Genomic DNA, 57,671 nt, shown 5'->3' on the forward strand with positions numbered 1-57,671 from the left:
AGGTTTTCAATTCGATAGAAAAGCTCAATGTGACTTTATAGAAGAAAGAACTAAAGAGTTAAGAAAGAAATATGAAAGCGAATTAAAAGGAACAAAGTCAAATAGACCGAGGATACTTATTACTGGCTGCCCTGTAGGAGGGAGTAAGGGAAAAGGTTCTAAAAACCATAGAGGATTCAGGAGCGGATATAGTTGCTTTTGAAAACTTGTAGTGGATTAAGATGAAAAAGCTAGCTTTTTAGTTGATGGAAACCATAGACCCAATAGATGCCCTTAACAGAAAAATATTTAAATGTAAGTTGTTCTGTTATGACGCCAAACCCAAGGAGATTTGAAGCCTTAGAGTAAATGATAGATGAATATGAAATTGATGGAGTAATAGAAGTAGTCCTTCAAGCCTGTCATACAGTAATGTAGAGTCATATAATATAAAAAGGTTTGTAACAGAGAAGAAGGATAAACCATATCTATATATTGAAACAGATTATTCAAAGTTAGATGTGGGGCAAGATAAACACCAGAATAAATGCATTTTTGGAGATGATATAATAAATCCGATTTTTGAAGCCTTGGCTCCAAAAAATCAAAAGTACAGCTAAAGAGTTATTGACAATGATATTGTAAAAAAGCATCCTCGCAGTTGACAGTTTTAAATTTATTGCCAAATGATATAAAAACTATTAGCATTTCAGCTGAAATTGCTAATAGTTTTATTATTTTAAATGAGGATATGAAAAAAATCGGATTAATACCTGTGATTAAAGAGGGGTGAAAAATTGACTAACAAAAATATACTTAAAAACAATTTCTAAAAAGATTTTTAATATCTATTTAATATATATATTCATATTTCTCCATATTAATATTTGCTATTCATAAACCTAAAGAAAAACAATATAGAGGAATTTACCAACTTAGAAATGAATCATTTATAGAGGACTCAGGACAAGATAGAGTAGCCCTTGTGCGGAAGAAAGAACTGATGCCTATTTAAGTAGGCTAAATATTGTGGGGAAATGCTAAAAAGACCTTGGATATTTCTTCATTATCTTTTATCTGATGGAGTGTCTACAGAAACTTTTTTAGGAGGTATTTTAGACGCAGCAGATCAGAGGAATCGAAGTAAGAATTTTATTAGATGGATTATTTCATAATTTAAGAGGAGATCTTGGTGATACCTATTATATACATTTAAAGAACATCCCAATATTCAATTAAAACTTTATGAACCTTTTAATTTTTTGACACCTTGACATGGAACAATAGACTACATGATAAGTTCCATAATTGCAGACAGTGAAATTGCCATTATAGGAGGTCGAAATATAGGGGGATAAATATTTCTTTACAGGATTCTACATGGAAATTGAATTGGTAGAGGATAGAGATGTACTTATATTTAATGATAATCCTTCTCTAACAATTCTAACAGATGTCATATATAAGATGGAGAAATATTATAACGACTTATGGAATTATGATTATTCAAAGCCAGTAGCAAAGAAAATGACAAATAAACGAAAAATAGAGGACAAGAATTTGGTAAGAAATTAAGAGCCAGATTTAATAGTTTCGAAGATGAAAAAAAGGAAATGTAAAATTTTAAATGGTGTAGATTGGTATAAATGAAACTATACCAACTAAAAATATAGACTTTGTTCATAATCCTATAGGTAGATTGAACAAAGATCCAAATTGTTTAAAAGAACTACTAAGGCCCTAGCTTCAAATACAGAAGATTCAATACTTGTTCAAAAGTCCATATATAATACCTTTCCAAGAAATATGAGTGAATAAGCCCTAAATATGTATGATATAGATTTAGAGAAAGTAAATATATTGACTAATTCCTTTTGCATTAAGTCCAAATCCCTTGGCAGTTTCAGGATACACGCAAATCATAGGAATAGAATAATAGATGCTAAGATAAAGACTCTATGAATTTCAAGGGGAAGAATCTTTGCATACTAAAACTTACTGTATGTTGATAATAATACCTAAGTGTTGTAGGTTCCTTTAATTCTCAGATCATAGAAGCTCTTATATTAATACTGAATTCTATGGTAATTATCCATAGTAAAGATTTTACAGAACAGTTAAAAGATACAATATCTGTAGATATAAAATTGCAGCCTTCAGGTAGAAGCGAGGATTATAACTATATTCATGATGAATATGTTGATGAAAAAATATATATCGTTGATTAAAAAAGCCCTCATAACCATACTATCAAAAGGTGTATTCTTTGTGAATACCTAAAGTAGAATAATAACTCCGATCTTTGAAGCCTGGCTTCAGAAAATCGGGAGTTATTGCATTATTATTTACTTGCTAATTCTATAAATCGATGGATATCTATATCTTTTTCTATTAATCTTAAAGTGAATTTCTGAAAAACTCTGGATCATGTACGTCTATATTCTCATTCTTAGAGCCAATGTCTTTAATATTATTTCTTACCTGTAGCATTTAGTAGTTCATCATATTCTTTTACAAATTCTTCTCCACGTTTTAGATATTCTGCATATAATCCTTTAGAGAATAATAGACCAAAAGCATATGGGAAGTTGTAGAAATTAAGTCCTGCTGAGTAATAATGGGAGGTTTACTTTAGAAGCCACATATATGTGGATGAAGAATATTATGGTCTAATCCATTACCACATAAGCCTCCCTTTTGTGCATCCATCATTACTTTCTCTTAAGCTCATTTACTGAAAGAGCATGGGTCTTTCTTCTTTCAAGCATAGCTCTGATTCAAATAAGAATCTACTATATATATCTACAATAACTTGACCCGCATCAGATATGGATGATTCTAATATACTTAAAGCTTCCTCGTCACTTGCTTCTTTTAAAGCTGCATTAACAACGATGGTTTCGCAGAATATGGGGAAGCTGTTTCTGCTATGGGCATAGGATATCTACTATTTAGTATAGATTCATCTCTCAAATTAAGTCCATGATAAGCATGACCTAATTCATGGGCTAAAGTAGTCATATTTGAGAAGCTGCCGTTGAAATTAGAAAGAATTCTTACTTTCTTTTATAGGATGTAAATTGGAACGAAATGCTCCACCTCTTTTTTTTTTCCTTCTCTAGGCTCTATATCTAACCAATTGTTTTTGTAGGCATTTTTCAACGAAGTCTGCTAATCTATTGGAGAATCGTTCTAAAGTTGCTGATTATATATTCCATGGCTTCGCTATAGGTAAAGGTTCTATTAACTTCTCCCATAGGTGCAAACATTTCATAAAAAAAAAAATGGAAGTCCATCTTTATATCCGAGTAATTCAGCTTTCTTTCTATAGTATTTATGAAATACTGGAAGAAATTCTTTCATTGCTGTAAGCATGGCACCTAAAAGCTTTCTTCATCCATTCTAGATTTCACTAAGGAAGTTTCATCTAAGGGAGATTTATATCCTCTCAATGATGAAGTAGTGATTACCTCACCTTTAATTCCATTTCAATGCAGCCGCCGAAGAGTTCTTCTATTTTTTATATGCTTTTAATTCAGCTTCATATCCTAAGCTTTCCTCTTTAGAGATCCCTTGTCCTCAGGCAAGTTTCTAGCTGCTGGAATCATGCAGTAATTGTTTGTCTTCTCCCGTCTATATTTCTATATCTACCATAAGGGCGGTTGATGATACACCATATTTGAAGATTTGACCATGCAGAAGAACTCAGTATTAGACATCTTTGATATAAGTACTTCTTCTTTCTCACTAAGCATATATTTCTGTTCTCTATCTTTAATTTGTTCTAAGTAAAATTTATGCTCCTTTAATAATTCTGATGAATCTATTATTCCATCTAAATTATTTATATCTTTCATAAAGTCTTTGGAACTTTACATCAGGCTTAGTTAAATCTGAACTTTTACTCTTAATTCATATCAAGATATTTAAGAGCATCTTCATTCTTAGCCTCTACTGCGTTAGTAAAGAGAAGCAAAGGAAAAGAGTTTTGAAGACAAGGAGCTTAACTCCTTAGAGTATTCAATAAATTTTTCCATTTTTCTACTGGATTATCAGTATAGTTTAAGCTTTCATCAGCCCATTTACTATATTCTACTATTCAGATATGTCAAACTTTTCTAAATCCAGAAGTATATTCCAACAGAATCAAAGGGAAGTATATAATTCATCTAAACTCCCAACGCATATTATTCCGCCTTTCAAAATATTTAGTCAATTCTATTATAACACAAATTTCCAAATATTAAAGAAATATTTTGAGAGTCGAAATAAAAACAACTCCGATTTCTGGGTGTATATCACTAAAAATCGGGAGTTATTATATTCATTAAAATATTTTAGTTGTCCAAGTTTCACAGTTCCATATATCTAGTAGCGTACATCTTTGTATAGAAATCAGGTTCGTGAGATATAAGGAGTATGCTTCCTTTGATATGCTTTTAATGCTTCTCTTTAGTTCTTCCTTAGCATCTATATCTAAATGGTTATTGTAGAGCTCATTCTAGGGATTAGTAAATTGGTTTCTGCTTTAGTTGATGAGTTTGCAAAGTCTCACACTTATTTGCCTGTTCTCCTCCACTTAGTACCATTACTTTTGATTCTATATGTTTAGTAGTTAATCCACATTTAGCTAAGGCTGCCCTGACTTCATATTGAGTAAATCACTGAAACACTTGCCAAATTTCATCTATACAGGAGTTGTTGTTTTTATCTTTGATTTCCTGTTCAAAATATCCTATTTCTCTCAAGATTATCTCCTAATTCTACTTCTCCAGATACAGATTTAATTTCTTCCTAATATACTTCTTAGCAAAGTAGTTTTACCACAGACCATTGGGCACCAATTAATGCTATTTTTTGTCCTCTTTCCATTGTCAGATTACAGAGAACGTTTTGATAATAATAAGCTCATCATATCCTATGACTAAATCTTTGAGTTTGAAGAATGATAACTTACCAGCAGTTCTTCCTTCTTTAAAATTAAACTCTGGCTTTGGTTTTTCACGAAAGCCAGATGGTCCTGAATTAATTCCATTTTTATCTAGTTTCTTTTGTCTAGACATGGCCATGTTTCTTGTTGAAACTCTGTAGCCATTTGTTTCTTGCGACAAAGTCTTCTAAAATCTGCTATTTCCTGTTGTTGCTTTTTTATATAGGCCTGCTTCTAATTGTCTGAGTCCTTTTAGCTTCATATATTTTTTGGAAATTGTCATAATCTCCTACATACCTGAGTTTTAATTCCTTATCTTCCATATGGTATATTAAAGTTAATAACAGAGTTTTAAGAAGGGGATGTCATGGGATATAAGGATAAATGCATTTTTCATATTCCTGTAAATACCTTCTTAACCAAATAATATGAGGGCTCATCTAGATTAGTTAGTAGGCTCATCAAGAAGTAAAATATCTGGCTTTTCTAAAAAGAAGTTTAGCCATGTAGTATTTTCGTTCTTCTGTCCTCCTGATAAATCATTTACATCCCTATCTAAGCCTATATCATCAGAGACCAAAGTCCCCTTGCTATGTATCTTCAACCTTAGCATCTATTATATAAAAATCATTGTGGTCTAATATATCCACTGTATAGTTCCTACTTCTTCAAGTAAAGCTGTAAAGCTCATCTTCTGATACTTCACCCATTTTGTAAATACATTTCCTGCATTTCCCCATGTTCTAAATCAAATAGGTATTTAAGGGCACCCTTTACAGTGCATCCCTGATGGTCTGCCCTTTTTCCAATGATGTATGCTGAGTCTAAATATCCAACTCATGACTCTCTTTGCCCACATTCTATTTGACCTTTCATCTGGTTCTAATTTTCCCGTTATTATATTTCATAAAAGAAGATTTTCCTTTCTCCATTGGCAACCAATTAATCCTACGTGCTTCACCCTTTAATAATCTAAAGGACACGTTTTTTAATATTTCTCTATCACCAAAGCCATGACTTAAGTTTGTTACTGTTAAAATACTCATTAGTATCCTCCCTTCATTAAATAAAATCATCTCTGTAATTATACAAAAACTAGATTATAGTCTAGTTTTTTATTTAACCATTAGTTTATCCAATATTTCAGCAGCCTTTAAGACTATATCAAAACAGCCTATATCCTCTTTCCTATGAGTTAATTTAAGATGGGTACATTTAATACTATCCATCTCTGCTATAAATTCCCTAAAAAATCTTTGATTTATTTCTTTGATTTTATTATTTTGATGTCCTGCACCTTCCACGTATCTATGGCTCAATACCATAATCCCAGCAGTAAGTGCACCACATACAGATTCTATTGCCATACCTCCACCAAATCCAGTAGATAATTTTAAGGCTTCAGGACTTAAATTCAGATTATAAGAAATATTAGCTCCATATAATATTTTTTCAGCACAATTAAAATCTTCCTTTTCTCCAAATCCATCTTGGATTAAATCCCTTAACATTTCATTCCTCCCAAATAGTTTACTATAATTAGTATAACATTTGATATACTAATTATATAGAATAAAATTCACGTTTTAATTAGATAAATAATCAAATATTGTTAATGTAAATAAAATAGGAAAAATATTTAATTAGGGTATACTAATCTATGTAAATAAGTGGACATAATTAAATATTTTTCTTGCAATTAGACAACATTATATGTATACTTAATAGGTTATAGATTAAGGAGGACGAAAATATATATATGGAAAAATTAAGATTTGAAGAGATTAATTTATCAGAGGAAATACAAAGGGAATTAGAGATATGGGATTTGAAGAAATGTCTCCAATTCAATCACAGGCTATTCCAATAGTTTTAGCGGGAAATGATATTATTGGTCAAGCACAGACAGGAACAGGCAAAACGGCAGCCTTTGGTATTCCTATTATTGAAAGATGTAATCCAAACGAAAAATATGTTCAAGCATTGGTTCTATGCCCAACTAGAGAACTTTCAATACAAGTAGCAGAAGAAATCGGAAAACTTGCAAAGCATAAAAAGGCATAACTGTAGTACCTATTTATGGTGGGCAGCCTATAGATAGACAAATTAGAGCACTTAAAAAGGAGTTAATATTGTAATTGGTACACCTGGAAGAGTAATAGACCATATTAAGAGAAAGACTTTAAAGGTAGACAATGTAAATATGATGGTCCTAGATGAAGCAGATGAAATGTTTGATATGGGATTTAGAGATGATATAGCTCTTGTAATGAATGAATTAGGAGAAGATAGACAGACAATATTTTTCTCAGCAACTATGCCACCAGAGATCATGAAATTTGCAGGACAGTACCAAACTAATCCTGAAATAATCAAAGTAGTTCATAAGGAACTTACAGTACCAAAGGTAGAACAGGCTTATTTTGAATTAAAGCAACATATGAAAACTGAAATATTATCTAGACTTATAGATATGTATAATCCAAAATTAACCATAGTATTCTGTAATACTAAGAAAAAGGTAGATGAATTAATAGAAGAACTTCAAAGCAGAGGCTATTTTGCAGATGGACTTCATGGAGATTTAAAACAAACTCAAAGAGATACAGTAATGAATAAATTTAGAAAAGGAACCATAGATATTTTAGTGGCTACAGATGTGGCTGCAAGAGGTATAGATGTAGATGACATAGATTTAGTTATCAACTATGATATGCCACAGGATGAAGAATACTATGTTCATAGAATAGGAAGAACAGCTAGAGCAGGTAGAGAAGGAAAGGCTTTTAGTTTTGTAGCTGGAAGAGATATTTACAAACTAAGAGATATTCAGAGATATACTAAGACTAAAATAGCTAGAAAAGATTTACCAACATTGAAAGATATACAAGAGAACTATACATCTATTATGTTGGAGAAAATAAAGGAACAGATAGACAATGAAGATTTAGGTAAATATGAAAAAATCATAGAAACTTTTACTTGAGGAAGATTATACTTCCTTTGATATTGCAGCGGCATTACTAAAGTCATATATGTCTAATAATAAATTAGAAGGTCATGAAGAATTGGATATGGTAGATTTTAGCAGTAAGCCTAAATCTAAAGGAAAGGGTTCTGGTTCTTCTTCTATGGTAAGAATGCATATAAATATTGGAAAGAGAAAAGGTGTAAGTCCAAGACATATCTTATCAGCATTACTAGAAGTAACTGGGCTTCCTAAGAAATCAGTGGGAGATATAGATGTATATGATAAATTTACATTTATAGAAGTGCCAAGAGAATATGAAGACGAAGTATTAGATGGATTAAATGGTTCAAGGATAAAAGGAACAAGAGTAAAAGCTGAAATAGCAAATCCAAAAAGAAAATAAAATATATAGGGTTCCATTAATGGAACCCTATATATTTTGTGCTTTTTTCTTTAATACATCCCGTAATCCTTTTTCTGTCTTATTTAAAATTCGCTGTATATTTGGTATATGAAGATAAATCCCTATAAATAAAATAATCAAAGATATAATTATAGAATTTAGACCCATATTAAGATATATAGCTGATAATACAAGAAGGATATTTAAACCTAAAGTACCTAAGGCTATATAGTTTGCCAAAATTGTTATAATTAAAATAACAAAAAAACCTAATATTCCTAGTTTATAATTTAATCCTATTAAGATTCCCAAGAGAGATGCAGCACCTTTTCCTCCTTTGAAATTCATAAAGAAAGGAAAATCATGTCCTAATATAACAAATAATCCATTTAAATAGAGAAAAAAACTATTTTCTTCTATAAAGGAAATTTTAAATAAATATTTTATAATAAAAATAGAAATAATTGCTTTTAATATATCTAGAATGCCAACTAAGACACCCCATTTCCAACCTAGAGAAATCACTGTATTAGATGCTCCCGCATTACCTGCACCAAGAGTTCTAATATCTACATTTAAAAATGTTTTACTCAATATATAAGACCACTGTAAACATCCAAATAAATATCCTATAATTATAGCAATAAGATAGATTTCAAAATATCACCTCCTATTATATTTAGATTATACCATATAAAGAATATTTATTATATATCCTATAATTGTTTAAATTAATTGTCGAATATATTATAATAATGTTTATAATGGGTAATTACATAATGTGGAATAGATGTAAAAATTGGAGTTTTGCACAGTTTATCTATATAAATAATGTATATGTACAATGAAAAGTAGAATAAAGGAAGAAATAGCGAACTTAAAGGAAGGATAATTATGAATCCGGTTATTAAAGAAAGAAAAATCATAATGCTATTAATATTAACTTTAGTCTTATCTACGGGTATATTTGTAGAGGCTAAGGATATAAATACCATAGAATATACAAGGACCATTAAATTAGCTGGAGACCAGAATCATCCTCCATATCAATATGTAGATAAAGATGGAAATCCTGCAGGGTTTAGTGTTGATGTAATAAATGCAATTGCTGAAGAGATGAATTTAGATATAGAGCTTACTCTTATGGAATGGAGTGAGGCAGTAAAGACTCTTGGAAATGGACAAGTTGACGGTGTAATATATATGGGGCAAAGAGAAGAGTGGCGTAGATCATATAAGTTTATACCTCCAATAGCTGTAGACAGACAAGTAATATTCGTCAATAGAGAAACAGTAAATATAAATAATTTAGAAGATTTAGCAGGATTCTAGAGTAGCTTACCAAGAAAGTGACTATAGTGAACCCTATATAAAGGAGATACCCTATGTAGAAACTTTTCCAATGGTAAACTTGCAAGATGCAATGATAGACCTTAAAATGAAAAACGTAGATGCAGTAGTTGGAAATAAACTAGTAGGTGTGTATTACCTGCAAAAATATAAACTTACAGACCACATTAAGATTGCAGGTGAGCCTGTGCTTACAGTGACTTATGGGACAGCTATATCTAAAGAGAATGAAGAACTTAGCATTGTATTAGAAGAAGGCTTCAATATAATCAAAGAAAACAGGGTTTATGACCAAATATATAAAAAATGGTTTGGAGAAGATGTAGGAAGTATCAAAGTTATTTATATAAAATATAGAAATTCAATAATAATTATTGTGGCATGTATAATTACAACTATTTTTCTTTTATATATATATAATAAAAGACTTCAAAGAGAGGTCAAAAGAAGAACTCAAGAATTAGAGTTAGCCAATCAAGAGTTAATTGAACAACAGAAGGAGATATATAACTTAGCTTATTTTGATTCAGTCACATCTCTTCCCAATAGGACTTATTTTATCAAAACATTAAATAATATGTTTGAAAGTATGAAGCAACAAGAAGTGTTATTTGGAGTATTAATTTTAGATATAGATAGATTTAAGCATATAAACGATACATTGGGACACAACGTAGGAGATTATATATTGAAATTACTTGGAACTAGAATTAGTGGAATACTAAGGGAAGAAGATATAATTGCCAGAGTAGGCGGAGACGAATACTATATATTAATAAATAATGTTAAAGATATAGACCAGATAATAGAAACAAGTAAATTGATTTTGGAAGACTTTAAAAAACCTTATTATATAAGAGACTATGAATTATATTTAACCACTAGTATTGGTATATCAGTATATCCTGAAGATGGTTTAAACCCTAGCTCCCTAATAAAAAAAGCAGACCTTGCATTATATAAAGCTAAGGAATTAGGTGGAAATTCATACTATATATATGGTAATGAAATAAAGTCTCATGGACTAGAAAAGATGATGCTTATAAATCAACTTAGACAAGGTATAGGGAATAATGAATTAGTTCTACATTATCAACCTCAAATAAATATATTGACAGGAGAGCTTGAAGGTTTAGAGGCCTTAGTAAGATGGCAGCATCCAGAACAGGGATTATTATATCCAGATAAATTTATACCTTTGGCAGAGGAGGTAGGATTAGTTGTCCAATTGGGAGAATGGGTGCTAAGGGAAGCCTGTAAACAGGCAAAGTATTGGATTGACTTAGGACAAGATATTAAAATGTCTGTAAATATTTCTGCTAGACAGTTTCAGCGTAAGGATTTTATAAGGGAAGTAGTCAATATCTTAAATGAAGTTGAACTAAATTCTAGGAATTTGACTTTGGAAATTACAGAAACCATAGCCATATCTGATATAAATCATACGTTGAAAATATTAAACAGATTAAATTCTCTTGGAATAGCTGTTGCTATAGATGATTTTGGCACAGGATATTCTAGTCTTAACTATTTAAATCAAATGAGTGTAAACGAGTTGAAAATTGACCAATCCTTTATCTGGGATATTGAAAAAAATAATAAAAATAAAATGATTGCAAATACAATAATAATTTTAGCCAAACAACTTGGACTAAAGGTGACTGCTGAAGGAGTAGAAAATGAAGAGCAGCTAAACTTATTAAGAGAAATGAAATGTGATACAGCACAGGGATATTATTTCAGTAAGCCAGTTCCAAAAGAAATAATAGATGAAATCATAACTAAAAAAAGCCCCATATAGGGCTTTTTAGTATTTAAGGGGTGCTTGATGAATCATATTTACATTACCAGTAGTAACAAATCTCACTGTACCTATGAATTCATCCTTTTCCTTATCAAATCTATATTCAGTAAGCTTTAAGTTTGCAGTACCTGATTGAACCGTAGTCACTACAAAATCTTCATCTTCAAAATATGCGTAGAAATGTAAGCTGCCTAATTGTATATAATCATCAAATAATACATAATCCTTATCAGAACCCTGAATAACTAGAGTCCAATTTTGACCATCATCCCATGCTATTTGTCCATCAGGTCCTTTTCCTGCTACTGTATAAAGGGATATAGTTTCTTCAGATCCATCATTGTTATAGTCTATTTTAGATGAATCAAGTAAAGTTAAGTCATCAAACTTTCCAGGCTCACTTGAAGATATAGTGAATGTATCTCCAGTAGTAGGGGTCTCTGTCATTGAATTTACTACTAAGTCTTTTATAAACTCATTTACATCTATAGATTTTAAAATATTATCTTCATCATATCCTACAATATAATATTGCTTTTCTTCTAATCCATTAAATATATCATCATCTTTAACTTCTAATTTAATATTTTCCCCATTTGCACCAATAGTAATATAATTTTTATTATCCTCTGTTGATTTTTCATCCAAGAATCCTAAGTTAGTGTAGAATTTTTTCTGAGATTCTTCTTTAGGAGTACATCCAAAGGAAGCAGCTAAGACTAATACAACTAATAATAATAGAGTAACTTTTTAATTGAGTTTTTCAAACTATCACCATCCTTTATATTAAAATATCATAACTATATGGGTTTTTCAAGGAACAGCAGATTACAAATTAATTACAATAAGATATTATAAATACTATAGAAATAGGGTATGAATACTTATACTCCTTGTGAATAAAAAAGATTATAAATTTTGACCTAGGTCAAAGTAAAAAGGCAATAGATAGCCTATAATAAAATCATAAAGAATAAGAACTAGGAGGAATTAAAAATGATAGCAAAAACATATCAATTAGAAACATTAACTTGTCCAAATTGTGTAGCTAAAATCGAAGGTATGATGAAAAAAACTAAAGGTATTTCTGAAGGTGAAGTATTATTTAATACTTCTAGAGTTAAAGTAAACTTTGATGAATCTATATTAAGTTCTGAAGAGATTATAGCTAAAATTGAAAAACTAGGTTTCGATGTTTTAGGAGAGAAATAAGAAAGTTTCTATGGAAATATTTTAAGATAACTTTTTTGAAACTCATTAACGGGAAAGTTTCTAAATTAAAAAAGAGAAATAGAAGAACTTTCCCGTTCTTTCTAAAAAGTAAAATTATATGGAGGGAGTATTATGAAACTAAGCAAAGTACAAAGAGTCTGGATATCGGGAATATTAGTATTAATAGCTTTTATTTTAAAAAATACCATAGGTCAGAAATTGATTACTTCTATAATTATGATCTCTGCAGCGATAATTGCAGGTACTCCAATCCTTCGAAATGCAATTTCTGCTGCAAGATACTGGATAATAGGAATAGATGCCCTAGTGACTATTGCAGTAATAGGTGCTATGTTTATAGGTGAGTATTGGGAAGCGGCTGCTGTAACATTTTTATTTATGTTAGGTGATTATCTGGAATCCAGAACTATAGAAAAGACTAGATCTTCCATTAAAGCATTACTAGACTTAGCTCCAGATACAGCTAGAGTCATGAGAAATGGAGCTGAAGTGGTAATTTCTCCTGACGAAGTGGTTAAAGGAGATAAAGTAGTTGTAAAACCAGGAGAGAAAATTTCTGTAGATGGTACAGTTATAGAAGGATCTGCTTATGTAAATCAGGCAGCTATTACAGGAGAATCTATACCTATAAATAGGAATATAGACGATGGAGTTTTCTCAGGAACCATAATTGAATCAGGATATTTGGTGATTGAAGCAACTAAAGTAGGAGATGATACTACCTTTGCAAGAATACTTCAAATGGTAGAAGAGGCTCAAGATAAGAAAGCTAAGACGCAAAAATTCTTAGAGAGGTTTTCTAGGTATTATACTCCGGCAATTATTGTGTTAGCATTAGGACTATATTTATTTACAAAAGACTTAGTATTGGCACTTACTCTATTAGTCATAGCTTGTCCAGGAGCTTTAGTTATATCCACACCTGTATCAATTGTAGCAGGAATTGGTAATGGGGCTAAACATGGGGTATTAGTAAAAGGTGGAGAAATAATGGAAAACCTAGGCAAAATTAAAGTTTTAGCTTTTGATAAAACTGGAACTTTAACTATTGGAAAGCCAATGGTAACTCATATAAAATCCTATGGTATAGATGAAAAGGAACTTTTAAGAATTTCGGCAATAGGAGAAGGATATTCAGAACATCCCTTAGGAAGGGCTATTGTAGCTAAGGCAGAGAAAGACTTAGGAAAGATAAGTGAAATGCCAGAGGAATCAGAGATCATAACTGGTCAAGGACTTAAAGTGAAAATAGATGGTGAAATAATTTTAATAGGCAATAGAAAGCTAATGTTGGAAAATAATATTTCTCTTGGAGAAGACATAGAGAAACACTTGCAGACAGAAGAAGAAAAAGGGCAAACAGCAGTTATAGTAGGAAACACTGAAAAAGTTCTAGGGATCATATCTATTGCAGATATTGTAAGAGAAGATGCTAAAAAATTAGTATCTAATTTAAAGAAACTAGGCGTACAAAAAATAGTAATGTTGACTGGAGATAATAAAAGGGCAGCCAAGGCAATAGCAGAAGAAATAGGATTAGATGCTTTTTATGCAGAGCTATTACCAGAAGATAAGGTAAAGGTTTTAAATGAATTACAAGAGAAATACGGTATGGCTGCCATGGTAGGAGATGGAGTAAATGATGCACCAGCCTTAGCTTCAGCAGATTTAGGTATAGCCATAGGCGGAGCAGGTACAGATGTAGCCATGGAAACAGCAGATGTGGTTTTAATGTCTGATGAAATAAGAAAACTATCCCATGCCATAGGTCTTAGTCGTGCAACTGTAAATAATATGAGACAAAATATTTACTTTGCCATAGCAGTTGCAGTACTTTTATTGGCAGGAGTATTAGTAAAAACCGTTAACTTATCCTTTGGAATGTTGGTTCACGAACTATCAGTTTTATTAGTAGTAGTCAATGCAGTTAGACTTCTTAGATATGGAGATAAAAATAATCATAAAAAAATCTTGGAGGCTTAAGGAGTTGTTTGAATGGATTGTAATTGTTTTAAAAAAGAGGGAAAAAACTGTATAGAAATAGTTCCTATCTTTAGCAATTTGAATTATGAAGAAATGATGGAAGTTGCTAGAATAACGAGAGAAGAAATATTTGAAAAGGGCGAAATGATATATATGGCTGGAGACAAGGGAGAAAAACTCTATGTAATCCATTCTGGAAAGGTAAAGATAACTCGGCTTACAAGCTCTGGAAAAGAGCAGGTAATTAGAGTATTAGGACCTGGAGAGTTTATGGGAGAGTTGTCTCTCTTTAGTTCTTTACCTCTAACAGATAATGGTGAAGCACTATCAAAGACTACAGTATGTATGATAGATGGAGAAAAATTAAAAGAGTTGATGAAGAAATATCCAACAATAGCCTTAAAGGCAATGGAAGAATTGAGCCGAAGACTTGAAAATGTAGAAAACTTAATAGAAAATATAAGTTTGCAGGGAGTAGAAAAAAGACTTGCCACTAGTTTAATGACTATGGCAAATGACAAGGGAGAAATATCTCTAAAAATGAGTAAGAGAGACTTGGCTTCTCATCTAGGCATGAGTCAAGAAACTCTCAGTAGAAAACTAACAGCTTTTCAAGATATGGGAATCATAAAATTAATTGGTCATAGAAGAATTTTGTTATTAGATATAGAAGCTTTAGAGGATATAAAATGACCTCTGATTTTGCGAAATCAGAGGTCATTCTTATAAATACTATTTTATTAAACTTTTTATACTATTAAAGGAATCTTTATTGTCTTTTATTACTTTTTCATTTCCAACAGTCACAATATTATTATCCTTTAATCCCTTTTCCATCATTTCAGCAAATTTTTTCATATCTTGAGGCTTTGTATTTAATATTTCTTTAAGTTCTCTATTTAGATCCTCAGTATTAATTCCCATGAGATAATAATAATCCGCATCATTTCCTTTTTGTATGCTAGATACTGGAACATAGTATTCTGCTAAAGAAGAAATAATAAATTTCTCAAATGCTTTCTCATCTAAATCAAAGTTTTTAAGGAAATCTACGGTGCTGTTATAAGCATTATAAGTTTCTTTTAATTTTGGATCTCTATAACTCATAAGGATAATATTAGATTCGTTGATTATATCAAACATAGCACCATATGCTCCACCTTTGACACGAATTTCATTAAACAAATAGTCAGATAGAACATTGTTTAAAACCTTCATACTACCGCTATATTTATATCCACCCTTTGTAAAGTCAAAAGCCGCAAAGTTATATAAAATATCTATTGGAGATGTAAAGGCTTCGTTAGTATCTTCAGTTTTAAATTCATATTTCTGTGAAGGTAGTTTTTTAGTTTCTAATACTTGAACCAATGTATTAAGATTTTCCTTAAATACTTTGTATTCAGCATTTTCGCCAGTAATACTTATTATTAAATTATTTCTATTAAAAATAGTATTTTTAACTTCTTCAAGATTCTTGACTATTTCTTCATACTTAGAGTCATAATTTAAATCAAGTTCTGATATAAAATCATAATAACTAAAGCCAATTAAAATATCGTTATACTTGAAAATCGGTGAGAGATAAGAGAGATTTCTTATTGAAGCCGCATTCAAAGGCATATTATTCAATTGATTTTCAATATTAAACTTTGACATTGAGATAAGCTGTTTTAGCCTTTCTTTATCGTCGAATTTAGTCTTTTTTATTTCTTCTGAAATTAACTTAAACATCTGACCTATATTCTCATTAGTAGCAGTAGATGAAACGACTAATTTAGGGTTATAATCTGTATTACTTCCTCTTTTAGTTAGTACATTAGGAGAATAGTTAATACCTCCTGTATACATAGCTTCCTGTACAGGCAGCTGAGAATAGTGATATTTTTCTGTACTCATTTTTCCTAAGACTTCAGATAATAGATTTATATAAGGAATTTGTTCCTGCTTTACAGAAGATGTATCGAAATATAAATTAACACTACCAATACCATTAGTAAATAGAGGATGGTGTAAAGTAGTTATATCCCCAGTTTTACTAACATTAGTAGGAGTCTCTTCTATATTAGGTTTTAAGTCTTTCAAAGATAAAGCAGGCATAGTATCTAATACTTCTTTAGAATTAGGAGTATCATTCCATTCTTGAAGATCCTTATATTCTTTTATAATCTTTTCTATTTCCTTATCTGAAAGAGAGTCTTTATAGGCTTTAAGCTTTTCTGTTGCAGCAGCCTCTTTTTCCTCCATTAGCCCTTTTTTCGGCTGAAGAAGAACTGAAGAACTATGATTATTGTTTAAAATATGCTTTTTAATTAACTTTTCAAAATAAGGTTCATCTAATGCAACTTTTAGTTTTCTAAAGCTATCTGCTATATTGATACCTTCAAATGGATCTTCATCATATAGCCAGCTAAACATTGCTAAATTACTGTACATAAGCCCAGTATTAATATCTCTTGAATATTGCTGTTTTAAATCCAATTCTATAACATTTAAAGTGGATTTAATAAGGTCCTTGTCTATACCTTTTTCTACTATATCCTCTAAAGAAGAAAATAGGGTATTTTCAAAATTGTCCTTCATATCAGAATTGATATTTTGGGCAGTTATTGTTACAAAAGGCTGTAGAAAGTTAGGAGACATCTGTGCACTAATATTGTAAAAACCAGCTTTGTTTAGTTCTTGAACCACTGGAGAAGCTTGGTTATTAAATAGCATATAAGTTAGCACATTGAAGGAAGTCATCGTATCGACTCTAGAATCACCTTTAATAGAAAAGCTTAGAGCAACAGATGATTTACCTTCTTCAGAGTCATCAAGTGAAATAGGATACTCAACTATTGAATCTTTTCTCTTGTCAAATGGTTTTTGAACAATAGGTTTAGAATCTATTTCTTTTTTATCGAAATCTTTTAAATAATTATCATCTATAAATTTAAGTTTCTCCAATATATCGATTTTACCATAAAGATAAATATAACTATTTGAAGGATGATAATATTTGTCATAGAAATCTTTTACCTCTTGGAAAGTTAAGCTTGGTATATCAGAAGGATTTCCTCCAGATAAGTAAGCATAATTAGTTTCTGGATATAAGCTTTGCATTATAGAATAATAAAGCTGAGAATCAGGAGATGACAAAGCACCTTTCATTTCATTGTATACAACACCATTATATTGAAGAGGTGCATCTTTATCTTCAATACTATAATGCCATCCATCTACTTTAAAGAAGTTTTCATCCTTATAAAAAGAAGGTTTAAAAACCACGCTTAAATAAACATCCATTAGATCATTGAATTCTTTATCATTCATACTGGAAAATGGATAAGTAGTTCTATCTGGATAAGTAAGTCCATTTAGATTTTTAGTTAGAGTTCCCTTTACAATTTCAAAGAAGAGATTTCTAACTGGATACTTTTCTGAACCTCCATTTAAAAGTACATGCTCTAAAATATGTGGAATTCCTTTATTATTTTCAACTGGTGTTCTAAAGGAAATAGAAAATGCTTTGTTGTCATCATCATTTTCTATTTGAAGCAGCTTAGCACCACTTTTCTCATGTTGAAAAATCCTGCCAACGGAATCTAACTCTTTTAAATTCTTTTGTTCAATTAATTTGAATCCAAAATAAGTTTCTCCAACTTTTAAGTTGTTTGTCTCAGCAAAAGAAATGCTAGAGAATAAAAATGTTGATAATAAAACTACTAGTAGAATTAAAGAAATTGGTTTTTGTTTCACACTAAATTTTTGCATAATATCCCCCTTTTATATTATAATTTACTTGTACTAGTGTATTAATTGAATGGTACACCATAATTTACCATTTGTCAACTGATTTGTTAAATAAAAGACACCATAATTTTAAAAAGTGACCTAGGTAATTTTATTATATTACCTAGGTCATTTTTTATGTTTATTCTATATATATTTGCTTTCCAGCTCTTCTATTAAAGCAATATATTTTTCTTGAAGTCCTATTTCTTTAGCTGAATTTTCTACTTTTTCACATTCACTTTCAATAAAAGTTTTACTGCTATCATTTAACATATTTTCAGCAAATTTGTACATAGCGGTATTTTCCTTCTCTATATGTCTATCCAATAGATCTGTATAGGAAATTGCATTTGCTATGATATCAAGCCTTGCTTCATCGCTACCATTTTTAAATATTTCCAATGCTTTCTCAAGATTAGCCATATAAAGTCTTCCCATATCATGCTCTATATACATTCCAGTAATAGCTCCTGATTTTGCTAATTTTTCAATTTCTTTATCCATTGTTTGAAATAGTATATCTTCTTCTTTTCCATGATGGTGTTTATCTGCATATGTTCTGACAAAATCAATTATTCTTGGTAAATCATCTACATCATATTCAGAGTTAGTCATAACTCTATAGGAAAATTTCCTAATCACCTTGAGCATTTTTCTAATATTTTCGTGTTCTTCCACCATTATATTTATAGATTTCAAATCCTTCACCTCTTAAAATATCTTTATTAGGATTTTACCCTTATTTTCATAATAAATAACAAATTATTAATATTTTATGACATAAATGGGTACATATATCGTAGAATTAAATAATTAATTATGAGGGGGTAGTACAATGAGCTTTAAGATGACTGATAAAGTAACATGGGTAGGTAAGATAGATTGGGAGCTAAGAACTTTCCATGGAGATGAATACTCAACCCATAGAGGATCTTCCTATAATTCATACTTAATTAGGGACAAGAAAACAGTACTTATTGATACAGTTTGGGAGCCATTTGCTGAAGAGTATGTTGAAAAATTAAAGAGAGAAATAGACCTAAATGAGATAGACTATATAATAGCACAACATTCAGAGATAGACCATAGTGGAGCTTTACCATTGTTAATGAAGGAAATACCAAATACTCCAATCTATTGCACACCAAACGGAGCAAAAATATTAAAAGCCCATTTCCATGAAGAATGGAACTTTGTGGAGGTGAAGACAGGAGATACATTAGATATTGGAGAATCAACACTGACATTTGTAGAGGCAAGAATGCTTCATTGGCCAGATAGTATGATGACTTATATGAGTGGAGAAAATATATTATTTAGCAACGACGCCTTTGGACAACATTACGCATCAGATCTAATGTATAATGATTTAGTAGATCAAGGAGAATTATATCAGGAAGCCATTAAATACTATGCAAATATATTAACTCCATTTAGTGCACTAGTTACTAATAAAATTAAAGAGGTTTTAGGATTTAACCTACCGCTTAATATGATAGCCACATCCCATGGAATTATTTGGAGAGATAATCCAGCACAAATAATTGAAAAATATTTAGAATGGGCAGATGCATATCAAGAGAATCAGATTACAATAGTATACGATACTATGTGGAATGGTACGAAAAGAATGGCAGAGGCAATTTCAGATGGTATAAAATCAGTAAATAAAGATGTAACTGTAAAATTATACAATGCAGCAAATTCAGATAAAAATGATATAATAACTGAATTATTTAAATCTAAAGCAATATTATTTGGTTCTTCTACAGTTAATAAGAGTATAATGCACGCAACAGCAGGAATTCTTGAAATGATAAAGGGCATAGGATTTAAGAATAAAAAATCAGCAGCTTTTGGTTCTTATGGTTGGTCAGGTGAATCTGTAGCTGTAATAGAGCAGAAGTTAAAGGATGCAAAGCTTGAGATAGTGCAGGAAGGAATAAAAGAACTTTGGAATCCAGATAAAGAAGCAATATCAAGGTGTATAGAATTTGGAAAGAGTTTTGCAGAAAAGCTATAGAAAAAATCATAAGGAACAGAGGAAATATACCTTTGTTCCTTTAATTATTTACAATATTTTAGTAAATTTCACATATTTGATGGTAGTAATCCTATATAATTAATAGTATAATTATTTCATATTATTATGGCTTCATACAATGGAATATAGAGAGGGGACCAATATGTTTGATCAATTATTTATCGACAAACTTAAGAAAACAGGAATATTTTTTGCAGCCTTTACAGCAATATATGTACTTTTTTTTCTTACATTACCTTATACACTACCATTTGTTTTAGCTTTTGTATTAGCTTTATGGATAAAACCATTAAATAAGTATATTCAAAGAAAAATGAAGATTTCCAATGGGATATCCTCTTTAATAACTACCGTGTTAGTCTTTGCTATAATATTGATAATAATATTAGTCATACTACTTAAGATTACAGATGAAGCGATCTTGCTTATTACAAAGATTCCTAGCATTGAGGTTATAAAAGATTATGCAAAGGAATTGATTGATGAAGCAAGTAAAATGTTTGGGCAATTAGATCCAACTATAGTAGAAAAAACGTATCAATATTTAAGTGCCATGATGACCAATGCATTGAATATATTGATTAAAGTTTTAAATTCAATTTTATCTTTTGTACTTAAGGTACCATCTGTGTTAATGATTGGATTTATTACATTTTTGGCTACTTATTTTTTTTCAAAAGATATGAGCTTTTTCAATAAAAATTTCTATTCTATATTCTCATCACAGGGGAAACGTAGAATGGAGAATATTATAAAACAGGCAATCAGTATGATTACAGGATATATTAAGGCGTTTTCTACAGTAATTCTAATAACGTTTATTGAAACATTAATTGGATTTTCAATACTTGGTATTGAGTATGCCTTAATTCTTAGCTTTATAGCTTCGTTTATGGATGTATTACCTATAGTTGGAGTCAGTATAATCTATATACCACTGGCTATATATTACTTTATTATAGGGAATAAATTTGTAGCTGTAGGTATAATAGTATTATTGGCTGTAGTTACAGTGGTTCGCCAGATAGTGGAGCCGAAGCTAGTATCCACTAGTCTAGATATCCATCCCATAATGATTTTAGCCGCAATATTTATAGGTCTTAAAGTTTATGGATTCATTGGAATGATTTATTTGATTGCTTTAATCATATTTTACAAGATTTTAGTAAAAGTAAAGGCTATATAGATAAGTAAGTATAAGTCGATGAAAAAGTTAAATTCATCGACTTATTATATTTGTCTAAAGTCAATCAATAGTCCTAAAAAGAGGAAAATGGTACTAAAATTAGGAAAAAAACTATCAAAATTAAGATTAAATTTGAATAAAATCCAAAACTTATCCCTTTTTTAAATTGGCACATTTCTTGCTTATAATTAATGTAGAAATTATTTTATAGGAGTTGGATTAAATGAAAAATCTTATATTTGCAGGATGCGATACAGTAAAATTAGCAGAAAAATATAAAACACCTCTTTATATAATGTCTGAGGATTATATTGTAGAGAGGCTAAGGGAAATAAAAAATGATTTTTTAAATAAATATGAAAAGACAAAGGCAGTATATGCCAGTAAAGCTTTTTTAACTAAGGAAATGGCAAGGATAGTCAATAAAGAAGGTATTGGAATGGATGTAGTTTCTGGTGGTGAACTTTATACTGCCATAAAAGCAGGGTTTCCCATGGAAAATATAATATTTCATGGCAATAACAAGACTATAGATGAACTAGAATTGGCCATAGAAAATAATGTAGGAAGAATAGTAGTAGATCATATAGAAGAAATGGATTTAATTGAAGCAATAGCTAGAGAAAAAGGTAAAAAGGTTAGTATATTATTTAGAATAAGTCCTGGGCTAGAGAGTGATACCCATAAGTATATCCAAACTGGACAAGTTGACTCTAAATTTGGGATTCCATTAACTGAAGAAACTATAAGTTCCGCAATGGAAAAAGCATTGAGCTTAGAGTTTACTGAGTTACTAGGATTCCATTTCCATATTGGCTCCCAGCTTTCCGATAATGAAAATCATATTAAGGCAATAGATATAATGACAAATCTAATGAAAAAAGTTAAAGGTGAATATGGATTTATAACAAAGGAATTAAATACCGGCGGTGGATATGGTATTCATTATTCTGAAGAGGAAGAAAGAAAACCTTTATCATATTTCACGGATTCCATAATGAAAGAAATAGAAAGCCAATGTAAGGAATATAATTTAGAAAGACCTACAATAATAATCGAACCTGGCAGATGGGTAGTAGGAGAAGCAGGAATGACGATTTACTCCATAGGTGCTATTAAAGAAATTCCAGGAGTTAGGACATATGTATCTATTGATGGCGGAATGCCTGATAATCCAAGACCAAGTCTTTATGAGGCTAAATATGAAGGTGTAATTATAAATAAAATTGATGAAGAACCAACAGATATAGTTACCATAGCAGGAAAGTGCTGCGAATCTGGAGATATTTTAATCTGGGATTTAAAAGTGCCGCAAGTTGAAAGAGGAGATATGCTAGGGGTTCTATCTACTGGTGCATATAATTACTCCATGTCAAGTAATTATAATAGAATACCAAGGCCTGCCGTAGTTATGATAAGCCAAGGACAGGATAGATTAATAGTTCAAAGAGAAACCTATGATGATATATTAAGAAATGATTTATAATTAATATATATGTAACCAACATGAAACCATAATAAAAAATACACGTTTCTGCTGTTTCGAATCTGGATAACTCCTACAATTCATTCAGCTACAAAATCCTAAAATTTATGAACTCGCTTCGCTCAAACACATAAATTTCTTAACGGATTTTATAGCTTCATTCATTGGGAGTCATTCCATATTCTGCAAATGCAATCACTTAGTATTTTTTATTATGATGTTGGTTACATATGGTCGAATAAATAGGAGGATATAAATGAAGCTTTTAAGGGATACATTTCTCGAAATAAATTTAGACAATTTAATATATAACATAAAAAGCATAAGAAATATGGTAGGAGAAGATGTGGGAATAGCTGCAGTAGTAAAGGCTAATGGATATGGACATGGAGCCAATGGTATAGCCAAGGATTTAATGGAAAATGGGGCAGATTATTTAGCAGTGGCGACTTTAACTGAGGCATTAGATCTAAGAAGGAATTTTCAGGAATATCCAATATTGATTATGGGATTTACTCCTGATAGATTTTTAGAATATATAGTGAAGGAGGATCTAACTCAGACTATATTCTCCTATAACCAAGCCAAAATACTAAATGATTATGGAATCGAATATAATAAGAAGCCTGTGGTTCACATAAAGTATGATACTGGATTTAATAGACTGGGATTTAGAGACTTCGATGAAAGTATAAATCAAATAGAAAAAATATGTAAATTGTCCAATCTAAATGTAGAAGGAATATTTTCTCACCTTGCCCTTACAAATAAGGAAGAAGATGAAAAACAGTATAATAAACTTAAAAGAGTAATATCAGAGCTAGAAAAAAGAGGAATAACCTTTAAGTATGAACATATTGAGGACAGTATATCTGCAGTAGACTATCCTGAATTTAGAATGAATATGATTAGACCAGGGGCCATAATCTATGGCATAAAGGGTTTTCATTATGGTTCTTTAGACATAAAACAAGTATTAAAATTTAAAACGAAGATATATAATATAAGAAAAATCAATAAAGGAGAAGGGGTAAGCTACGATTATTTATGGAAAGCAGAAAGAGATAGTATAATTGGAACAATGCCCTTTGGATACGCTGATGGTTATCCTAGAAATCTAAGGAATAAGGGATATGTCGTGGTAAGGGGACAAAAAGCACCTATAATCGGAATAATATGCATGGATCAATGTATGGTTGATTTAACAGATATAGAGGAAGTTTCAGAAGGAGATGAAGCTATTATTTATGATGATGGAACCAACGGTTCTTTAGATATTCATAATGCAGCACTATTAGCAGAAACAAATAAAAATGAAATAATCAGTAGAATTGGTATGAGAGTGCCAAGAGTTTATATTAGAGATGGAGAAATAGTAGATATAATTGATTATATTGGTTAAGGAGAATGATATGGATATAAAAAAAAGAGTAGATGATTTATTCGGGGAATTAGTAGATATAAGAAGAGATTTCCATAAATATCCTGAATTAAGTGAAGAAGAATATAGAACCCATGAGAAGATATGCGAATATCTTCAAAATTGGGGGATAGAATATACAAAAAATGTGGCTAAAACAGGAGTAGTAGCCATAATCAGAGGGAAAAAACCTGGTAATACTGTAGGGGCTAGGGCAGATATAGATGCATTACCAATTGAAGAACTAAATAAGCTGGAGTTCAAATCTGTAAATAAAGGTGTAATGCATGCCTGTGGTCATGATATTCATACAACCATTCATCTTGGAGTAGCTAAGATTTTAAAGGAAATGGAAGAAGATATATCTGGAAATATAAAAATATTTTTCCAGCCAGCAGAAGAGACCATAGGTGGAGCAAAGACAATGATAGAAGAGGGATGTTTAAAGAACCCAGATCTTGACTATATATTATCTCTCCATGTGATGCCTTATTTAGATGTAGGTGAAATCGAATTAAAACAGGGGAAGATGAATGCAGCTACTAATGAATTTACCATAAAAGTAAGAGGAAAATCTAGTCATGCGGCTTATCCAGAACAATCAGTAGATACAATAGTTATGGCAGGATATATAATTACAGCTTTGCAATCCATAGTAAGTAGAAATGTATCTCCACTTAACTCTGTAGTTTTAACTTTAGGAAAAATCAATGGAGGAACAAAAAATAATATCATAACAGATGAAGTTATTATGTCTGGTACTTTAAGAACATTAGACGAAAACACAAGAGAATTTGCAAAAAGTAGAATAAGAGAAATAGTAGAAAATACAGCAAAGGCTTATGGTGGTGAAGGAGAGGTATACTTTGAAGAAGGTTATCCTGCCCTTATAAATAATGATGAGATAGTAGATGTTTTAAAAGATATGGCTGAGGACTTACTAGGTGAAGACAATGTAAAATTTAAAGAGTTTCCAAGTATGGGAGCAGACGATTTTTCCTATTTTTTAAAAGATGTCAAAGGAGCATATTATAACTTAGGATGTGGAAATAAGCTTGAGGGATGGACATCTCCAATTCATAATGGGAATTTCATGGCAGATGAAGAATGTATAAAGGTAGGCGTTCTTTTGCAGACAAAGACTTTACTTAAATTATTAAATATATAATGGGGGAATGAAGAAATGAAGGTTTATATTAGCGTAGATATAGAAGGAATAACAGGGGTGACTAATTGGAATGAAACAGAGCTAGGTCATGGAGAATGGCAGTGGGCAGTTGAACAAATGACAAGGGAAACCATAGCAGCCTGTGAAGGGGCTTATGATGCTGGTGCCACAGAAATAATCGTAAAGGATGCCCATGATTCAGCAAGAAATATGAATATATCTAGACTTCCAAAAGGGGTAAAGGTCATAAGAGGATGGGACTCATCTCCTGAATCAATGATGGCAGGTATAGACGATAGCTTTGATGCCACCATTTTTATAGGGTATCATTCAGCAGCAGGAGAAGATGGAAATCCATTGGCTCATACAATGAACTCTCAAAAAGCAACATGGATAAAAATCAATGAAGAAATAGCATCTGAGTTTACAATTAATACATTGATATCGGAATATTATAATGTCCCAGTAGTGTTTTTATCAGGAGATAAAATGTTATGTGAAAGTGCAAAAAAACTAGTTCCCAATATAGAAACAGTAGATGTAAAGATGGGAAAAGGCGGTGCCACCTTTAACATTCATCCAGATACTTCTTGTGAACTGATAAAAGAAGGAGTAAAGAAGGGGTTAAAGAAAATCCATGAATGCAAAATAGAATCTCCAAAAGAGTTTAAAATGGAAATAAGATTTAGGGAACATAAAGATGCTAGAAGGGCTAGTTATTACCCAGATGCTAATCTTATAGACCCTCATACAGTGGAATATATAGCTAAAGATATTCAAGAAATGATAGTAGCAAGAATGTTTATATTATAAATTTTAATGGAGTACTACAATAAATCGCCAAAAAGTGATATAATTGAATAAATAATATCTCTAAAGGGTGATAAAATGGCTTTAAATTCCGAATCCTATACAAAAATGTTTACTGATATGATGTCTGAAGGATTTATAGTAATAGATAATAAAGGGATAATTCAGATATACAATGAAAAGGCCAAGGAAATTTTTGGTATAAGGCAAGAGGGGCAGAAACATCACAGGGAAGGAAGAATAAATCCTGGTGACATAGTTATTATCGCTAATAACTCCATAGGGCAAGATGATGGAAAGATGGATTCCACGTCATTAAAATTTCTAGGGATAAATGATAATAGCATAGGTACAGGAGATTGTCTTATTGTAATTGGAGTTTTTGATAAAAAGGGAATGATAAATCCAGTATTTAAGACTCTAAAAAATTATCATAAGGAGGATTTCCTAAAATTAAAAACAGAATATTTAGAAATCCCTATGGAGATAGAAATAGATTTTGTAAATAAATTAATATCCATCAAAGTAAGAGATGAAGAGTTTATGATAAATTATATAAATGCTATTGGTCATATGGTAGTTTTAGATGGAATAACTAGAGAAATGAAATTTTATCAATCCCATGGATATACTGCAAGGGAAGAAAGTATCAATGACTTATTAAAGGGAAAAGTATATAGGTCTAAAGGCGAAAATACCGAGACTTTAGATGTAATAGGAAAAAATATATTTCAAATTCATAAATCAGATTCCATAATTCAAGAATTCTTTAATGTAGCTAAGGGTGAAAACATTAGTTATATTGATAGATTTGAAGATATTAATGGCTATCCTACCATGTGTACACTTTTACCTGTTGAAAATAAAAATAATAGAATAGGTGCAGCCTTAAAAGTTGAAGATATTTCAGAAATAAAAAGGATTATAAGGGAAAGAGATAATGCCATTAATAGGCTGGAAAAGGCAGAGTCTCAATTAAATGAGGAAAAAGCATTAAACAAGGCATTTCCAGACTTTGCAGGGGACAGTGAACAAATTGAATCTGTAAAGAGAATGGCTTTAAAGGCATCAAAAACTAATTCAAATGTATTACTTTTAGGGGAAAGTGGAACAGGAAAGACTATTCTTGCAAAACATATCCATGAAAATAGCAAGCTCAAAGATGAAAGTTTTGTTCATGTAAACTGTGGAGCCATACCTGAAACGTTGTTGGAATCTGAACTATTTGGATATGAGAAGGGAGCCTTTACAGGTGCACTTTCTGAAGGGAAGAAAGGATTCTTTGAAATAGCCAACAGTGGAACCATATTTCTAGATGAAATTGGAGATATATCCATAAATTTGCAAGTCAAACTATTGCAAATTATCCAGGAAAAATGGTTCTATAGAGTAGGTGGTACAGAGAAGATTAGAGTAAATATAAGAATAATTGCTGCCACTAACAAGAACTTAGAGGAAGAAATGTTAAAGGGAAATTTTAGAGAAGATTTATATTATAGAATAAATGTATTTCCTATATGGATACCGCCCTTAAGAGAACGAAAACAAGATATAATTCCATTAATAGACTTGGTACTTCCTAAAATATGTAGAGAAATAGGCTGTAGACCCAAGAGGATTTCTTCAGAGGCTATTAATATATTGCTTAAATATAATTGGCCGGGAAATATAAGGGAATTGGAGAATATCTTAGAAAGGGCTGTCAACTTAGCTGAAGGAGACAATATACTTTCTAAACATATAAACCTAGGTTTAAATAAACAAGATAGTGAAGATAAAAATATAATATCCCTTAAGGGTTCATTAGAGAAATATGAAAAGAAACTTATACAGGAAGCCTTATCTATATATAAGGGAGATAAGAAAAAGGTAATGGAAGCTTTAAAAATAAGTAAGACCAACTTTTATGATAAAGTAAAGAAGTATAATATAGAATAAGATATTATCAAGGAGGGATTAAATGAAAATAAAAGAAATAAAAGTGGGTGAAATAGCTGTACCTCTTAAAAAGTCTTTTAAAACTGCCCTTAGAACAGTTCATAGTATTGAAGATATAGTAGTTAAAGTAATTACTGATACAGGTCATGTAGGATATGGAGAAGCTGCCCCTACAGCAGTAATTACAGGAGATACTAAGGGTTCCATAAGATGTGCCATAGAAGATTATATAGCACCTCAAATAATAGGGTTAGATATAGAAAATATAGAAGAAATAATGACTAGAATAGATAAATCTATAATTAAAAACACAAGTGCTAAAGCAGCAGTTGATATAGCTGTATATGACCTTTTTGGACAACTACATAATTCCCCTTTATATAAACTTTTAGGAGGATATAAAAAGGAAATAATTTCAGACTTGACCATAAGTGTAAATGAGCCTTCTGAAATGGCAGAAGATAGTATTGATGCTGTAAAAAGAGGATATGAAACATTGAAAATAAAAGTAGGTCTCGATTCAAAGATGGATATGGAAAGAATAAAGGCCATAAGAGATGCCGTTGGATATGATATAGATTTAAGATTAGATGCAAATCAAGGCTGGAAACCAAAGGAAGCCGTCATGTTACTTAGAAAAATGGAAGATAAGGGATTTAATATAGAACTTGTAGAACAGCCTGTATTAGCCAATGATATAGAAGGGCTAAAGCTTGTAACAGATAATGTAAATATACCTATATTAGCTGATGAAGCCGTATTTTCACCTGAAGATGCAGTGAAGATAATTCAAAATAGAGCAGCAGATTTAGTTAATATTAAATTAATGAAAACAGGTGGTATTCATAATGCATTAAGGATATGTTCTGTTGCAGAAATATATGGAGTAGAATGTATGATAGGGTGTATGTTAGAAAGTAAATTAAGTGTAAGTGCAGCAGTTCATTTGGCAGCATCTAAAAAGATAATAACAAAAATAGATTTAGATGGACCAGGATTGTGTAAAGAAGACCCAATATTAGGTGGACCGGAGTTTAATGATTATAGAATTATTTTAAATGATGAACCAGGATTAGGATTTAAGGAAATTAGAAATTTAAGCTTCTAAGGTATATGGAGTTGACGATTTGTCAACTTGCGTCAATAATTATCAGACAATTAGGACAATATAAACTTGTCCAAATCTTCGAATAACTTGCTTCTGTAGATTGAACATTCCTATTTTAAAGGCATAATATTTTCATAATCATAATATGTAGTAAGTAAACCTTAAATAAATTGATACTAAAATCATTATCTTAAGGAAGGAGGAAAAGTTAATAATCTTGTATAAACTTTTAAAAAATAAAGGGGGATTACAATGAAAAGGCTAATGGCACTGATGTTAGCGATAATGATGGTTTTAGCAGGTTGTTCTAAGGGAAAAACAGATAAGACTTTAGGAAACGAAGGAGAACTTGTTGAATATTCGGAGGTTTATTCAGGAGAAATCACTACATTAAACTACTTAGTAACTGCAAATTATAATGAGTTTGCTTTAGCTGCAAATATGGTAGATAGTTTAATCGACTATGATAAATATGGAGTCCTAATACCTGGTCTAGCAACTGAATGGGAGAGTTCAGAGGATGGATTAGTTTGGACTTTGAAAATCCGTGAGGGAGTAAAATGGCTTACTTATGATGGTAAGGAGTATGCAGAAACTAAGGCAAAAGATTTTGTAGATGCTGCAAAATACTTACTAGATCCTAACAATGAGTCTCTAACAGCAAATATATTTTATAGTGTAATTAAAAATGCAGAGGAGTATTATAATGGAGAAATAGATGATTTTGAACAAGTAGGAGTAAAAGCAGTAGATGATTATACATTGGAATATACTCTTAAACAAAATACCCCATACTTCTTATCAATGCTTAACTATGTTTGTTTCTTACCTGTTAATGGAGATTTCTTAGAAGAGGTAGGAGATAGATTTGGAACTGATAATACTAATGTTTTATATAATGGTGCTTATATAATGGAAACCTTTGAACCACAGACTAGAAGAATCCTTACAAAAAATGAACAGTATTGGGATAAAGACAATATATTTATAGATAAGATAAAGGAGACCTATAACCAAGAGGCTGCAACACTGGCACCAGAACTATTTTTACGTGGAGAAATTGATTATGCTGAGATACCTGCTTCTTTAATAGAAGAATGGATGAAGGATTCAACTAAGAAGGATTTAGTTAGACCAATTAGAACAACTTTTTATACCTATTTCTATGCGTTAAATTTCGACCCTAAATTTGATGCTGAATATGAACCAGATAACTGGAAGATTGCTGTCAATAATGTGAACTTCCGTAAATCCTTATTCCATGGATTAGATAGAAAAGCTGCCATGACAACAGCTGAGCCTTATGATCCAGAACAAAGGTTAGCAAACACCATTACACCAAAGAGCTTTGTTGACATTGACGGAGTAGATTATACTGAACTAGGTGGATTAAAAGAATTCGCAAATACTGATTCCTTTAATGAAGAATTAGCAAAGGAATATAGAGACAAAGCCATGGCAGAGTTAGAAGGGAAGGCAAAGTTTCCGGTAATAGTATATATGCCATATAACTCTGGTGGAACTGAATTGGCAAATAGAGTGCAGGTTATAGAGCAACAGCTGGAAAATTTACTAGGTAAAGATTATATTGATATTCAAATAGATCCAAAACCACCTACAAACTTCTTATCAGAAGTAAGACGTTCAGGGAAATATGCATTTTTAGAATCTAACTGGGGACCTGATTATGCAGATCCTGAAACATATACTGATCCATTTACTCCTGGTTCAAACTATAACTTCCCAGAATTTGTAGAAGGTTATACTGATGCCAATGGAGACAAAACTTATACTAACTTAACAAATAAAGCTAAAGCAGAAATTCTAGACATTGATAAACGTTATGAATTATTTGCTGAAGCAGAGGCATTTTTAATCAAAGAAGCATTTGTTATTCCTTATGCACTTGGCGGTGGAGGATATGCAGCCGGTAGATTAGATCCTTTTGAATCCCAATATTCACCATTTGGAGTATCATCTCAAAGATACAAAGGGCAGCATTTAATGGAAAAACCTATGAATACAGAAGAATATAAGGCTGCACTTGAAACTTGGAAGAAAGAACGTGCAGAGGCACTTAAAAAACAGTAAATAAAAATCAAAGACCTAAGGATTATAAGCTGATAATCCTTAGGTCTGAAAATTAATATACTGTAGTTTAATGAAAAGCACTTGGTCTAAATACACCTTAGTAAGACATTTGACTTTTCTTAGGGCTTAATATAGTTGATCTACAGAGAAAAGGGGGAAAAAAATGCTAAAATATTCTATTAAAAGATTATTACAATCTTTGTTTACCCTGTTCATCATAGTTACCATAGTCTTTCTTCTTATGCGATTACTTCCTGAAGAAGGATATTTTGGGGCTTCCTATGAAAAATTAGATGAACAACAAAGAGAAGCTATATTGACCAGTATGGGACTTAGGGACCCTATACATAAACAATTAGTTAATTTCTATAAAAATATATTAACTGGTAATCTAGGGCAATCTATTACCTTTAGACCTAAGGTGCCTGTTATAGACATAATAAAAGATAAGGTACCATATTCCTTATACTTTGGATTGGCAGCCATAGGAATGTCCTTATCTGTGGGAGTAACCTTAGGAATAGCCATGGCCAAAAATAAAAATAAGTTTTGGGATAGGTTTGGAACAGGATATGTTGTATTTATAAGGGCAGTGCCTGCTGCTGTATATTTTCTATTCTTACAATTATATATAACAGGGATTTTCAAATTGCCAATGCTATTCGATATAGATAAACCTAAGACTTGGATTTTACCAGTCATATCCATGTCATTAGGTGGAATAGCCAGTTATGCAATGTGGATGAGAAGATATATGGTAGATGAACTTAATAAAGACTATGTTAAATTAGCCAGAGCTAAAGGGCTGAAAAGTAAGTCTATAATGGTAAAACATATATTTCGTAATGCTTTCGTTCCAATGGCACAATATCTGCCGGCATCTATATTGTTTACCATAGCAGGTTCAATTTATATAGAATCCTTATATTCAATTCCAGGTATGGGAGGACTATTGGTAGAGGTTATAAAAAGACAAGATAACACCTTAGTACAGGCTTTAGTACTTATATACTCATCAATAGGTATAGTTGGATTATTTTTAGGAGATTTACTTATGGCCATATTTGATCCTCGGATAAATTTAGACAAAAAAGGGGGCGCTAGATAATGGGAAAAGGTGCAGTAAATAAATTAACAGAGGTCATAAGCAATGACTTATTCCAGTTTGCAGAATATAATGAAGCAGAAGCTAAACGTGGAGGTTATTCAAACTACTCTTATTGGCGTTCCACCTGGCAAGTTTTTATACAGAATAAAGTAGCAGTTTTTCTTTTAACTCTAATGGCTCTTTTATTAATATTTACAATGATTCAGCCTTATTTGCCAAATCAAAAGGTGCCAACTGAGATTCATATAAATCCAGATACGAAATTGCCCCTTTCAAATAATCCGCCTGATTCAGAGTTTTTGTTTGGAACAAATTCCATTGGGCAAGATCTTTGGTCACGTATATGGAGTGGTGCTAGAACATCACTTCTCATTGGATTAATAGTAGGGGTTTGGGAAGCAGTGATAGGAATTACTATAGGTGCCATGTGGGGATATATACCGTGGCTAGATAGACCTATAACAGAAATATATAATGTAATAAACAATATTCCAAAAACTATAATATTAGTCTTAATGACTTATATAATGAAGCCAAGTTTATATACCATGATAATCGCCATGGGGTTAACTAGTTGGATTGATATGGCTCGTTTTGTAAGAAATCTAACTGTCATTATTAGAGATAGAGAGTATAACTTAGCATCAAAGTGTTTAGGTACTCCTACTAAGAGGATTATAACTAAAAACCTATTGCCTTATCTAGTCTCGGTCATAATGTTGAGTATTGCATTATCAATTCCTCAGACCATAGGATATGAAGTGTTTTTAACTTATATAGGTTTAGGACTTCCAGTTAGTATTCCATCCTTAGGAAACCTTATAAATGAAGGAAGGCTCCTTATGATGGCTCCAACACAAAGATACCAATTGATTTTTCCATCAATAATTATTTCAATAATAACAATTTCATTTTATATGATGGGAAATGTTTTTTCTGATGCGGCAGACCCAAAAAACCACGTATAGGAGGTGTACTATGGAAAAGGAAAATATTATATTATCTGTAAAGGATTTAGTAATCAAATTTAAACTAAGAGGTGATATATTAACAGCCATAAGAGAAGCTTCCCTAGATATATATGAAGGAGAAAGTCTAGCCATAGTAGGGGAATCGGGATCTGGAAAGTCGGTTTTTACTAAAAGTTTTATGGGACTGTTAGATGGTAATGGTTGGATAGATTCTGGAAGTATAATATTTGAAGGAGAAGAAATATCAAAATATAATAAGGAAGAAGATTGGATTAAAATTAGAGGAAAGAAAATTGCCATGGTATTCCAAGATCCAATGACATCTCTAAACCCATTAAGAACCATTGGGAAACAAGTTCAAGAATCAGTAGAATTACACCAAGGGTTAAAGAAAGATGAAGCAAAGAAAAAGGTAATAGAAATACTGGAAGATGTGGGAATTTCTGAGCCAGAAAAAAGATATACACAATATCCCCATGAGTTTTCAGGAGGTATGAGACAAAGAGTAGTCATAGCCATGGCAATAGCTTGCAATCCAAAGGTGTTAATATGCGATGAACCTACTACGGCTTTAGACGTAACTATTCAAGCTCAAATCTTAAAATTACTAAAAAGTCTTAAGGAAAAATATCAGTTGACTACTATCTACATTACTCATGACTTAGGAGTTGTTGCCAATGTAGCAGATAGAATAGCAGTTATGTATGCAGGAGATATAGTTGAAATAGGAAAATGTGAGGAAGTATTTTATAATGGACAACATCCATATACCTGGTCACTACTATCTTCCCTCCCTCAACTGGGAATAAAGGGGGAAGATTTATTCACAATTAGAGGTACTCCCCCAAACCTTTTCTATGAAATAAAGGGAGATGCCTTTGCACCTAGAAATCCTAAGGCATTGAAAATTGATTTTATCCATAGACCGCCTTACTTTGAGGTAAGTTCTAGTCATAAGGCAAAGACTTGGCTACTAGACCCTAGGGCACCAAAAGTAGATCCACCAGAATCCATAAAGATACTAAGAGAGAAGTGGGGGGTAGTTAGTAATGGTTAATAAAGAGAAGGAGGCCTTATTAGAGGTAAAAAATTTAAGGGTAGAATTTGGCAGAAAAAAGAAGAATAAATTTGTAGCTGTAAAAAACGTGAATTTTAATATATATAGGGGAGAAACCTTTGGATTAGTTGGAGAATCTGGATCTGGAAAGACAACCATAGGCAGAGCCATAATAAGGCTAAATGAAACAGCAGGCGGAGATATTATATTTGATGGAGAAAAGATTAACGGAAAAATAAATAAGGAATTAGATAAGGAAATAACTAAAAGAATTCAAATGATATTTCAAGACCCTATGGCATCATTAAATGAAAGGGCAAAGGTAGATTATATAGTATCAGAGGGACTTTATAATCTAAAAAACTATAGAGATGAAGAAGAACGGAAGGAAAAGGTAGAAAAGGCATTAATCGACGTTGGATTGTTACCTGAATTTCTAAGTCGTTTTCCCCATGAATTCTCAGGTGGACAGAGGCAAAGAATAGGAATTGCAAGATCTGTAGTAATGGAGCCTGAGTTAATAATAGCAGATGAGCCTATATCGGCACTAGATGTATCTATTCGAGCTCAAGTATTAAACTTAATGAAGGAATTACAGAGAAATAAAGGATTAACTTATTTATTTATAGCCCATGACTTATCCGTAGTAAGATTTATAACAGATAGAGTAGCTGTTATTTATAAAGGTGAAATAGTGGAATTGGCTGAAACTGAAAAGCTTTATAAAAATCCTCTCCATCCATATACCAGATCTTTGTTCTCTGCTATTCCACTACCTGATCCACGGGAGGAAAGAAATAAAGTATTAGAAGTTTATGATCCAGATTGCCATGATTATGAAAACAATCCGCCAAAATGGGTGGAAATAGAGCCTGAACATTTTGTATTAGCAAATGATGAGGAGTTAGCAAAATATATAAAAATGCTAAATAATTAAGATATTAGAGAATCTTAATTATTCCGGGGGGATCAATATGTTTAGGAAAATAATCTTTATATTACTGGGGGTAATATTGTTTATGAGTGGATGTAGTAATTTAACTAAAACAAAAGAAATATTCCATAGTGGAAATTTAATTGTCAATGGAGTGGAAGATTTTAAAGAAGGGGAAAGGGAAAGTATTAGTATCAATAATGAAGACGGAATTGTTTTAGAAGATTCATCTCTTCAAGGAAAATATACATCACCAATAATAGCCACAGAAGATTTTAATGAATTAGTAGCTTCTTGGAATGTAGATACACCGGAGGGAACTGAAATTGAACTGCTTCTTAGGGTAAAGGTTGAAGAACAATGGACTGATTGGTTTACTTACGGAAAATGGACTCAAAATGGTAATAGAGAAAGTGTAAATAATCAGGAAGATAAAATTGCAAAAATGTCAACGGACACACTGGAAGTACTTTGGGGAAAAGATGCAGAAGCTATTACCTATAGTATAGAGTTGAGACGTAAAAATATAGCTGCTCCTGGGCCAAAGGTGAAAAATATATTTTTGGCTTTAAAACTTAGGGAGGAAGTAGAGGATGTTTCTGCTTTAGATGAAGAATATTTAGTTGAACTTAATGTACCTGAAAGGTCACAGATGGTAGTCCCTGAAATAGGAAATGTAATATGTAGCCCTACATCCTTATCTATGGTACTGGAATACTATGGACACAATATAGCTACAGTAGAAGTGGCAGAAAAGGTATTAGATAATGGAGCAAACATTTATGGAAATTGGTCTTTTAATGTTGCATACGCAGGTACTAAAGATATATACTCTTATGTGGCTAGATTTACATCTATTAAAGATATAAAAGAAAAGATTTCAAAGGATATTCCTGTTATAGCATCTATAAAATCACAGTCAGAAAACTCCTTAATTGGAGCACCTCAAGCATATCCATCTGGACATTTACTGGTAGTAAGAGGGTTTACAGTCAAAGATGGAGAGGAGTATGTCATAGTAAATGATCCAGCTGCCCCAGAAGTAGAAACAGTACGCAGGGAATATAAAGTATCTCAATTTGAGAGGGTATGGAACAAAATGGTATATATTCTAGAGAAAAAATAGATTAAAATATAAGGCCTCGAAGGTTTAAAGATCTAGAGGCTTTTTCTACGATATTTTAAATAGAGGGTGATAAAAATGATAAAAGAAAAGGTTATGGAAGAAATAAAAACAATAGATGAAGATATTTCTATTGTCATAAAAGATTTAACTAATAATCAATGGATATTAAAATATAAGGAAGAAGAAGTATTTCCATCAGCTAGTTTAATAAAGATCCCAATAATGATAGAGGCATTATATGCTGTTCAGAATGGAGAATATAAATTAGATGAAAAAATAAAGATTAAAGAAAGTGATAGAGTTGAATATAGCCTTATATCTGAGTTGAAATTAGGTGAATATCCATTAATAGATTTAATAACTTTAATGATAATCCTTAGTGATAATACTGCTACCAACATTTTGATTGAGCTTTTAGGATACCATAGAATAAATGAAGGCATAAAAAAGCTAGATTGTAAAAATACAGTATTAAGAAGGAAAATGATGGACTTTCAGGCAGCAAAAGAAGGCAGAGAAAATATGACTAGCCCTATGGATATGGCAATAGTCATGGAAAAGATCTATAATAAATCTATAATAGATTTAGAAAGCTGCAATATTATGATAGATATTTTGACTAGGCAAAAGCATAGGGATATGCTGCCTAGATATATTTTAGATGAAGTAACCATAGCTCATAAAACCGGTGAGTTATCTGGACTAAACCATGATATAGGTATTTTTTATTTAGAAAATATCCATTATCTAATGGGAATTTTCACTAGAAATGGAAAAGATGATCTAGAAGGAAAAAGGATCATCGGAAAAGTCTCAAAATTAGTATATGATTTATTAAATAACTAAATGAAAATATTATGAGGTGATAAATTTGAATAGTAAATTAGGAATTTTAAATAAAACTGTAGTACCTATAAACCTTTATCCAAAACATCATAGTGAAATGGCTGATGAAGGTCTATATGGTATGGTAGTAAAGATTTTAGAAGATGTAGGTGAGGAGTGGTATTATATTGAGACCCATTATGACTACAAAGGATATGTCCATGGATCCAATATGATTATGGATAATACTAGAGCCGCTGAATGGATGGACAATGCAGATAGGGTAATTATCCATGGGGTGGCAGATGTAATGCCAGAGGCTAGTTATAAAGGTTATGTTAAGAAGATGCTGACTAGAGGAGCCATAATTATAGCTACAGAAAATGAAAAGGATGGCTGGACAGAAATTCAATTATCTGACAATAGTAAAGGATGGGTTAGAACAAATTTTATAGGAAATAGGATAACTAGCTACAATAAAAATAAAGAAATGGAACTAAGGGAAAACATAGTTAAAACTGCCATGTTATATTTAGGTACCCAGTATAGATGGGGTGGAAAGAGCCCTCTAGGCATAGATTGTTCAGGATTATGTTCCATAGCATATATGTTAAATGGGATTATAATATATAGAGATGCTATTAGAAAAGATGAGTATATGAGAAGTATTACTTTAGAGGAGATAAAGTCAGGAGATCTTCTATTTTTTCCAGGTCATGTGGCAATGTATATAGGGAATAATAAATACATACATTCAAGTGCTGGCATAGATGGAGTTAAGATTAATAGCTTGAATTCTCGAGATTCTGACTATAAAGAAGACTTAGCAAAAACTATTACAGATATAGGCAGCATATTTTAATAATAAGTTATGCTTGAAAAAAGCTCTGAAAGATTATAAAATATCTATACAATATTATGTTTTTTCGGACTTTTGATCCGATTATGGTGCTTTGTTGCAAATGACAAAGTACCACGTAAATTTTAAAAGTTGGACAGGCTTGTGGATACATATATTTTAGAAGGAATGTCCACGGGAGTGAGGAAGTTAGCGAGATTTAATTTTACAGAAAAAAGGAGGAAGTTTAATGATTAACTTTATTTGGGCTGGTTTACTTATAATTGGATTTGTAGTTGGAGCCTTAACGGGAAATCTTGAGGCAGTAACTAATGCAGCAATTGACAATGCAAAAACTGGTGTTGACTTAGCCCTAGGACTTATAGGTATCATGACCTTGTGGCTAGGACTTATGAAAATTGCTGAGGATTCAGGTTTAGTAGAAAAACTTGCTAGATTATTGAAGCCATTGATGGTATGGTTATTCCCAGATGTTCCGCCAGAGCATCCTGCCATGGGTGCTATGATAATGAATATAGCTGCAAATATGTTGGGGTTAGGTAATGCAGCTACACCCTTAGGTTTAAAGGCAATGCAAGAGCTGCAAAAACTTAGTGATGACAAGGAAACAGCAACAGATGCCATGGTTACATTCTTAGCCATTAATACTTCGTCAGTAACACTTATTCCTGCATCTACTATTGGAATATTAGTTGCAGCTGGAGCGACAAATCCTACAGAGATAATAGGACCAACACTAGTAGCTACAACAGTGTCAACAATTGTTGCAATTATTGTTTCTAAGATATTTCAGAGGCTACCTAAATATCAAATAAAAAAAGCTGATAATAAATAGAGATAGGGGGAATATAAATGTTTGTAGAAATAATGGAATCAATATCAATTTATGCAATTCCTGTAATAATTGTTGGTTTTATATTGTTTGGAATGGCAAAGAAGGTTAAAGTATATGAGTCCTTTACTGAAGGAGCAAAGGAAGGATTTAATACTGCTGTAAGAATAATACCCTTTCTAGTAGCTATGTTAGTAGCCATAGGAGCTTTTAGAGCATCTGGAGCTATGGAGTTACTTACTAAGGCTTTAAGTCCTATAACTAATTTAATTGGTATGCCAGGAGAAGTATTACCAATGGCATTTATGAGACCACTATCAGGTGGAGGAGCTCAAGGTATAATGACAGATTTAATCACGACTCATGGAACAGAATCTTTAATAGGACGTATGGCATCAGTTATGATGGGTTCTACAGAGACCACATTTTATGTACTAGCAGTATACTTTGGTTCTATAGCTGTGAAAAAGCAAAGACACGCATTGTCAGTTGGACTATTAGCAGATTTAGCAGGACTACTTACAGCAGTATTTGTAACAAGATTATTCTTTGGAATGTAATATATAATGGGAGGACACTTTGATGATTAAACCAAAAGCGTTAAAACAGGGTGATACCATAGGAGTTATTGCACCAGCCAGTCCTACTACAGAAGAAAATGTAAAAACAGCTTACGATAAACTTGCAGAAATGGGTTTTAAAGTAAAGATGGGAAAAAGTCCCTATGAAAGATATGGTTATTTATCAGGAAAAGATAATGTAAGAGCAGAAGATATAAATGAGATGTTTAAGGACAAGGAAATAGACGGAATTATATGCATGAGAGGTGGATATGGAACTCCTCGTATTCTAGATTTAATAGATTACGAGGCCATAAGAGATAATCCAAAGGTGTTTGTAGGATATAGTGATATTACGGCTCTCCATATAGCTTTTACTCAAATATCTAATTTAGTTACTTATCATGGGCCCATGGTATCTTCGGATATAATAGGAAGTTTTTCTGACTTTTCTAGAGATAGTCTTTATAAGGCAATTATGGGAACAGAAGCTATAGGAACTATATCTAATCCATTAGGAGAAGATATAGTTACAATAAATGGTGGTATAGCAGAAGGAACTATAATAGGAGGAAACTTATCCTTAATAGTTGATACAATAGGTACTCCTTATGAGATAGATGTAAAGGATAAAATCCTATTTATTGAAGAAGTAGGAGAAGAACCATATAATATAGATAGAATGCTAAATCAATTAAGATTATCAGGAAAATTACAGGAAGCCAGCGGTATAATACTTGGAGACTTCAATAACTGTGTATCTGATAAACATGATGAAAATCTAACATTAGAACGAGTAATAGAAGATCACATAAAGCCAGTGGGAAAACCTACTATATATAATCTACAGGCAGGACATTGTGAGCCTATGATTACATTACCCTTTGGAGTAAAGGCTCGCCTTGATGCTGATAAAAAGGAACTTATAATATTGGAAACTTGTACAGAGTAAAAGAATTGCTAAATGGATTACCATTTAGCAATTTTTTTATAATGAATAGGAAATAGAAAAGTTTCACAGATGCTTTCTATATAAGATTGTTAATATAAGCTAAAAAGGGGTATTTTAATAAAGGCAGATAAAAATTTACTTAAAAATATACTTGGAATTGACAATAGTGATTTAAATATAAAAAGAGTAGGAGTGGTTTTGTGTCAAAATTAAGACAAATTGAAATGGCATTTGAAGGGCCACCTACCCATTGGGTAGGCAGTGGGTTTAAGGTTAGCAATTATTTTCCATCTGGTAGGAATTTACTTGAGAGATTTAGCCCTTTTATTTTAATGGATTATAATATACCTGTGGAATTTCCACCAAGTAGAACTCCAAGAGGTGTAAGTGCCCATCCTCATAGAGGCTTTGAAACTGTAACATTTGCTTTTGAAGGAGCAGTTGAACATCATGATAATAAAGGAAATCATGGAATTGTATATCCTGGAGATGTGCAGTGGATGACAGCAGGAGAAGGGATATTGCATAAAGAATATCATGAAAAAGAGTTCGGTAAAGCAGGAGGAATTCTCCACATGATTCAGTTATGGGTAAATCTTCCGAAAAAGGATAAGATGACTGAACCAAGATACCAAGCAATAACTAATGAGAATATGGGAAAAGTATCTTTACCTAATGGGAAAGGAAATATTACAATTGTTTCTGGAAATTTCAATGGAGTAAAAGGACCAGCAAAAACATTTACTCCAATGAATATTTATATAATTGATTTGATGAATAATGGCAAAGTCAAATTAGATGAGCCAGGTAACTTCAATATGGGAATGTTGATACTTGATGGTGAAATAAAGGTAAATGACCAATCCTGTAAGGAAAAGGATTTTATTCTCTTTAAAAATGAAGATGGAGATGTAAACATTGAGGCAGTAAGTGAAAATGCTAAGATATTTGTATTAAGCGGTGAACCTATTAATGAACCTATTTTTGCAGCAGGTCCTTTTGTTATGAATACCAGAGAAGAGTTAAGACAGGCAAATGATGATTACAATAATGGGAAGTTTGGGTCATCTGATTTTTAATTCTAGCAAAGTTATTTTGCATTATATTATAAAAATAAAAAAAGGATTAACAATGGGTAAAATGGATAAAAGCAGTACTAAAATTAGAGGATATAGAAAGACTACCGCTGAATTTGTAAAATTTTATTAATATATCATAGCGAATGAGTTAGGTAAAATCCCTAACTCATAAATATATAACCATTTCATCAGGCAATGATTTAATTTCAGAATATAAAATATCTCTAAAATCCATACTTGATTTTTCGTTTGAGCTTTTTGACATGGATAATTTTAAGTTTTTGCCCGTATTAATGAAATCTTTCATATCAGATTCTGTTAAAGCAGAAAAAATAGATTTCAATAAAATTTCTCCCTTAGATATGAAAAATAATTTATATCCAGAGTTAATAGGCATTTTTAGAAGTATATCTTTTGAAAATATGGCTTTATAGCCATAGATTCCAGTTTTTAAATAGTTTAAACCATAGATCATATCTCTATAAACAGAGGCAGCTGCAAATTGAAGTTGAGCAGCCGCTCCTTTCATTTTTTTCTCCAACCCATTGATTAGCAACATCATATTTTCATCATCTGAGAAAATCTCTTGCAATGATTCTTTATTTTTTTCAAAGGCATCTTTATCCATGGAAACAGGCACTAGATTATATTCGAAATTATAATTTTTGTCATCTTTGGTTATAGGAAAAATATTTTTAAGGGAATTAATTAATTCAACTAGTGGGAATTTTCTCCTAAAGGGACCATAGCAATTATCTTCTCTACTATTTACTATGGATAAAGGGTTATAGATATTAAAATCTTCTACTTTTAAATAAACATATTTTTCATCATTTTTAAGCTGTGAATTAAACATAGGTTTTATTTCTTTAATTAGACTGCATTCTAATAGTATTGCTTCTAAATGAGTATCTGTGACTATATATTCAATATCATCAATAAAAGATACCATTTTTTCTACCTTACTCCATTTGGGATTATCTGCAAAATATGAGCGTACTCTATTTTTAAGAGATATGCTCTTCCCAATATAAATAATCCTGCCACTGGAATCAAGCATTTTATAAATTCCAGATTGAGCTGGAATTGAATTTATTTTTTCTATTAAATGATTAGGAATTTTACTCATGGCATCACCTCAAGAAAGTAACTAGGATTAGTCTTATTATACTGTAGAGGACTGTAATTTAAAAGTGATAAGTAAAGATTAGAATATTTTTAATTTATTGCCCTCTATTAATTAATCTGATAAGATTAGACAAAGTAATGGAAATGGTAGGGTATGTTGATTACCTTATTTGTTAAACAAAAGTTTACATTACAAATAAAGGTTAGTGAAAACAGAAAAATTTCAGATTTCACTTATATGAAGTTGAGGGGATATTAAAATGACTGAAATAATCATAGATGATATAGAAATTGAAATAACAAAAAAGAATATAAAAAATATTTATCTATCAGTTAATCCGTCAAATGGTGAAGTAAGGATTTCTGCACCAAGGAAAATGACAGAGGATGCCATTAGATTATTCGTTGTGTCCAAAATATCTTGGATTGAGAAGCAAAAAGAAAAGTTTGATAATCAGGAAAAGATTATGGAAAAGGAATATATTACTGGAGAAAGTCACTACTATTTTGGAGAGAGTTATTTGCTAAATGTAATATATCAAAGTAGTAACAAGGCTAAGGTAGAGATAAGAAATAAAAAATATATAGATTTATATGTAAAAGAAGGAAGTAGCAAAGAAAAAAGAGAATATATAATAAAAGAATGGTATAGAAAAGAACTAAAATCCATTATTCCATCTATGATAGATAAATGGGAAAAGATAATGAATTTAAAGGTGAAAGAGTGGGGAGTTAAACAAATGAAAACTAGATGGGGGACTTGTAATCCCAATGCCGGAAGGATTTGGCTAAATCTTGAACTAGCTAAAACCCCACTCCATTTTCTTGAATATATAATAGTACATGAGATGGCCCATCTCATAGAAAAAGGACATGGAGATAAATTTAAGGCTATTATGGACAAATATTATCCCAACTGGAGAAATGTAAGAAAAGAGTTGAAAATGCTATAACAATAAATAACTTCATGGAAAAGCAGAGATACAATATATAAAAATATAGTATAATAATATAGAGTAAAAGTAGTTATGGAATTTGAAGAGAGGTAATTTATAATGTCAAAAAGATATAATACATTAAATGAAGAATTGAGAAGACAATTTGGCACTAAAGTAATGAAATTATCTTTAGATGGTGGATTCACCTGTCCTAATAGAGATGGTACGGTTGGTATAAGGGGTTGTATATTTTGTGGTGAGGAGGGTTCAGGAGAATTTGCAGGAAGGAGAACTACTTCTATAAAAGAGCAGGCAGAGGATCAAAAAAAACTTTTATCAAAAAAGTGGGATGCCGACAAATACATAGTTTACTTTCAAAACTTTACGAATACCTACGGAAAGATTGAGAGACTTAAATCTTTATATTATGAAGCTATGAATATAGAAGGGGTTGTAGGTATTGCCATAGCCACAAGGCCAGATTGTTTAGATGAACAGGTTATTGATTTATTAGAAGAATTAAATGAAAAAACTTATCTATGGATAGAGTTGGGACTTCAAACTATCCATGAGAGAACATCTAAGTTTATTAGAAGAGGATATACTTTATCTATATATAATGAAGCAATAGAGAAATTGAAAAAACGAAATATTAAAGTAGTGACTCATATAATATTAGGGCTGCCAGATGAGAACAGAGAAGAAATTTTAGATACAGTAAAATTTGTGGCAAATACAAATACTTGGGGGGTTAAACTTCACTCCCTATATATCCAAAAGGATACAGATCTATATAATTGTTTTATAAAAGATCCATTCTATATAATGAGTAGGGAAGAATATATATCTTTAGTAGTAGATGCTTTAGAATTAATTCCTCCCAGTATGGTAATTCATAGAGTAACCGGAGATGGAAAAAGGGAGTTGCTCCATGAGCCTATATGGAGCTTAGATAAGTTGAAAGTACTGTCTTCTATAGATAAAGAGCTAAAATTAAGGGACTCTTATCAGGGTAAAGGAATATAAATATTTTAAAGTACTCATTGTAACCCTTCACTATTCTTTGCATAGTATATTAATGCAAAGAATAATAAAAGAAGGGTGGGTCAATATGAGTAATAATAGAACATGTCCAACAGGAAGCTTTTCCTATACGATAAAATCGGGAGATACATTATATAAGTTGGCAATGACTTATAATACAACAGTGGATGCAATTATGAGGCTAAATCCAGGAATTAATCCTAATAATCTACAAATAGGGCAAAGAATCTGTATACCAGAAAAAACAACACCACCAAGACAATGTCCAACAGGAAGCTTTTCCTATACGATAAAATCAGGAGATACATTATTTAAGTTGGCAATGACTTATAATACAACAGTGGATGCAATTATGAGGCTAAATCCAGGAATTAATCCTAATAATCTACAGATAGGTCAAGTAATCTGTATACCTAGCACAACATCACCAAGACCATGTCCAACAGGAAGCTTTTCCTATACGATAAAATCGGGAGATACATTATATAAGTTGGCAATAACTTATAATACAACAGTAGAGGCAATAATGGCAATAAATCCAGGAATTAATCCTAATAACCTACAGATAGGTCAAGTAATCTGTATACCTAGCACAACACCACCAAAACAATGTCCGACAGGAAGTTTTCCATATACGATAAAATCAGGAGATACATTATATAAGTTGGCAATAACTTACAATACAACAGTAGAGGCAATAATGGCAATAAATCCAGGAATTAATCCTAATAACCTACAGATAGGTCAAGTAATCTGTATACCTAGCACAACACCACCAAAACAATGTCCGACAGGAAGTTTTCCATATACGATAAAATCAGGAGATACATTATATAAGTTGGCAATAACTTACAATACAACAGTAGAAGCAATAATAGCAATAAATCCAGGAATTGATCCTAATAATCTACAGATAGGTCAAGTAATCTGTATCCCTAGCACAACACCACCAAAACAATGTCCGACAGGAAGTTTCCCATATACGATAAAATCAGGAGATACATTATATAAGTTGGCAATAACTTACAATACAACAGTAGAAGCAATAATAGCAATAAACCCAGGAATTGATCCTAATAATCTACAGATAGGTCAAGTAATATGTATCCCTAGCACAACACCACCAAAACAATGTCCGACAGGAAGTTTCCCATATACGATAAAATCAGGAGATACATTATATAAGTTGGCAATAACTTACAATACAACTGTAGAGGCAATAATAGCAATAAATCCAGGAATTGATCCTAATAATCTACAGATAGGTCAAGTGATCTGTATCCCTAGCACAACACCAAGACCATGTCCAACAGGAAGTTTCCCATATACCATAAGACCAGGAGATACATTATTTGATTTAGCAAGGACTTTCAATACAACAGTAGAGGCAATAATAGCAATAAATCCAGGAATTGATCCTAACAATTTACAAATAGGTCAAGTAATCTGTATACCTAATGCATCACCTATGCCTCCATGTCCTCCATGTAATGGGGTATACTATACAGTGAGATCAGGAGATACTCTATATAGCATAGCTATGATGTTCAATGTATCTTTACAAGCATTGATGGCAGCAAATCCGGGAGTTGATCCAAATAACTTAATGGTAGGTCAATTAATCTGTATCCCTAGGGGAGAAGTACTTTGCCCAGGTGGAACAATGCATACAGTTACACCTGGAGAGTCGGCAACAGATATAATGTTAAGATATAATATTTCATGGATGACTTTAACAGATGCCAATCCAAACGTAGACTTCAATAACTTAAGAGTAGGTCAAGAAGTATGTATAATGCCACATAAGGAAATGGGATGTCCTTGTACTCCAGGATATAAACAATATAAAATAGATAAATTTGACATACCATCAACTGGTTCTGTAATAGCAGCATTAGCACGAAAGTTTAATACAACTATTGCAGAATTATTAATGGCAAATCCAACACTATCACCAGGTGATTTCGTAGAAGGAAAAATAATCTGTGTACCAAGAATGTAATAAAGGGTCCCCAATTGGGGACCTTTTAAATTGATAAAATAAGGGAAAGTATTTTTTATGGTGTAACATAGACCATAGGAAATACTTTTTCATTATGATATGGAGTTAATATCAAATATATCATTTGCCTAGGATTTTGGCAGAATGATGACTACCTAAGTTGAAAATATTATTAAAGCACTAAATCCTAAAAATATGAATATTGACAATATCAAATGCAAATTGAAAATTCTTTCATCAGATAACTCTTTATAACTTCTAAAAGGAATATCATTTACTTTAAATAGTAATCTAAATAGTAAAATTAGCAAGGTAAGTCCTATTGCAGCAAATATAAGTAGTCCTATAAATTGTGGCTCTGCAACATATGGTTCATTAGGCACTATAGGATATAAATAATCAATAATCAATGGAAGTCCATTATTAATTATATGAATAAACATACCGGCAAATATTGAGTTTGTAGCAAATACAAGATAAGATGCAATTATTCCAATTAAAAATGTATGAAAAAATTGGAAGGAATTTAGATGTAACATTCCAAACATAAATCCATTCATTATAGATGCAACGAATCTAGATTTATTTCTATATCCATCTAAAATAATTCCTCTCATTAAAACTTCCTCTAAAATAGCTGGTGTTATGGCTATAAGGAAGAAGTTAATAGTTAAAGATTCATGAGAATCTTGAGAAACAATGTCTGCTAAAGTACTTCCAAAAAAGTGAACGTATAGCTCCACCATTAGAAGCATAATAGGTAAAACTGAAAGCCATATCAAAAATATAATTAATATGCTCTTTAAGTTTAATATATTAGGCTTTAATATCCTTTTTATACTAAATCTATTAATAAATAGATAAATACTTATTGGGACTAGAAATGCTATATATTGATAATAATTTGGATTAATAGGCATAAATTGAATAAATACAGACCATAGAATAACATAAAAAAAGAACCTATTTACTTGAGAAATGGATTTTTCTTCTCTTAAAATTTTAATGTCCATAGACTCACCCCTTTAAACTGTCCTTATATAATTATATAACAAAGTTTAAGAAAAAAGTATTACTTTATTTTTCTTAATTTGTAATAGAATTGTAAAGACTTACTATGAAGGCTTATGTATAATATATATAAATTAAACTATAATGAAAGTGGTGATAATATGAAAAAGATAAAAAACATCCTTCTTGTAATTGTGTCTATGGTTTTAGTCTTGAGCCTTGTGAGCTGCAAGAAAAAGGATTCAGATAAGATAAATCCACCTAAAAATCCAACAGGAACTATAGATGATTCAGATAAGACCGAAAAAGATAAAGCAGCAATAATGAAGGACTTCGACAATGTTTTAAAAACAAATGATTTAAGTAAAGTAATAGGATTTATTGATGACAATATAAAAGGTCTTTCACAAATAGAAGGGGACAAGATGGTACTAGATTTAGAAGTAGCCCTTGAAGAATTTTTAAACCCTACAATGGATAGTATATTTAAGGCAGATCCCAATGGAGAACTAATAAATATTGCAGAATCAGATCTTTTCTTTCCAAAGGAAAAGATTAAAGATATAGAAAGTGAAACATTAAAAAACGAAGTTACTAAACTAATGGAAAATAAATATAAGCTTATAAACTTAGAAGGAAGCTTCTATCCAATTATAGACTATGAAAATCTAAAGCAATATAATAATTATGTTTCAGATGAAATAAAGGAATATATAGAAATAAAAGCAATAGATTCAAATAGTCCAGTAGTAATAGATGCAGGTCTTTTAATTTCTTATGATGATTTAGCATCAAGAATACTAAAAGTTGAAAATTATATACAAAGATACTCTCAAGGTCAAAAGCATGAAGAGGTATTAAGACTTTATAGAAGTAAGCTAGCTCTTTATCTAGGTGGAGCAGACAATACCCCTATATTTGTTAACGATACAAAAAAAATAAAGGATGATGTATTGGAAAGCTATAAGAAAACCTTAAATACAAAGGATTCAGTAACAGCTCATATAGTAAATAAATATGTTAATCTTATTGAGAAAAATGATTTTATAATAAATACAGTTGTACAAGATGAAGTAGTGTCTCTTGTAAATGAAGCATTATCAATCCTAGAAGTAAGTAAATAAGGAAATACCCCTGTAATAAGGGGTATTTTTGTATTTGCGAAATATATTGGTATTTAAGGGTATAATATTTTACAAATAGCTTTAAGGAGTGAGAATATGAGTGAACTAATCAATAATAGAGAATATAGACAAGAAAAACTAAAGGAAGTCATAAAGGAATTACATGAAGGTAAAACTGTAGAAGAAGTAAAAGTGAAGTTTGCTGAAGTGATTCAAGGTGTAACTGCCAAGGAAATATCTGAGATGGAAGTACAGCTTGTAAAAGAAGGACTGCCTATAGAGGAAATACAAAGTCTTTGCAATGTCCATGCAGCAGTATTTAAAGGTTCCATAGAGGAGATTCATCATCCTGAAGAAATACCAGGTCACCCAATCTATACTATGAGACAGGAAAATAAAGCAATAGAAGATTTTATAGAAGGCACAATGAAATCTAATCTTAATAAATTTAAAAATGATGACTCGGAAGAAAATAGATTTGCTTTAGTAGCAGATGTGAATTTATTATGGGATATTGATAAACATTACAGTAGAAAAGAAAATTTGATATTTCCATACTTAGAAAAGTATGGAATAACATCTCCGCCAAAGGTTATGTGGGGTGTAGATGACGACATAAGAGCAATGATTAAAGAAGTTAAGCTATCTTTGACTTCATATAAGGGAAACAAAGAAGAAGTAGTAAAGAAAGTAGAAGATGCTTTAAATGAAATAAAGGAAATGATATTTAAAGAAGAAAGTATATTATTTTCAATGTGTTTAGACACATTAACAGAGGATGAATGGATTAATATATATAATGAATCAGATGAAATAGGATATGCTATAATTGCCCCAGAGGAGAAATGGCATAGGGCAAAGCTAGATATGGAAGAAAAGGTAAAGGAAGAGACTAAAGGAGCAAATCTAGATAAAGGTTATATAAAATTTGAAACAGGATTCCTATCAGCTAAGGAAATCAATCATATATTCAATACCATACCAGGAGATATGACTTTTGTAGATAAGGATAATATAGTTAAGTACTTCTCTCAAGGAAAGGAAAGGTTATTTGCTAGAACTAAGGCAGTAATAGGTAGAACGGTAGAAAATTGTCATCCGCCAGCATCGGTAAATGTTGTGGAGAAAATAGTAAACTCTTTTAAATCTGGTGAGAAGGACAGTGAAAGTTTCTGGATTAAAATGGGAGATAAGTTTGTAATGATTAGTTACTATGCTGTAAGAGATGAAAATGGAGAATTTTTAGGTACATTGGAATTTTCTCAAGATATAGCTCCTATTCAAGCTATTACTGGGGAAAAGAGATTATTGTCAGAGTGATAAAAGTATATTATATTTATCTATAATAACCCCTTTATTATTAATAATATTAATTTGTTTAAACCAAAGTTTTGTCATAAAATTAATATGAATAATGATGAGGGGAGATAAATATGAATAAGGAACAATTGATTGAAGAGTTCAAAAAAGAAGCAGAAGGATATTTTGAAAGAGGAGAATTTTTTTGTTCTGAAGCAGTAGCGCAAACTATTAACCATCTATTAGGAAATCCTTATGATGATAATATAGTTAAAATGGCTTCAGGATTTCCAATAGGTATGGGTAAAAGAGGATGTCTATGTGGTGCTGTAAGTGGTGGACAAATGGCTCTTGGTATGGCGTATGGCAGAGTACATGGAGAGCCTATGGATGAAAAGATGTTCCCCGCAGCAGCAGCATTACATGATTTTATAAAAGATGAATATGGTGCAACTTGTTGTAGAGTTATTACTAGACAATGGGCAGGAGATAATTTCCAAAGTCCTGAAAGAAAGAAACATTGCATAGAAATAACTGGAAAAGTTGCAGAATGGGTTGCAAAAAGATTAATAGAAGATGGACAAGTAGAATTAGCTGAAGCTACAGAATAAGAAAAAACCACCAATTGGTGGTTTTTTATGTTCATAGAAGGTTTTCTTATTTTGCAGTTTCAGGTTTTGCAAGTAAAAAGCTTATATATCTTATTAATACATAAAGGACAATAGCCACACCTAAAAATTCCTCAAATTTTACAATATACTTTAGTATAGCTACTGGATTGCCTGAATTAGCTAGAAATCCGTTAGTAAGTTTGATTGAAATTCCACTAATAACCATTGGGAAGGTAAATGCAGAATAAGATGGGTAAAACTTTAATTTAAGCAGTTTTGGTAATTGTAATAATACAAATAAATATGAGGCTTGAGATAAAGCTACTAATAGCCAAACCATAAGCATATTTTTTTCTTGGAATGAACTCATATATCCTGCTAAACAAAGGGCAGCAGGTGCTGTGAATATTGCCATGGTTGGTAGTGCAGGTTCAGGTATTTCTTTAATCTTTATAATTCTTTTAAGAACTACTGGCAGTAGTGCAAAGTAAGATACAAGCCCAAACCAGAATAATATCTTTCCTACATTTCCCATATCAAATGCTGGGGCAGTAACAGAACCTACTACTATACCTACATAAACGATAAACCAAGAAGGGAAAACTTTTTTAATATTGAAGTTAAATAAATAATTCTTTGTAAAAAGAATTATTAAAATAATATGAAGCATCAAACCTATAATCCACATACCAAATGCTATACTAGAAGCAAAGGGTTTAAGATATGTTGATAAAAGCATGATTCCCATGGAAAGTGTAGGGAAAACACTTGCAACTACAGGATTGTCTAAAGCTTCAGATACTCCCTTTGGAAACATAATGATTTTAGCTAATACAAGAAGTAAAATAATTGCAGATAATGCACCAAAGATAGTTCTATAAATTTCGCCATAGGACAATACTAAATTCCCTGCTGCTGCCAACGCTAACATTAGCCCAACAATAGGTACTGGCAATTTTTTAATGATTTGCTTCATTGTAACATCTCCTTTTCTCTAAAATTAAACAACATCTTCCTTCAGTAGACTATCATAAAAATATATTCAAATCCAATAGAAAATATCTATAGGAAAAAAGATACTATAAGGAAATTTATGTATCATATTGTCCTTTAGGTTTTATGCAAATTTGCCAATTATTACATAGGACATTGGATTATCGCTCTAGGACTTGCTTAATAGCGTGGCTTTATTTGTGAAATCATGGTTGTATCCAAATTGTAACGTTTTCCGACATAATTATAATTGTAATTATGTTTCATATGTAGTATTATTTAATGTATAACTTAGAATACTTGAGGTGTGATGATGAAGAAAAAATTTATATTATCATTTATAATATCCTTTGCTTGCTTTGCATTGGTATTTGGTTTTTTTGGTGAAAAGATTTTCTTGAGAGATAATAAAACAGTGGCCACAGGGGAAGATGGTGAAATAGATAATCCCACTGAGGAAAGTGTAATTGAACAAAAAAATAAAGATGAGATATTATTTTTATTGATGGGTGTAGATGCTAAGGATGTTAAAAAATCTAAGGGGACTCGTACTGATACTATGATGCTCTTTAAGGTTGATTTGGAAACTGGTGGAATAAAGTTATTATCCATCCCTAGAGACACTAGAGTAATGGTAAGAGATAAAGAAGACAAAATAAACCATGCCCATGCATTTGGTGGTCCAGAGTTGACTATGCAGACAGTAAGAGATTTTCTTAACTTAGATATTGATTATTATGTAAAGGTTGACTACAAAGCAGTAATGGGAATTGTTGATGCCATAGGTGGAGTAGAGATAGATGTACCAAGGAATATGAAATACTACGATCCAGTTAGTGATCCACCACTAAATATAAACCTAAAGAAGGGTTTACAAGTACTAGACGGAAAGAAATCCCATGATTTCCTAAGATATAGATCAGGATATGCAGAAGGAGATATTGGTAGGATTAAGGCACAGCAAATGTTCATGAAGGAATTAATAAAACAAACCATAAAACCTAAAAATATTTTAAAGTTACCAAAATTAATTAATACTTATTTTGAATATGTAGATACAAATATTCCTTTAAATGTTATATTAAAAGGAGCAAATGTAGCAAGAAAAATAGACATGGAAAATATGGAAACAAATACAATTCCAGGATATGATAAGAAGATTTCCAAAATAGATTATTGGATATATGATAGGGAACAAACAGAAGAAATTGTTAAGAATATGTTTGGGGACTATTTATTAGATCAATAGATAGAGGTGGAAATATGAGAAAAAAGAGGAAAAGAGAACATATAGAAAACTATTTAAGGACAACCTATAAAGGGGATACATTGTTCGAAGACATATTTATAGAGCATAATTCATTGCCAAATCTAAATTTTAGTGATATAGATACAACAACAAATTTTCTGGGAAAAGAGGTAGGCTGTCCTATTATTATAAATGCCATGACAGGTGGATCAGAGTTTGCTCACGAGATTAATCGAGAGTTATCACTTATTGCTAAAGAGTATAATATTCCCATGGCAGTAGGGTCACAGACCATAGCATTATGTGATGATGTGGAATGTAGGGAATCTTTTTCCATAGTTAGGGAAACCATAGGCGATGATGGAATAGTTATAGCAAATCTTAGTGCTCAGTCATCTATAGATGATGTGGAGAAAGCCTTAGATATGATAAAGGCTGATGCAATACAATTACATCTAAATCCAGCCCAAGAAATAGTTATGTTAGAGGGAGATAGAGATTTTAGAGGTATATTGGAAAATATCGAAACAATAGCAAAAACTATAGACAAGCCTGTTATAGTAAAAGAAGTTGGATTTGGAGTATCAAAGGAAGTTGCCACTAAATTATATAATATAGGTATTAGAAATATTGATATATCTGGTTTTGGTGGGACTAACTTTATTGAAATTGAAAATATTAGATATAATAGCATAGATTTTTCAGAGCTTTACTCATGGGGTATACCTACAGCATTATCTCTAATTAAATGTAGAGAATTGCCTAAGGATTTGAATATAATTTCCAGTGGTGGAATAAGAAGTAGTATGGATATTGTAAAGTCTTTAATCCTTGGTGGACAAATGGTAGGTATATCAGGTGAAATTTTATCATATCTTCTACATGGGGGATATGAAAATGTAAGGGATTATATGGAGGCAACTACGCATAAAATGAAGATAATAATGGTATTATTAGGTAAGAAAAATATAGAGGAATTAAAGACTACGGAATATAAAATCATAGGAGATTTAAAAGAATTATTGAATAGTAGATAGTTATAAAAAACAGGTATTTGGATTAATCCAAATACCTGTTTTTTATAACAATTAATAACTATTACTAGGCTAAAAACCTCCTGCACCACCGCCACCGGCACCTCCTCCGCCGCCGCCAGAGAATCCTCCTCCACTACCAACAGAGCTTGAAGTGGTGGTGGTAGAGTTTGGATAGAAGGAAGAGTTAAATCTATCTTCAAAGCTAGAGCCTCCATGGTTATTGCTTATGAAATACCAATATGCCCAATAGGTAGGACTATAGGATTCTTGAAAATTACTCCTAAATCTATCAATGGATTTCATAGGCAACCCTAAAGCTAAGGCGTATATCAATGTTTTATCAGTTGGTATATTGATATTGTAGTCTTTAGATATATTCCAATCCTTAGAAAAGTCCTTTTTAAAAACTTCCCATATTTCCTGTTGAATATATCCTTTATCAGATTTCCTAGAAAACAGCATCATAGCATAGATAAATAGAAATACTGATAATAGAAACAGGATGATTCCATAAAGAGATTCAAAGCTTAAAGTAATCAATGCTATAATAAAAGAAGTTATTCCCAGAAAAAGAAGAATCCATCCCCACTTCTTTCCACTATTATCATAATATTCTCGTGATTTCACATCGGATTTAACCTTATTGTACCAAGCCATAAGCTGTTTATTAAATTTACTATAATTAGATTTTCTATAATCCTCTATATCCTTTGTAGATACTTGTTGTCTATTTCCAATATCATTAAATATCCAATCGAAGAAGTATCTTTCGTGGGAAGATAAATCAGAGTTTGAGCCAATAGTTTTTGTAAATAAGAAGTCTTTTCTCTTCTTTTTAGAATTCTTCTGAGAAGTTTCTATTTCTTTAATGGATAAAAATCCTCTTCTTGCAAAATCAAAGATTGTTATCATCAATGACCTGGCATCTAGAGCGTGGCAAAAAAATAGTCTCAACTCAGCAGGAGTAATGTCATCCAATGAAAAGTCTGCGGAATTATCTATATTTCTTCTAAACTTATTAAATATAAATGCTGCAATTGCCACTCCCAAGGCTAAAACTATAAGGGATATGTTACCAAAAAGGACTTTGTTTTTAGCTTTTGATTCAGCTTTTTTTTCAATTGACTTAATAAAAGCTAATTCCTCATCCATTATATTTTCGAAACTACTATTTCCAATGTTTTCACTAGCACCTATGAAATCAAGAGGAAACAGTATTCTTCCCTCTATAAATGTGTCGGCAGGTACATTAGATACTTCTAATTCTATTAAATTATCCTCTAAGAAATTAATTGTTCCATTGAGAGGACCGTGGGCAAATATTTTAGTTTTTTCTCTATCCACTCCTGGTAAATCGATTATAGCAGAGAAATAATCAATTGGGGTATCATTTTCTTTACCTATGAATTTATAATACAACTCTCCAGTATCTTTATGTTTAATTGCCACATTTTTAATGGTGTAATTAATTCTAAAGGTTTTTTCTTCATTCTTAGACGGGGAAAATATCATTAATTCTAAGGTATCATTATATTCTGCAATAGTGAATACATTTTTTTCACCTTTTTTAGCAGAGTCTACTAAGGTATAAGGAATTTCATCCTCACCCTCTAGCTGAAATAATTCTAGATTTTCAATTCCATCAGTATTTTTTAAGACTATATCCCTATATACTCCATTAAATTTATCCCTAAAATCAAAGGTAATATCTTCCGAAACGATTAAATCCCCATTTTCATTTAGTATAGAATATACCATCCAGCTGCTAATGCTCAGACTATCATCGGCAAAACTTACACTAGATATAGAAAGTATTAGTACAATAAGAATTAGAATAGAAAGTTTTTTGTTTAACAAATTGACCACCTCCGAGCTTTATATATACTATATTATATTATATCCTAATAATCGTGAATACAAGCTAATATTTGGGAATTATTTCATATAATGATAATAGGGATTAATAAGATTGTCTTGAATTCTTAAAAGATATATAATGTATTTAGCAAACATCTAAGGGAGGGTGATAAAATGAGTTTGAATATTGGTATAGTAGGTGCTACAGGTGCTGTAGGACAGAAGATGATAGAGGTAATACTAGAGAGAAACTTAAGTGTTGGAGATTTAAGACTATTTGCATCTAAAAATTCAGCTGGAAAAATAGTAAAATTTAAAGATAAAGATATTACAGTGGAACTATTAACAGAAGAGGTTATGAAAGAAAAGTATGATTATCTATTATTTGCCGCAGGTGGAAGTATATCAGAAAAATTTGCACCTATTGCTGCTAAAGCGGGTAATATAGTAGTAGATAATTCTTCACATTTTAGAATGACAGAAAATATACCCTTAGTAGTACCAGAAGTTAATTCCCATGTATTGAAAGGATATAGGGGAATAATAGCTAATCCAAACTGTTCCACTACACAGATGATAGTAGCCATAGCCCCCATATATAAGAAATATGGAATAAAAAGAATTGTAGTATCCACATATCAAGCTGTATCAGGAAGTGGCTATAAAGCTATTGAAGAACTTGAAAATCAAATTAAAGATAAGGATTATACAAATAAAGTATATACAAGGAAAATTGCAGGAAATTGTATACCTCATATTGATGTCTTTAATGAAAATGGATTTACAAAGGAAGAACTAAAAATGGTATATGAAACTCACAAAATACTTGGAGATGACTCAATAGAGATAAATCCTACAGCTGTTAGAATTCCGGTATTCTATGGTCACAGTGAGTCTATATATCTAGAGCTTGGAGAAGAGGTAAATATTGAGGAGATAAGAAATTTATTGAAGGAATCTGAGGGAATAATATTAGATGACGAACCTAGTGAAAACAGGTACCCTACACCATTGGAAGTGGAGAATACAGACTCTACTTATATAGGAAGAATAAGAAAGGATCTTTATAATCCTAGGGGAATATCCCTTTGGGTAGTGGCAGATAACCTTAGAAAAGGGGCAGCTGCTAACGCTGTTCAGATTATAGAAGCAATGGAAACTATTAAATTGGAGGGATAGGATATGTTTAAAGGAGCAGGTGTTGCAATTGTAACTCCATTTAGAGATGGAAAATTTGACAAGGAAGCTTATGAAGGACTAATTGAATTTCAAATCCAAAACAAAACTCAAGCATTAATAGTACTAGGTACAACTGGAGAAGCTTCAACTCTTGATTACGAAGAAAGGGCAGAAGTTATAAAAACAGCCGTAGAAAAAAATGCAAAGAGAATTCC

At 31.5% G+C, this 57,671-nt stretch carries 54 protein-coding genes (1 of these 54 running past the window's edge); 40 read left to right on the forward strand and 14 right to left on the reverse strand.

The window, feature by feature from the left end:
• Positions 1 to 1,016: 1,016 nt before the first annotated feature.
• A complete protein-coding gene (locus RBU61_RS00005; protein ID WP_308877344.1) occupies positions 1,017 to 1,154 on the forward strand; it encodes a hypothetical protein in 138 nt (45 codons plus the stop codon).
• Between the two features lie 205 nt (positions 1,155 to 1,359).
• A complete protein-coding gene (locus RBU61_RS00010; protein WP_308877345.1) occupies positions 1,360 to 1,554 on the forward strand; it encodes a hypothetical protein in 195 nt (64 codons plus the stop codon).
• Positions 1,555 to 2,853: 1,299 nt separating this feature from the next.
• Here the strand turns inward: RBU61_RS00010 and RBU61_RS00015 are convergent.
• The 6 genes from RBU61_RS00015 to RBU61_RS00040 all read right to left on the reverse strand — a co-directional run bounded on the left by RBU61_RS00015 (position 2,854) and on the right by RBU61_RS00040 (position 6,420).
• Entirely contained in the window at positions 2,854 to 3,000 is a 147-nt protein-coding gene (locus RBU61_RS00015) for a hypothetical protein (RefSeq protein WP_308877346.1), read from the reverse strand.
• Positions 3,001 to 3,626: 626 nt separating this feature from the next.
• Entirely contained in the window at positions 3,627 to 3,836 is a 210-nt protein-coding gene (locus RBU61_RS00020; protein ID WP_308877347.1) for a hypothetical protein, read from the reverse strand.
• A gap of 1,017 nt (positions 3,837 to 4,853) precedes the next feature.
• On the reverse strand, positions 4,854 to 5,090 hold the full coding sequence (locus tag RBU61_RS00025; protein WP_308877348.1) for a hypothetical protein: 237 nt from the start codon (positions 5,088 to 5,090) through the stop codon (positions 4,854 to 4,856).
• 264 nt (positions 5,091 to 5,354) lie between these two features.
• Entirely contained in the window at positions 5,355 to 5,513 is a 159-nt protein-coding gene (locus RBU61_RS00030; RefSeq protein WP_308877349.1) for a hypothetical protein, read from the reverse strand.
• Positions 5,514 to 5,781: 268 nt separating this feature from the next.
• Complete coding sequence (locus RBU61_RS00035; RefSeq protein ID WP_308877350.1) at positions 5,782 to 5,955, reverse strand: hypothetical protein; 174 nt, start codon at positions 5,953 to 5,955, stop codon at positions 5,782 to 5,784.
• 69 nt (positions 5,956 to 6,024) lie between these two features.
• Positions 6,025 to 6,420, reverse strand: a complete 396-nt coding sequence (locus tag RBU61_RS00040; RefSeq protein ID WP_308877331.1) for a C-GCAxxG-C-C family (seleno)protein — start codon at positions 6,418 to 6,420, stop codon at positions 6,025 to 6,027.
• A gap of 310 nt (positions 6,421 to 6,730) precedes the next feature.
• Between RBU61_RS00040 and RBU61_RS00045 the strand changes: the two genes are divergently transcribed.
• From RBU61_RS00045 to RBU61_RS00055, 3 genes are all read left to right on the forward strand, one after another.
• Positions 6,731 to 6,973 (forward strand): DEAD/DEAH box helicase, encoded by a 243-nt coding sequence (locus RBU61_RS00045; RefSeq protein ID WP_308877351.1) that lies wholly within the window; start codon positions 6,731 to 6,733, stop codon positions 6,971 to 6,973.
• 103 nt (positions 6,974 to 7,076) lie between these two features.
• Positions 7,077 to 7,895 carry a helicase-related protein gene (locus tag RBU61_RS00050; RefSeq protein WP_308879850.1) on the forward strand — a complete coding sequence of 273 codons (819 nt, stop codon included), beginning with the start codon at positions 7,077 to 7,079 and terminating at the stop codon, positions 7,893 to 7,895.
• A gap of 49 nt (positions 7,896 to 7,944) precedes the next feature.
• Complete coding sequence (locus tag RBU61_RS00055; protein ID WP_308877353.1) at positions 7,945 to 8,283, forward strand: DbpA RNA binding domain-containing protein; 339 nt, start codon at positions 7,945 to 7,947, stop codon at positions 8,281 to 8,283.
• A gap of 27 nt (positions 8,284 to 8,310) precedes the next feature.
• Here the strand turns inward: RBU61_RS00055 and RBU61_RS00060 are convergent, their stop codons facing one another.
• On the reverse strand, positions 8,311 to 8,937 hold the full coding sequence (locus tag RBU61_RS00060) for a glycerol-3-phosphate acyltransferase (protein ID WP_308879851.1): 627 nt from the start codon (positions 8,935 to 8,937) through the stop codon (positions 8,311 to 8,313).
• A 240-nt stretch (positions 8,938 to 9,177) separates the two neighbouring features.
• Between RBU61_RS00060 and RBU61_RS00065 the strand changes: the two genes are divergently transcribed.
• Together RBU61_RS00065 and RBU61_RS00070 are read left to right on the forward strand one after the other, a co-directional pair.
• Complete coding sequence (locus RBU61_RS00065) at positions 9,178 to 9,615, forward strand: transporter substrate-binding domain-containing protein (protein ID WP_308877354.1); 438 nt, start codon at positions 9,178 to 9,180, stop codon at positions 9,613 to 9,615.
• Positions 9,616 to 9,685: 70 nt separating this feature from the next.
• The gene (locus tag RBU61_RS00070; RefSeq protein ID WP_374212469.1) at positions 9,686 to 11,434 is read left to right on the forward strand and encodes an EAL domain-containing protein; all 1,749 of its coding nucleotides are present in this window, start codon (positions 9,686 to 9,688) and stop codon (positions 11,432 to 11,434) included.
• A gap of 6 nt (positions 11,435 to 11,440) precedes the next feature.
• Here RBU61_RS00070 and RBU61_RS00075 read toward each other — a convergent pair whose 3' ends face one another.
• Complete coding sequence (locus RBU61_RS00075; protein WP_308877355.1) at positions 11,441 to 12,085, reverse strand: hypothetical protein; 645 nt, start codon at positions 12,083 to 12,085, stop codon at positions 11,441 to 11,443.
• Between the two features lie 348 nt (positions 12,086 to 12,433).
• Between RBU61_RS00075 and RBU61_RS00080 the strand changes: the two genes are divergently transcribed.
• The 3 genes from RBU61_RS00080 (at position 12,434) to RBU61_RS00090 (ending at position 15,346) form a co-directional block, all read left to right on the forward strand.
• Positions 12,434 to 12,649, forward strand: a complete 216-nt coding sequence (locus tag RBU61_RS00080; RefSeq protein WP_308877337.1) for a heavy-metal-associated domain-containing protein — start codon at positions 12,434 to 12,436, stop codon at positions 12,647 to 12,649.
• 132 nt (positions 12,650 to 12,781) lie between these two features.
• Positions 12,782 to 14,653 carry a cation-translocating P-type ATPase gene (locus RBU61_RS00085; protein ID WP_308877356.1) on the forward strand — a complete coding sequence of 624 codons (1,872 nt, stop codon included), beginning with the start codon at positions 12,782 to 12,784 and terminating at the stop codon, positions 14,651 to 14,653.
• A 12-nt stretch (positions 14,654 to 14,665) separates the two neighbouring features.
• A complete protein-coding gene (locus tag RBU61_RS00090; RefSeq protein ID WP_308877357.1) occupies positions 14,666 to 15,346 on the forward strand; it encodes a Crp/Fnr family transcriptional regulator in 681 nt (226 codons plus the stop codon).
• Positions 15,347 to 15,385: 39 nt separating this feature from the next.
• Here RBU61_RS00090 and RBU61_RS00095 read toward each other — a convergent pair whose 3' ends face one another.
• Positions 15,386 to 18,409, reverse strand: coding sequence for an insulinase family protein (locus RBU61_RS00095; RefSeq protein ID WP_308877358.1), 3,024 nt, complete (start codon positions 18,407 to 18,409; stop codon positions 15,386 to 15,388).
• A 165-nt stretch (positions 18,410 to 18,574) separates the two neighbouring features.
• Positions 18,575 to 19,129 carry a hemerythrin domain-containing protein gene (locus RBU61_RS00100; RefSeq protein ID WP_308877359.1) on the reverse strand — a complete coding sequence of 185 codons (555 nt, stop codon included), beginning with the start codon at positions 19,127 to 19,129 and terminating at the stop codon, positions 18,575 to 18,577.
• Between the two features lie 136 nt (positions 19,130 to 19,265).
• Here RBU61_RS00100 and RBU61_RS00105 point away from each other — a divergent pair, with 136 nt between their 5' ends.
• The 20 genes from RBU61_RS00105 to RBU61_RS00200 all read left to right on the forward strand — a co-directional run bounded on the left by RBU61_RS00105 (position 19,266) and on the right by RBU61_RS00200 (position 41,984).
• A complete protein-coding gene (locus RBU61_RS00105; RefSeq protein ID WP_308877360.1) occupies positions 19,266 to 20,453 on the forward strand; it encodes an anaerobic nitric oxide reductase flavorubredoxin in 1,188 nt (395 codons plus the stop codon).
• A gap of 163 nt (positions 20,454 to 20,616) precedes the next feature.
• On the forward strand, positions 20,617 to 21,660 hold the full coding sequence (gene ytvI / locus RBU61_RS00110; protein WP_308877361.1) for a sporulation integral membrane protein YtvI: 1,044 nt from the start codon (positions 20,617 to 20,619) through the stop codon (positions 21,658 to 21,660).
• A gap of 223 nt (positions 21,661 to 21,883) precedes the next feature.
• Positions 21,884 to 23,146, forward strand: coding sequence for a diaminopimelate decarboxylase (gene lysA / locus RBU61_RS00115; protein WP_308877362.1), 1,263 nt, complete (start codon positions 21,884 to 21,886; stop codon positions 23,144 to 23,146).
• A gap of 256 nt (positions 23,147 to 23,402) precedes the next feature.
• Entirely contained in the window at positions 23,403 to 24,548 is a 1,146-nt protein-coding gene (gene alr / locus RBU61_RS00120; RefSeq protein ID WP_308877363.1) for an alanine racemase, read from the forward strand.
• A gap of 10 nt (positions 24,549 to 24,558) precedes the next feature.
• The gene (locus tag RBU61_RS00125; protein WP_308877364.1) at positions 24,559 to 25,734 is read left to right on the forward strand and encodes a M20 family metallopeptidase; all 1,176 of its coding nucleotides are present in this window, start codon (positions 24,559 to 24,561) and stop codon (positions 25,732 to 25,734) included.
• A 15-nt stretch (positions 25,735 to 25,749) separates the two neighbouring features.
• Positions 25,750 to 26,547 carry a M55 family metallopeptidase gene (locus tag RBU61_RS00130; RefSeq protein ID WP_308877365.1) on the forward strand — a complete coding sequence of 266 codons (798 nt, stop codon included), beginning with the start codon at positions 25,750 to 25,752 and terminating at the stop codon, positions 26,545 to 26,547.
• A gap of 75 nt (positions 26,548 to 26,622) precedes the next feature.
• Positions 26,623 to 28,482 (forward strand): sigma 54-interacting transcriptional regulator, encoded by a 1,860-nt coding sequence (locus RBU61_RS00135; protein WP_308877366.1) that lies wholly within the window; start codon positions 26,623 to 26,625, stop codon positions 28,480 to 28,482.
• A 22-nt stretch (positions 28,483 to 28,504) separates the two neighbouring features.
• Complete coding sequence (locus RBU61_RS00140; RefSeq protein WP_308877367.1) at positions 28,505 to 29,590, forward strand: dipeptide epimerase; 1,086 nt, start codon at positions 28,505 to 28,507, stop codon at positions 29,588 to 29,590.
• 252 nt (positions 29,591 to 29,842) lie between these two features.
• Complete coding sequence (locus RBU61_RS00145) at positions 29,843 to 31,681, forward strand: peptide ABC transporter substrate-binding protein (protein WP_308877368.1); 1,839 nt, start codon at positions 29,843 to 29,845, stop codon at positions 31,679 to 31,681.
• Positions 31,682 to 31,844: 163 nt separating this feature from the next.
• Positions 31,845 to 32,789: an ABC transporter permease gene (locus tag RBU61_RS00150; RefSeq protein WP_308877369.1), complete on the forward strand. Its 945-nt coding sequence runs from the start codon at positions 31,845 to 31,847 to the stop codon at positions 32,787 to 32,789.
• A complete protein-coding gene (locus tag RBU61_RS00155) occupies positions 32,789 to 33,757 on the forward strand; it encodes an ABC transporter permease (RefSeq protein ID WP_308877370.1) in 969 nt (322 codons plus the stop codon). Before RBU61_RS00150 ends, RBU61_RS00155 begins: the two co-directional genes overlap by 1 nt.
• Positions 33,758 to 33,767: 10 nt before the next feature.
• Complete coding sequence (locus RBU61_RS00160; RefSeq protein ID WP_308877371.1) at positions 33,768 to 34,817, forward strand: ABC transporter ATP-binding protein; 1,050 nt, start codon at positions 33,768 to 33,770, stop codon at positions 34,815 to 34,817.
• A complete protein-coding gene (locus RBU61_RS00165) occupies positions 34,810 to 35,754 on the forward strand; it encodes an ATP-binding cassette domain-containing protein (protein ID WP_308877372.1) in 945 nt (314 codons plus the stop codon). Before RBU61_RS00160 ends, RBU61_RS00165 begins: the two co-directional genes overlap by 8 nt.
• A gap of 37 nt (positions 35,755 to 35,791) precedes the next feature.
• The gene (locus tag RBU61_RS00170) at positions 35,792 to 36,877 is read left to right on the forward strand and encodes a peptidase C39 family protein (protein ID WP_308877373.1); all 1,086 of its coding nucleotides are present in this window, start codon (positions 35,792 to 35,794) and stop codon (positions 36,875 to 36,877) included.
• A 75-nt stretch (positions 36,878 to 36,952) separates the two neighbouring features.
• Entirely contained in the window at positions 36,953 to 37,723 is a 771-nt protein-coding gene (locus RBU61_RS00175) for a serine hydrolase (RefSeq protein WP_308877374.1), read from the forward strand.
• Positions 37,724 to 37,748: 25 nt separating this feature from the next.
• Positions 37,749 to 38,564, forward strand: coding sequence for an SH3 domain-containing C40 family peptidase (locus RBU61_RS00180; protein WP_308877375.1), 816 nt, complete (start codon positions 37,749 to 37,751; stop codon positions 38,562 to 38,564).
• A gap of 226 nt (positions 38,565 to 38,790) precedes the next feature.
• A complete protein-coding gene (locus tag RBU61_RS00185) occupies positions 38,791 to 39,396 on the forward strand; it encodes a nucleoside recognition domain-containing protein (RefSeq protein ID WP_308877376.1) in 606 nt (201 codons plus the stop codon).
• Positions 39,397 to 39,413: 17 nt separating this feature from the next.
• Positions 39,414 to 39,953 (forward strand): spore maturation protein, encoded by a 540-nt coding sequence (locus RBU61_RS00190; RefSeq protein ID WP_308877377.1) that lies wholly within the window; start codon positions 39,414 to 39,416, stop codon positions 39,951 to 39,953.
• 22 nt (positions 39,954 to 39,975) lie between these two features.
• Positions 39,976 to 40,905 (forward strand): LD-carboxypeptidase, encoded by a 930-nt coding sequence (locus tag RBU61_RS00195; protein WP_308877378.1) that lies wholly within the window; start codon positions 39,976 to 39,978, stop codon positions 40,903 to 40,905.
• 200 nt (positions 40,906 to 41,105) lie between these two features.
• On the forward strand, positions 41,106 to 41,984 hold the full coding sequence (locus RBU61_RS00200; protein ID WP_308877379.1) for a pirin family protein: 879 nt from the start codon (positions 41,106 to 41,108) through the stop codon (positions 41,982 to 41,984).
• Positions 41,985 to 42,150: 166 nt separating this feature from the next.
• Here RBU61_RS00200 and RBU61_RS00205 read toward each other — a convergent pair whose 3' ends face one another.
• Positions 42,151 to 43,113 carry a GIY-YIG nuclease family protein gene (locus RBU61_RS00205; RefSeq protein WP_308877380.1) on the reverse strand — a complete coding sequence of 321 codons (963 nt, stop codon included), beginning with the start codon at positions 43,111 to 43,113 and terminating at the stop codon, positions 42,151 to 42,153.
• A gap of 259 nt (positions 43,114 to 43,372) precedes the next feature.
• Between RBU61_RS00205 and RBU61_RS00210 the strand changes: the two genes are divergently transcribed.
• The 3 genes from RBU61_RS00210 (at position 43,373) to RBU61_RS00220 (ending at position 47,096) form a co-directional block, all read left to right on the forward strand.
• Positions 43,373 to 44,065 (forward strand): SprT family zinc-dependent metalloprotease, encoded by a 693-nt coding sequence (locus tag RBU61_RS00210; protein WP_308877381.1) that lies wholly within the window; start codon positions 43,373 to 43,375, stop codon positions 44,063 to 44,065.
• A 102-nt stretch (positions 44,066 to 44,167) separates the two neighbouring features.
• A complete protein-coding gene (locus tag RBU61_RS00215) occupies positions 44,168 to 45,076 on the forward strand; it encodes a TIGR01212 family radical SAM protein (RefSeq protein ID WP_308877382.1) in 909 nt (302 codons plus the stop codon).
• A gap of 85 nt (positions 45,077 to 45,161) precedes the next feature.
• Positions 45,162 to 47,096: a LysM peptidoglycan-binding domain-containing protein gene (locus RBU61_RS00220; protein WP_308877383.1), complete on the forward strand. Its 1,935-nt coding sequence runs from the start codon at positions 45,162 to 45,164 to the stop codon at positions 47,094 to 47,096.
• Positions 47,097 to 47,251: 155 nt separating this feature from the next.
• On the opposite strand, the gene RBU61_RS00225 is transcribed toward RBU61_RS00220, so the two are convergent.
• Positions 47,252 to 48,109 carry a type II CAAX endopeptidase family protein gene (locus RBU61_RS00225; RefSeq protein WP_308877384.1) on the reverse strand — a complete coding sequence of 286 codons (858 nt, stop codon included), beginning with the start codon at positions 48,107 to 48,109 and terminating at the stop codon, positions 47,252 to 47,254.
• A gap of 159 nt (positions 48,110 to 48,268) precedes the next feature.
• On the opposite strand from RBU61_RS00225, the gene RBU61_RS00230 reads away from it, so the two are divergent.
• The 3 genes from RBU61_RS00230 to RBU61_RS00240 all read left to right on the forward strand — a co-directional run bounded on the left by RBU61_RS00230 (position 48,269) and on the right by RBU61_RS00240 (position 51,141).
• Complete coding sequence (locus tag RBU61_RS00230; protein WP_308877385.1) at positions 48,269 to 49,231, forward strand: hypothetical protein; 963 nt, start codon at positions 48,269 to 48,271, stop codon at positions 49,229 to 49,231.
• Between the two features lie 96 nt (positions 49,232 to 49,327).
• Positions 49,328 to 50,551 (forward strand): DUF438 domain-containing protein, encoded by a 1,224-nt coding sequence (locus RBU61_RS00235; protein ID WP_308877386.1) that lies wholly within the window; start codon positions 49,328 to 49,330, stop codon positions 50,549 to 50,551.
• 113 nt (positions 50,552 to 50,664) lie between these two features.
• Positions 50,665 to 51,141, forward strand: coding sequence for a C-GCAxxG-C-C family protein (locus tag RBU61_RS00240; protein ID WP_308877387.1), 477 nt, complete (start codon positions 50,665 to 50,667; stop codon positions 51,139 to 51,141).
• A 46-nt stretch (positions 51,142 to 51,187) separates the two neighbouring features.
• On the opposite strand, the gene RBU61_RS00245 is transcribed toward RBU61_RS00240, so the two are convergent.
• Positions 51,188 to 52,117, reverse strand: a complete 930-nt coding sequence (locus RBU61_RS00245) for a TDT family transporter (protein ID WP_308877389.1) — start codon at positions 52,115 to 52,117, stop codon at positions 51,188 to 51,190.
• 330 nt (positions 52,118 to 52,447) lie between these two features.
• Between RBU61_RS00245 and RBU61_RS00250 the strand changes: the two genes are divergently transcribed.
• Complete coding sequence (locus tag RBU61_RS00250) at positions 52,448 to 53,383, forward strand: LCP family protein (RefSeq protein ID WP_308877390.1); 936 nt, start codon at positions 52,448 to 52,450, stop codon at positions 53,381 to 53,383.
• A gap of 14 nt (positions 53,384 to 53,397) precedes the next feature.
• Complete coding sequence (fni, locus tag RBU61_RS00255) at positions 53,398 to 54,420, forward strand: type 2 isopentenyl-diphosphate Delta-isomerase (protein ID WP_308877391.1); 1,023 nt, start codon at positions 53,398 to 53,400, stop codon at positions 54,418 to 54,420.
• A 69-nt stretch (positions 54,421 to 54,489) separates the two neighbouring features.
• Here fni and RBU61_RS00260 read toward each other — a convergent pair whose 3' ends face one another.
• Positions 54,490 to 56,277 carry a DUF2207 domain-containing protein gene (locus tag RBU61_RS00260; RefSeq protein WP_308877392.1) on the reverse strand — a complete coding sequence of 596 codons (1,788 nt, stop codon included), beginning with the start codon at positions 56,275 to 56,277 and terminating at the stop codon, positions 54,490 to 54,492.
• 174 nt (positions 56,278 to 56,451) lie between these two features.
• Here RBU61_RS00260 and RBU61_RS00265 point away from each other — a divergent pair, with 174 nt between their 5' ends.
• Both RBU61_RS00265 and dapA read left to right on the forward strand, forming a co-directional pair.
• Complete coding sequence (locus RBU61_RS00265; protein ID WP_308877393.1) at positions 56,452 to 57,456, forward strand: aspartate-semialdehyde dehydrogenase; 1,005 nt, start codon at positions 56,452 to 56,454, stop codon at positions 57,454 to 57,456.
• Positions 57,457 to 57,459: 3 nt separating this feature from the next.
• Positions 57,460 to 57,671 carry the 5' portion of a 4-hydroxy-tetrahydrodipicolinate synthase gene (dapA, locus tag RBU61_RS00270; protein WP_308877394.1) on the forward strand. Its footprint extends 661 nt past the window's final position, so only the first 212 of its 873 coding nucleotides appear in the window; it begins with the start codon at positions 57,460 to 57,462; its stop codon lies off the right edge, out of view.

This window comes from Tissierella sp. MB52-C2, assembly GCF_030931715.1.
In the GTDB taxonomy this organism is placed as follows: Bacteria; Bacillota; Clostridia; order Tissierellales; family Tissierellaceae; genus Tissierella.

Bases quoted from the DNA above. Each gene is read 5' to 3' on its own strand.
- RBU61_RS00005 (WP_308877344.1), top strand. From the start codon at position 1,017: ATGCTAAAAAGACCTTGGATATTTCTTCATTATCTTTTATCTGATGGA.
- RBU61_RS00010 (WP_308877345.1), top strand. From the start codon at position 1,360: ATGGAAATTGAATTGGTAGAGGATAGAGATGTACTTATATTTAATGAT.
- RBU61_RS00015 (WP_308877346.1), bottom strand. From the start codon at position 3,000: ATGACTACTTTAGCCCATGAATTAGGTCATGCTTATCATGGACTTAAT.
- RBU61_RS00020 (WP_308877347.1), bottom strand. From the start codon at position 3,836: ATGAAAGATATAAATAATTTAGATGGAATAATAGATTCATCAGAATTA.
- RBU61_RS00035 (WP_308877350.1), bottom strand. From the start codon at position 5,955: ATGAGTATTTTAACAGTAACAAACTTAAGTCATGGCTTTGGTGATAGA.
- RBU61_RS00040 (WP_308877331.1), bottom strand. From the start codon at position 6,420: ATGTTAAGGGATTTAATCCAAGATGGATTTGGAGAAAAGGAAGATTTT.
- RBU61_RS00045 (WP_308877351.1), top strand. From the start codon at position 6,731: ATGGGATTTGAAGAAATGTCTCCAATTCAATCACAGGCTATTCCAATA.
- RBU61_RS00055 (WP_308877353.1), top strand. From the start codon at position 7,945: ATGTCTAATAATAAATTAGAAGGTCATGAAGAATTGGATATGGTAGAT.
- RBU61_RS00065 (WP_308877354.1), top strand. From the start codon at position 9,178: ATGAATCCGGTTATTAAAGAAAGAAAAATCATAATGCTATTAATATTA.
- RBU61_RS00070 (WP_374212469.1), top strand. From the start codon at position 9,686: ATGGTAAACTTGCAAGATGCAATGATAGACCTTAAAATGAAAAACGTA.
- RBU61_RS00080 (WP_308877337.1), top strand. From the start codon at position 12,434: ATGATAGCAAAAACATATCAATTAGAAACATTAACTTGTCCAAATTGT.
- RBU61_RS00085 (WP_308877356.1), top strand. From the start codon at position 12,782: ATGAAACTAAGCAAAGTACAAAGAGTCTGGATATCGGGAATATTAGTA.
- RBU61_RS00090 (WP_308877357.1), top strand. From the start codon at position 14,666: ATGGATTGTAATTGTTTTAAAAAAGAGGGAAAAAACTGTATAGAAATA.
- RBU61_RS00095 (WP_308877358.1), bottom strand. From the start codon at position 18,409: ATGCAAAAATTTAGTGTGAAACAAAAACCAATTTCTTTAATTCTACTA.
- RBU61_RS00105 (WP_308877360.1), top strand. From the start codon at position 19,266: ATGAGCTTTAAGATGACTGATAAAGTAACATGGGTAGGTAAGATAGAT.
- ytvI (WP_308877361.1), top strand. From the start codon at position 20,617: ATGTTTGATCAATTATTTATCGACAAACTTAAGAAAACAGGAATATTT.
- lysA (WP_308877362.1), top strand. From the start codon at position 21,884: ATGAAAAATCTTATATTTGCAGGATGCGATACAGTAAAATTAGCAGAA.
- alr (WP_308877363.1), top strand. From the start codon at position 23,403: ATGAAGCTTTTAAGGGATACATTTCTCGAAATAAATTTAGACAATTTA.
- RBU61_RS00125 (WP_308877364.1), top strand. From the start codon at position 24,559: ATGGATATAAAAAAAAGAGTAGATGATTTATTCGGGGAATTAGTAGAT.
- RBU61_RS00130 (WP_308877365.1), top strand. From the start codon at position 25,750: ATGAAGGTTTATATTAGCGTAGATATAGAAGGAATAACAGGGGTGACT.
- RBU61_RS00135 (WP_308877366.1), top strand. From the start codon at position 26,623: ATGGCTTTAAATTCCGAATCCTATACAAAAATGTTTACTGATATGATG.
- RBU61_RS00140 (WP_308877367.1), top strand. From the start codon at position 28,505: ATGAAAATAAAAGAAATAAAAGTGGGTGAAATAGCTGTACCTCTTAAA.
- RBU61_RS00145 (WP_308877368.1), top strand. From the start codon at position 29,843: ATGAAAAGGCTAATGGCACTGATGTTAGCGATAATGATGGTTTTAGCA.
- RBU61_RS00150 (WP_308877369.1), top strand. From the start codon at position 31,845: ATGCTAAAATATTCTATTAAAAGATTATTACAATCTTTGTTTACCCTG.
- RBU61_RS00155 (WP_308877370.1), top strand. From the start codon at position 32,789: ATGGGAAAAGGTGCAGTAAATAAATTAACAGAGGTCATAAGCAATGAC.
- RBU61_RS00160 (WP_308877371.1), top strand. From the start codon at position 33,768: ATGGAAAAGGAAAATATTATATTATCTGTAAAGGATTTAGTAATCAAA.
- RBU61_RS00165 (WP_308877372.1), top strand. From the start codon at position 34,810: ATGGTTAATAAAGAGAAGGAGGCCTTATTAGAGGTAAAAAATTTAAGG.
- RBU61_RS00170 (WP_308877373.1), top strand. From the start codon at position 35,792: ATGTTTAGGAAAATAATCTTTATATTACTGGGGGTAATATTGTTTATG.
- RBU61_RS00175 (WP_308877374.1), top strand. From the start codon at position 36,953: ATGATAAAAGAAAAGGTTATGGAAGAAATAAAAACAATAGATGAAGAT.
- RBU61_RS00185 (WP_308877376.1), top strand. From the start codon at position 38,791: ATGATTAACTTTATTTGGGCTGGTTTACTTATAATTGGATTTGTAGTT.
- RBU61_RS00190 (WP_308877377.1), top strand. From the start codon at position 39,414: ATGTTTGTAGAAATAATGGAATCAATATCAATTTATGCAATTCCTGTA.
- RBU61_RS00195 (WP_308877378.1), top strand. From the start codon at position 39,976: ATGATTAAACCAAAAGCGTTAAAACAGGGTGATACCATAGGAGTTATT.
- RBU61_RS00205 (WP_308877380.1), bottom strand. From the start codon at position 43,113: ATGAGTAAAATTCCTAATCATTTAATAGAAAAAATAAATTCAATTCCA.
- RBU61_RS00210 (WP_308877381.1), top strand. From the start codon at position 43,373: ATGACTGAAATAATCATAGATGATATAGAAATTGAAATAACAAAAAAG.
- RBU61_RS00215 (WP_308877382.1), top strand. From the start codon at position 44,168: ATGTCAAAAAGATATAATACATTAAATGAAGAATTGAGAAGACAATTT.
- RBU61_RS00220 (WP_308877383.1), top strand. From the start codon at position 45,162: ATGAGTAATAATAGAACATGTCCAACAGGAAGCTTTTCCTATACGATA.
- RBU61_RS00225 (WP_308877384.1), bottom strand. From the start codon at position 48,109: ATGGACATTAAAATTTTAAGAGAAGAAAAATCCATTTCTCAAGTAAAT.
- RBU61_RS00230 (WP_308877385.1), top strand. From the start codon at position 48,269: ATGAAAAAGATAAAAAACATCCTTCTTGTAATTGTGTCTATGGTTTTA.
- RBU61_RS00235 (WP_308877386.1), top strand. From the start codon at position 49,328: ATGAGTGAACTAATCAATAATAGAGAATATAGACAAGAAAAACTAAAG.
- RBU61_RS00240 (WP_308877387.1), top strand. From the start codon at position 50,665: ATGAATAAGGAACAATTGATTGAAGAGTTCAAAAAAGAAGCAGAAGGA.
- RBU61_RS00245 (WP_308877389.1), bottom strand. From the start codon at position 52,117: ATGAAGCAAATCATTAAAAAATTGCCAGTACCTATTGTTGGGCTAATG.
- RBU61_RS00250 (WP_308877390.1), top strand. From the start codon at position 52,448: ATGAAGAAAAAATTTATATTATCATTTATAATATCCTTTGCTTGCTTT.
- fni (WP_308877391.1), top strand. From the start codon at position 53,398: ATGAGAAAAAAGAGGAAAAGAGAACATATAGAAAACTATTTAAGGACA.
- RBU61_RS00265 (WP_308877393.1), top strand. From the start codon at position 56,452: ATGAGTTTGAATATTGGTATAGTAGGTGCTACAGGTGCTGTAGGACAG.